The organism is Phocaeicola sp. GP0067 (assembly GCF_031119655.1).
Classification (GTDB): domain Bacteria; phylum Bacteroidota; class Bacteroidia; order Bacteroidales; family Bacteroidaceae; genus Phocaeicola; species Phocaeicola vulgatus.
Window position 1 is genome coordinate 1 of record NZ_JAVHZY010000027.1, and the last position, 57671, is coordinate 57671.

The 57671-nt window shown below is 40.0% G+C and carries 48 protein-coding genes, 1 tRNA gene and 2 pseudogenes (1 of these 51 running past the window's edge); 23 read left to right on the top strand and 28 right to left on the bottom strand.

Translation table 11 applies throughout. The annotated features are described in order from the left end of the window. Positions 1–271: 271 nt before the first annotated feature. Genes RE317_RS16990 through RE317_RS17020 form a run of 7 tightly spaced genes read right to left on the bottom strand, consistent with a single transcriptional unit; the run spans position 272 to position 5171 of the window. A complete protein-coding gene (locus RE317_RS16990) occupies positions 272–613 on the bottom strand; it encodes a DUF1622 domain-containing protein (RefSeq protein ID WP_005846452.1) in 342 nt (113 codons plus the stop codon). Between the two features lie 51 nt (positions 614–664). Then, positions 665–1195, bottom strand: a complete 531-nt coding sequence (gene cobC, locus RE317_RS16995) for an alpha-ribazole phosphatase (RefSeq protein ID WP_005846450.1) — start codon at positions 1193–1195, stop codon at positions 665–667. Continuing rightward, positions 1189–1938: an adenosylcobinamide-GDP ribazoletransferase gene (locus RE317_RS17000; protein ID WP_005846448.1), complete on the bottom strand. Its 750-nt coding sequence runs from the start codon at positions 1936–1938 to the stop codon at positions 1189–1191. The genes cobC and RE317_RS17000 overlap by 7 nt, the downstream gene beginning before the upstream one ends. 2 nt (positions 1939–1940) lie before the next feature. Further along, the gene (gene cobT / locus RE317_RS17005) at positions 1941–2978 is read right to left on the bottom strand and encodes a nicotinate-nucleotide--dimethylbenzimidazole phosphoribosyltransferase (RefSeq protein ID WP_005846445.1); all 1038 of its coding nucleotides are present in this window, start codon (positions 2976–2978) and stop codon (positions 1941–1943) included. Between the two features lie 8 nt (positions 2979–2986). Continuing rightward, a complete protein-coding gene (gene cobU / locus RE317_RS17010) occupies positions 2987–3496 on the bottom strand; it encodes a bifunctional adenosylcobinamide kinase/adenosylcobinamide-phosphate guanylyltransferase (RefSeq protein ID WP_005846444.1) in 510 nt (169 codons plus the stop codon). Between the two features lie 4 nt (positions 3497–3500). Beyond that, complete coding sequence (locus tag RE317_RS17015; protein ID WP_005846443.1) at positions 3501–4025, bottom strand: FHA domain-containing protein; 525 nt, start codon at positions 4023–4025, stop codon at positions 3501–3503. A gap of 15 nt (positions 4026–4040) precedes the next feature. After that, positions 4041–5171 carry an SPOR domain-containing protein gene (locus tag RE317_RS17020; protein WP_005846442.1) on the bottom strand — a complete coding sequence of 377 codons (1131 nt, stop codon included), beginning with the start codon at positions 5169–5171 and terminating at the stop codon, positions 4041–4043. A gap of 118 nt (positions 5172–5289) precedes the next feature. On the opposite strand from RE317_RS17020, the gene RE317_RS17025 reads away from it, so the two are divergent. From RE317_RS17025 to RE317_RS17035, 3 genes are read left to right on the top strand one after another with little or no spacing between them, the layout of a single operon-like run. Next, the gene (locus RE317_RS17025; RefSeq protein ID WP_005846440.1) at positions 5290–6603 is read left to right on the top strand and encodes a UDP-glucose/GDP-mannose dehydrogenase family protein; all 1314 of its coding nucleotides are present in this window, start codon (positions 5290–5292) and stop codon (positions 6601–6603) included. Positions 6604–6626: 23 nt separating this feature from the next. Then, on the top strand, positions 6627–7415 hold the full coding sequence (locus RE317_RS17030; RefSeq protein WP_008669171.1) for a DUF4738 domain-containing protein: 789 nt from the start codon (positions 6627–6629) through the stop codon (positions 7413–7415). 49 nt (positions 7416–7464) lie between these two features. Further along, positions 7465–7740, top strand: coding sequence for a hypothetical protein (locus tag RE317_RS17035; protein WP_008669173.1), 276 nt, complete (start codon positions 7465–7467; stop codon positions 7738–7740). Positions 7741–8125: 385 nt separating this feature from the next. Here RE317_RS17035 and RE317_RS17040 read toward each other — a convergent pair whose 3' ends face one another. After that, entirely contained in the window at positions 8126–9403 is a 1278-nt protein-coding gene (locus RE317_RS17040; protein ID WP_008669174.1) for a DEAD/DEAH box helicase, read from the bottom strand. A gap of 20 nt (positions 9404–9423) precedes the next feature. Beyond that, positions 9424–10656, bottom strand: coding sequence for a phosphoserine phosphatase SerB (serB, locus tag RE317_RS17045; RefSeq protein ID WP_005842290.1), 1233 nt, complete (start codon positions 10654–10656; stop codon positions 9424–9426). Between the two features lie 272 nt (positions 10657–10928). Here serB and RE317_RS17050 point away from each other — a divergent pair, with 272 nt between their 5' ends. Next, positions 10929–11423, top strand: a complete 495-nt coding sequence (locus RE317_RS17050) for a thioredoxin family protein (protein WP_005842288.1) — start codon at positions 10929–10931, stop codon at positions 11421–11423. Positions 11424–11581: 158 nt separating this feature from the next. Then, a complete protein-coding gene (locus RE317_RS17055) occupies positions 11582–12202 on the top strand; it encodes an HAD family phosphatase (RefSeq protein WP_005842285.1) in 621 nt (206 codons plus the stop codon). Here the strand turns inward: RE317_RS17055 and RE317_RS17060 are convergent, their stop codons facing one another. The 3 genes from RE317_RS17060 to lon are packed head-to-tail and all read right to left on the bottom strand — an operon-like array spanning position 12203 to position 16996. Next, a complete protein-coding gene (locus RE317_RS17060; RefSeq protein ID WP_005842283.1) occupies positions 12203–13375 on the bottom strand; it encodes an LptF/LptG family permease in 1173 nt (390 codons plus the stop codon). It abuts the gene before it with no gap. A 10-nt stretch (positions 13376–13385) separates the two neighbouring features. Further along, on the bottom strand, positions 13386–14516 hold the full coding sequence (tgt, locus tag RE317_RS17065; protein ID WP_005842281.1) for a tRNA guanosine(34) transglycosylase Tgt: 1131 nt from the start codon (positions 14514–14516) through the stop codon (positions 13386–13388). Between the two features lie 2 nt (positions 14517–14518). Next, the gene (lon, locus tag RE317_RS17070; RefSeq protein WP_005842279.1) at positions 14519–16996 is read right to left on the bottom strand and encodes an endopeptidase La; all 2478 of its coding nucleotides are present in this window, start codon (positions 16994–16996) and stop codon (positions 14519–14521) included. Between the two features lie 181 nt (positions 16997–17177). Here lon and RE317_RS17075 point away from each other — a divergent pair, with 181 nt between their 5' ends. Then, complete coding sequence (locus RE317_RS17075) at positions 17178–17882, top strand: tRNA1(Val) (adenine(37)-N6)-methyltransferase (protein ID WP_005842277.1); 705 nt, start codon at positions 17178–17180, stop codon at positions 17880–17882. Positions 17883–17962: 80 nt separating this feature from the next. On the opposite strand, the gene RE317_RS17080 is transcribed toward RE317_RS17075, so the two are convergent. Beyond that, positions 17963–18997, bottom strand: coding sequence for a diacylglycerol kinase family protein (locus tag RE317_RS17080; protein ID WP_005853394.1), 1035 nt, complete (start codon positions 18995–18997; stop codon positions 17963–17965). Positions 18998–19241: 244 nt separating this feature from the next. Between RE317_RS17080 and RE317_RS17085 the strand changes: the two genes are divergently transcribed. Continuing rightward, complete coding sequence (locus RE317_RS17085; RefSeq protein WP_005842272.1) at positions 19242–20429, top strand: aminotransferase class I/II-fold pyridoxal phosphate-dependent enzyme; 1188 nt, start codon at positions 19242–19244, stop codon at positions 20427–20429. A gap of 87 nt (positions 20430–20516) precedes the next feature. After that, positions 20517–21404: a DMT family transporter gene (locus tag RE317_RS17090; RefSeq protein WP_005853396.1), complete on the top strand. Its 888-nt coding sequence runs from the start codon at positions 20517–20519 to the stop codon at positions 21402–21404. 7 nt (positions 21405–21411) lie between these two features. On the opposite strand, the gene RE317_RS17095 is transcribed toward RE317_RS17090, so the two are convergent. The 8 genes from RE317_RS17095 to RE317_RS17130 all read right to left on the bottom strand — a co-directional run bounded on the left by RE317_RS17095 (position 21412) and on the right by RE317_RS17130 (position 35501). Then, complete coding sequence (locus RE317_RS17095; RefSeq protein ID WP_008669180.1) at positions 21412–23763, bottom strand: ABC transporter permease; 2352 nt, start codon at positions 23761–23763, stop codon at positions 21412–21414. Positions 23764–23822: 59 nt separating this feature from the next. Then, positions 23823–24497 carry an ABC transporter ATP-binding protein gene (locus RE317_RS17100; protein ID WP_005842266.1) on the bottom strand — a complete coding sequence of 225 codons (675 nt, stop codon included), beginning with the start codon at positions 24495–24497 and terminating at the stop codon, positions 23823–23825. Positions 24498–24516: 19 nt separating this feature from the next. Then, entirely contained in the window at positions 24517–26916 is a 2400-nt protein-coding gene (locus RE317_RS17105) for an ABC transporter permease (protein ID WP_117873589.1), read from the bottom strand. 20 nt (positions 26917–26936) lie between these two features. Next, entirely contained in the window at positions 26937–29306 is a 2370-nt protein-coding gene (locus RE317_RS17110) for an ABC transporter permease (protein WP_117889638.1), read from the bottom strand. A 13-nt stretch (positions 29307–29319) separates the two neighbouring features. Next, a complete protein-coding gene (locus RE317_RS17115) occupies positions 29320–31716 on the bottom strand; it encodes an ABC transporter permease (RefSeq protein ID WP_117870414.1) in 2397 nt (798 codons plus the stop codon). 10 nt (positions 31717–31726) lie between these two features. Continuing rightward, a complete protein-coding gene (locus RE317_RS17120) occupies positions 31727–32977 on the bottom strand; it encodes an efflux RND transporter periplasmic adaptor subunit (protein WP_117870412.1) in 1251 nt (416 codons plus the stop codon). Positions 32978–33061: 84 nt separating this feature from the next. Further along, a complete protein-coding gene (locus RE317_RS17125) occupies positions 33062–34531 on the bottom strand; it encodes a TolC family protein (protein ID WP_117870410.1) in 1470 nt (489 codons plus the stop codon). Positions 34532–34577: 46 nt separating this feature from the next. Then, complete coding sequence (locus RE317_RS17130; RefSeq protein ID WP_008669078.1) at positions 34578–35501, bottom strand: tetratricopeptide repeat protein; 924 nt, start codon at positions 35499–35501, stop codon at positions 34578–34580. A gap of 223 nt (positions 35502–35724) precedes the next feature. Here RE317_RS17130 and RE317_RS17135 point away from each other — a divergent pair, with 223 nt between their 5' ends. The 3 genes from RE317_RS17135 (at position 35725) to RE317_RS17145 (ending at position 38655) form a co-directional block, all read left to right on the top strand. Continuing rightward, positions 35725–37092, top strand: coding sequence for a sigma-54 dependent transcriptional regulator (locus RE317_RS17135; RefSeq protein ID WP_008669076.1), 1368 nt, complete (start codon positions 35725–35727; stop codon positions 37090–37092). Continuing rightward, entirely contained in the window at positions 37089–38420 is a 1332-nt protein-coding gene (locus RE317_RS17140; RefSeq protein ID WP_005842249.1) for a PAS domain-containing sensor histidine kinase, read from the top strand. Before RE317_RS17135 ends, RE317_RS17140 begins: the two co-directional genes overlap by 4 nt. A 160-nt stretch (positions 38421–38580) precedes the next feature. Beyond that, positions 38581–38655 (top strand) — tRNA-Pro (locus tag RE317_RS17145). Positions 38656–38781: 126 nt separating this feature from the next. Here RE317_RS17145 and RE317_RS17150 read toward each other — a convergent pair. Together RE317_RS17150 and RE317_RS17155 are read right to left on the bottom strand one after the other, a co-directional pair. After that, positions 38782–38945, bottom strand: a pseudogene (locus tag RE317_RS17150) (transposase); the annotation flags it as partial. Positions 38946–39070: 125 nt separating this feature from the next. Further along, positions 39071–39916, bottom strand: a complete 846-nt coding sequence (locus RE317_RS17155) for an alpha-1,2-fucosyltransferase (protein ID WP_005843472.1) — start codon at positions 39914–39916, stop codon at positions 39071–39073. Between the two features lie 912 nt (positions 39917–40828). On the opposite strand from RE317_RS17155, the gene RE317_RS17160 reads away from it, so the two are divergent. The 12 genes and pseudogenes from RE317_RS17160 to RE317_RS17215 all read left to right on the top strand — a co-directional run bounded on the left by RE317_RS17160 (position 40829) and on the right by RE317_RS17215 (position 49969). Beyond that, complete coding sequence (locus RE317_RS17160; protein ID WP_005843474.1) at positions 40829–41674, top strand: mechanosensitive ion channel family protein; 846 nt, start codon at positions 40829–40831, stop codon at positions 41672–41674. A gap of 33 nt (positions 41675–41707) precedes the next feature. Next, positions 41708–42385 carry a porin family protein gene (locus RE317_RS17165; RefSeq protein WP_005852387.1) on the top strand — a complete coding sequence of 226 codons (678 nt, stop codon included), beginning with the start codon at positions 41708–41710 and terminating at the stop codon, positions 42383–42385. A 166-nt stretch (positions 42386–42551) separates the two neighbouring features. Then, a complete protein-coding gene (locus tag RE317_RS17170) occupies positions 42552–43313 on the top strand; it encodes an ion transporter (RefSeq protein WP_005852389.1) in 762 nt (253 codons plus the stop codon). Between the two features lie 219 nt (positions 43314–43532). Then, positions 43533–44177: a porin family protein gene (locus RE317_RS17175; RefSeq protein WP_005843479.1), complete on the top strand. Its 645-nt coding sequence runs from the start codon at positions 43533–43535 to the stop codon at positions 44175–44177. 368 nt (positions 44178–44545) lie between these two features. Then, the gene (locus RE317_RS17180) at positions 44546–45067 is read left to right on the top strand and encodes a hypothetical protein (protein WP_008669070.1); all 522 of its coding nucleotides are present in this window, start codon (positions 44546–44548) and stop codon (positions 45065–45067) included. Positions 45068–45088: 21 nt separating this feature from the next. Continuing rightward, positions 45089–45610, top strand: a pseudogene (locus RE317_RS17185) (outer membrane beta-barrel protein). A 271-nt stretch (positions 45611–45881) separates the two neighbouring features. Continuing rightward, positions 45882–46385 carry a flavodoxin FldA gene (fldA, locus tag RE317_RS17190; protein ID WP_008669068.1) on the top strand — a complete coding sequence of 168 codons (504 nt, stop codon included), beginning with the start codon at positions 45882–45884 and terminating at the stop codon, positions 46383–46385. 16 nt (positions 46386–46401) lie between these two features. After that, positions 46402–46746 carry a DUF2023 family protein gene (locus RE317_RS17195; RefSeq protein ID WP_005852397.1) on the top strand — a complete coding sequence of 115 codons (345 nt, stop codon included), beginning with the start codon at positions 46402–46404 and terminating at the stop codon, positions 46744–46746. A 142-nt stretch (positions 46747–46888) separates the two neighbouring features. After that, positions 46889–47059, top strand: a complete 171-nt coding sequence (locus RE317_RS17200; protein ID WP_005843488.1) for a hypothetical protein — start codon at positions 46889–46891, stop codon at positions 47057–47059. A 19-nt stretch (positions 47060–47078) separates the two neighbouring features. Continuing rightward, entirely contained in the window at positions 47079–47375 is a 297-nt protein-coding gene (locus RE317_RS17205; RefSeq protein ID WP_005843490.1) for a thioredoxin family protein, read from the top strand. Positions 47376–47503: 128 nt separating this feature from the next. Then, positions 47504–49267, top strand: coding sequence for an aspartate--tRNA ligase (gene aspS / locus RE317_RS17210; protein ID WP_005843492.1), 1764 nt, complete (start codon positions 47504–47506; stop codon positions 49265–49267). A 174-nt stretch (positions 49268–49441) separates the two neighbouring features. Beyond that, positions 49442–49969, top strand: a complete 528-nt coding sequence (locus RE317_RS17215) for a methylated-DNA--[protein]-cysteine S-methyltransferase (protein WP_008669065.1) — start codon at positions 49442–49444, stop codon at positions 49967–49969. A gap of 93 nt (positions 49970–50062) precedes the next feature. Here the strand turns inward: RE317_RS17215 and RE317_RS17220 are convergent, their stop codons facing one another. The 5 genes from RE317_RS17220 to RE317_RS17240 all read right to left on the bottom strand — a co-directional run. Further along, the gene (locus tag RE317_RS17220) at positions 50063–50653 is read right to left on the bottom strand and encodes a DUF4251 domain-containing protein (protein ID WP_005843495.1); all 591 of its coding nucleotides are present in this window, start codon (positions 50651–50653) and stop codon (positions 50063–50065) included. A gap of 114 nt (positions 50654–50767) precedes the next feature. Further along, positions 50768–51655 (bottom strand): carbon-nitrogen hydrolase, encoded by an 888-nt coding sequence (locus tag RE317_RS17225; RefSeq protein WP_005852404.1) that lies wholly within the window; start codon positions 51653–51655, stop codon positions 50768–50770. Positions 51656–51666: 11 nt separating this feature from the next. After that, complete coding sequence (locus tag RE317_RS17230) at positions 51667–52692, bottom strand: agmatine deiminase family protein (RefSeq protein ID WP_008669063.1); 1026 nt, start codon at positions 52690–52692, stop codon at positions 51667–51669. Between the two features lie 54 nt (positions 52693–52746). Beyond that, positions 52747–57207 carry a translocation/assembly module TamB domain-containing protein gene (locus tag RE317_RS17235; RefSeq protein ID WP_008669061.1) on the bottom strand — a complete coding sequence of 1487 codons (4461 nt, stop codon included), beginning with the start codon at positions 57205–57207 and terminating at the stop codon, positions 52747–52749. A gap of 64 nt (positions 57208–57271) precedes the next feature. After that, positions 57272–57671 carry the 3' portion of an HdeD family acid-resistance protein gene (locus RE317_RS17240; protein ID WP_005852410.1) on the bottom strand. 164 nt of this gene lie beyond the right edge of the window, so only the last 400 of its 564 coding nucleotides appear in the window; its start codon lies beyond the right edge, outside the window; the stop codon is at positions 57272–57274.

A 57671-nucleotide genomic window follows, 5' to 3' on the forward strand; every position in this document is an offset into this window, starting at 1 on the left:
TACAAAAAAGCCAACTAATTCGCAATACTTTGTGTATGAATTAGTTGGCTGATTTTGTAATATTTAATGAATGTCCCTAACTATAAGATGGCTGGAGCTTTTAGACTGCTCCAACAAATCGGAGAGAACCTTGAAAACAATAAATGATATTCTTCTATTATTTAGTAAGTAAATCAAGATGTTTCTTTCATCGACAAAAATATGAAAGTATGCAATGTGTGTGCAACTTAAAAAGCCAATATGTATAAATGATTAGTTTTTCAGTGCTTTTTTATTTTTCTTCACTTTCCAATTCTTTTATCTCTTTATTGAGGAATACGGATAGGATGGTTCTTAAAACAACAATACCTCCCAATAGGGCCAATTCATTCAAAGTGGGCTCCAATACTGTTTTCAAAATATCCGAAGCTATCAGAAATTCTAAGCCAAGAAGCAGATAAGTTCCGAATGTAGCTCTTAATTTTCGTATATTGGTAATGGAATACCCTCCGGTAAAACGTCGTATTTCATTCTTCAAAAAAGAGATGATACCTATCAACGCTCCGTATGTGACAATCAAAAGGCTTGTCACACTTATAACAGCTGCTAATAAATCCAAGAAATGAGTAAGCATATTTATTTGTCTTTATGAATAGAACAAATAAATAAGCGATATGTTCTTACATCATGATAACTCTATCTTGACAATTCCTCCATAAGGAGTGAGTGCGCCAAACGCCTCTTCGGGTTTAATGATACCTGCATAAATCTGTGCGTTCAGTAAAATGCCGCCATGAGCAAAGATCGCGACTTGTTCATACGGTTTTTGGCGAAGTTCGTCTAGAAAATCGGCAACACGCCGGTATTGATCTTCAAAGGACTCTCCATTGGTCGCTTTTACATGCAGATAATCTGCATACCATCTTTCCAGATTAGCGTCGGCAATTTCATCGAACCGATGCATTTCCCAATCTCCGAAATTTAGTTCCTTTAGGCGGTCGTCCCGTTCTGCATCCGGGTAGCCGCAAAAGGTAGCCAGGCGTACACAACGGGTTAACGGGCTGGTATAAACCTTATCAAAAGATAAGCCTTGTAAATGGGCTGCCGTTTGAGTTGCCTCCATTTCAAAAGTCGGCTTTAAGGGTACATCCGTCTGTCCGTAACAAACGCCTTGCGGAACATCAACAGCAGTATGACGCATGAAGTATATTACCATAGATTTGTATAGATTAAGTTTATAGTCAGATAAAAAGAAAACTCACATAATAGGAAAGTCGCTCCGCAACAATCACCGGTATATCCTTGCAGGCGTCTGCGCATGAGTGACATTAAAAGGATGAACATCATAGCAGGAGCGATGGCTGCCCACCAGTATCCTTTATCCAGTAATAAAAGCATAGGTAGGGCTCCGGCCATAAAAGCGGATAATAAAACACCTGGGCTCATACGGTCATATATGACTTTTGCTTTCGATTCTTCTTCTTTACGGGCGTATGGAAGCGTGTTGATGATTTGTGCGGCACAAAACTTGCTCCAGGCATCTCCGCTTAATATGGCCGCACATGCCAAGGGTACAGAAAGTGTGGTGAGTATATTCCACATCAATCCATAATAGAATAATAATCCGAGCACTCCGTATGTGCCGATATGTGAATCCTTCATGATGGACAGAATCTTGTCACGTGATGTACCGCCCCCGAAGCCATCGCAGAAGTCTGCCAATCCATCTTCGTGTAAAGCACCTGTTACTAATAACCGGGCAGCCAACGCCATGAGCACAGCTATTTGTACAGGCAGAAATTCTGCTGTGATCCATAGAGTGCCTGCCATGATACCTCCTGTCAGCCATCCAACAAAGGGCCAGTAGTCCACTACTCGTTTAAAGTAAACAGGTGGTACGTCAGCTATTTTCCAAAACGGAAGGCGTGTGAAAAAAATGAGGGAGGCAAGCAGTTTCATGGTTAAAAATATTTAGTGATGGAGGCATGGGCGAAATTGTCCATCTCATTCATCATGTTTACAGAGGAAACAACGATGGGATAAGCGCATATCGCTCCTGTTCCTTCTCCCAAGCGCAGACCTAAATTTAATAAAGGGCGTACTTTCATGGCGTCCAATACTAGTTTATGACCGGTTTCATCTCCCTGATGTCCGAATATGGCATACGACAAAACTTCCGGATGAAGTTTTGAGGCGGCCAGTATGCAGTTGGTCATGATGAAGCCGTCTACCAGAATAATCATTCTTAATTCTGCCGCCCGGAGCATGCCGCCTATTGCCATAACCATTTCATATCCTCCGAACCAGGCGATGATATCTTTTGCAGAACCGTCACCGGCATAATGGTCAACCGATTGTTTCAATACATTGTATTTATGGCGGATGCCTTCTGAATCCAGTCCGCTTCCCGCACCTACACATTGCTCTAATGAAATACCTGTCAGCAAATGCATCCAGACAGAGGAAGGGGAGGTGTTGCCAATACCCATTTCGCCAAAACTGACCACATTGCAGCCGTCAGCATGAATCATATCCGTTATCTTTGCTCCACGTTCCAGGCATAATTCCATTTCTTCCATACTCATTGCAGGACCTTTTAGAAAACTGTGCGTGCCACGTCCTACGCTACAGTTGATAATGCCTTTCTCGTAAGGAAGATCGTAATCGACTCCTGAGTCTACTAATACAAGCTTAAAACCATGTTGGCGGCATAAAAAATTAACTCCGGCACCTCCATGTAAAAAATTACTTAGTTGTTGCCAAGTGATTTCTTTGGGAGACTTGCTTACCCCTTCTTCTACTATACCATGATCGGCTGCAAAAAGTACGTTGTGCGGATGGCTTAATGTAGGGGAGAGGGTTTGTTGGATTAATCCGATTTGCAATGCAAGGTCTTCCAGAACGCCCAATGAACCTTTGGGCTTTGTCAAATTGTTGATTTTGTCTATCAATGCCTCCCGAAGACCTTCATCGGGATACTCAATATGAAAGTTTTTCATTGTATTTATTATTTTATAGGAACAGGAATTCCCGATACCATCAAATATACTTGGTCTGCTTTTGAAGCTATATATTGATTCATCCAGCCCTGTAAATCTGTAAAGCGGCGTTGGATGGCGTTTTCGGATACTGCTCCGGAACCTATTTCATTGGTTACGAAAATAAAAGTGGCATCTTGCCGGATAAAATTATCAAACTCCTGTTTGACAGCCTGCAATGCAGCCTCTACATCCGCATCCAAATCAAAGAAAAAGTTGGTACACCATAAGGTGACACAGTCAATCAATACTACATTATCCTTTACTTGATGGCGGCTCAGTTCTTTTTCTTCTTCTATATTCGTCCATTCCGGTCCGCGCCTTTCTTGATGTTTGATAACGCGTTGGCGGAATTCTTCATCCCAAATACGGGAAGTAGCTATATAAACGGGAGTGGGTGATAAGCTTAATGCCAATTTCTCCGCGTATGAACTTTTTCCCGAACGTTGGCCTCCTGTGATTAAGATAATACGTCTCATTGTCTTACTTCTCGGTGGCACGCAGAATCAACGTAGTCGCACCTAATGTGATGATAGCGCCTTCCTCGATCCGTATCCGGTCCTTGTTCCCCAAAATCTCGTTCATCAGAAATGTTCCTGTAATGCTGTCATTATCACGCAGGGTATAAATGACTTCCCCTTGTTTGTTGCGTTTCACATTAATGATACAATGCCTTCTGTCCATGCTCGGATCTGATGTTTCGATGGGAATGTCCACTTCAGTGCCTTTGCTTCTGCGTCCTATCAGGTTGTCACCTTCCATCAGGGGTAATACTTGTTTGTATCCGAATACATTTTCTACTACCACGATACTTCCAAAATCCTCTTTATTGGCTTGTTCGTCCAATATTTCTTCTTTACGGGTTGCTTTCAGTTTGGATTTTCCGATACGGATACTGAATTGTTTTTTACAATGGTCGCATACAAAGACCAACGACTGGCCTTCTGTATATTTGGTTTCATCAAAAGTTATATAGTTGTCACATTTGGGACACAAAACTCTTTTCATAAAAAATAATCTTGTTTATTTGGAACTCAATATCCATGCATTCTTGAATGCATCATTTTGTTTCAGTTCATTTAATTTTTTATAAGCAGCGGCTTTATCTGCAAAGTTGCACAAAGACAGGCGATAACGTCCGTTACCTTCTATGATTGTTACATCCTTGTATCCTTTTTGCTTGTACTCATTAAGTACTTGCTGTGCGTCATTGGCTGTCGGTAAACTGGATACGATGATATAATACTTATTTTTTTTACTGCTCGAAGGTGTTGCTGTTTCTTTCTTCTCAAGGGCAGGTTTACTTACAGTAACAGGCTTGGCAACTGGCTGTTCTGTGCTGTTCAATTTTGCTGCAACAGTATTCTTGGGCACTGCTTCTTGTGCTTTTCCTACCTTTTCTACTTTTACAGTTACAGGTTTCAACGTGTTTTGATTATTTTTGATATTCGTCTTCTTGGGTTGCTGCGGTCTGGAAGGAACGGTTACCAAGGTCGTTGCCAAAGATTGGGAACGAATGGCGTCAAACAGACCATCCGTACCTAAAGAAGCATAATTACCTTTGTCCACATATGTGTTCTCTACCGGAACAGACAAGAAGAAAAATAAGACTACAGCTATAGCCACAGCTACTGCATTTCCTATCCACTGACGTTTGAAACGTACAGTTCTCTTCCTTTTTTCTTGTCGGGGAAGTAATTCTCTGGTTGCTGCAGATGTTGTTGAAGTAAGATATTCTAATCTGTTGATGGAAAACGAACTAAGCCCGTATAGGGTAGGTGATAATGCACCGTCCTCATTGGGATGGAACTCGTATGTGCTATGAATATTATAATGTAAGACCCCTATGCCATGCATTTCTGCACATCCATTTTGGTATAGTTGTTCTTTCAATCCGGCTACCTCTTCTTCTATCATGCGTGTGGCATCAGGAAAATCGGTGTGATGGGCTTGCATATACGATTGAACTAATAAACCATCGTTTATAGTCAATTGGGGATTGAAACCAATAGTACGTACAGGGGGAAGATAAAGATTTTCTTCCTTGATATACCGTGCCGGTTGATAGTGCGCTATAAAACCGCCAAAGTCTGGAATAATCACACAGTCATTTTCCAGTAACAGAATTTCTATATGTCTAGCCAATTCAATCATATCGCAAAATTAGCATTTTTATTCCGTTTCAGCGCAACTTTTATGGAAGAAAATAACAACTCACTCATAATTTATTGTAATTTTGCAGCGAAAAAGTTAGACTAACGAATTAAATAAAATGAATATAGCGATTGTAGGAACCGGGTATGTAGGACTTGTTACCGGAACATGTTTTGCCGAAACTGGCGTAGACGTAACTTGTGTAGATGTAAATGCGGATAAGATTGCTAATCTGCAACAGGGTATTATTCCTATTTATGAACCGGGATTGGAAGATATGGTCTTGCGTAATGTAAAGGCTGGACGTCTTCATTTCACCACCTCTTTAGAGAGTTGTCTGGACAATGTGGATATTGTGTTCAGTGCTGTGGGCACTCCTCCCGATGAAGACGGAAGTGCCGATTTGCGTTATGTGCTTGAAGTTGCCAAGACGATTGGTGCTAATATGAAGAAATACACCTTGGTCGTGACCAAGAGTACGGTGCCCGTGGGTACGGCCCGGAAAGTAAAAGCGGCTATCCGGGAGGAATTGGAGAAAAGAGGGGAGTCGATAGATTTCGATGTGGCTTCTAATCCGGAATTCTTGAAAGAAGGTAATGCTATCGATGACTTTATGAGTCCGGACCGTGTGGTAGTGGGCGTAGAGTCGGAAAGGGCTAAAAAACTGATGACCAAGCTTTATAAACCTTTCATGCTGGTTAACTTCCGCGTTATCTTCATGGATATTCCTTCTGCCGAGATGACCAAGTATGCGGCAAACTCCATGTTGGCCACCCGTATCAGCTTTATGAACGATATTGCCAACTTGTGCGAACTGGTGGGAGCTGATGTAAATATGGTACGTGACGGAATAGGTTCCGACAGTCGTATCGGGCGTAAGTTCTTGTATCCGGGATGCGGTTATGGTGGATCTTGTTTCCCGAAAGATGTGAAGGCGTTGATTAAGACTGCCGAGCAGAATGGTTATTCCATGCAGGTGTTGAAAGCGGTGGAAGATGTGAACGAGAATCAGAAAGGCATTTTGTTCGAGAAACTGGTAAAAGTATTCAATGGAGATTTGAAAGGCAAAACAGTGGCTTTGTGGGGACTTGCATTCAAGCCCGGTACGGACGATATGCGTGAGGCTCCGGCTTTGGTACTTATTGAGAAATTGAAACAGTCGGGTTGCAATGTCCGCGCATACGATCCTGCTGCTATGGATGAGTCCCGCCGCCGGATAGGAGAGTCGGTTTATTATGCGCACGATATGTATGATGCGGCTCTTGATGCGGATGCGTTGATTCTGGTAACCGAGTGGAAAGAGTTCCGTCTTCCTACCTGGGGAGTAATCAAGAAGGCGATGAAGCAGCCTGTAGTGCTTGACGGACGAAATATTTATGATGGTGACGAACTACAGGAAATGGGGTTTGTTTATCATTGCATCGGTCGATAAATAAAAAAATAGAGAGAATAACCATGTACAAACGTTTTTCGATAATAATGTTGGCTGTTGCGCTGTCTTCTTGTGGAACTCCGCAACAAAAAGCATCCGCTCTGGAAGAAAACAAGGAGGCAAAATCTTTGTTGGAAGGTATATGGTTGGACGATAATACGGAAACGGCATTACTGAGGGTGAAAGGCGATACCCTGTTTTATGCAGATGCCGCTACGGCTCCCGTTGCTTTTAAAATTATAGGCGATTCGTTGATTACGTATGGTGCACGGACTAATGGTTATAAGATTGAGAAGCAGGGGGAGCATATTTTTTGGTTTCATTCGGCTGTGGGAGATGTGATACGCCTGCATAAGTCTGATGCGGAGAATGATTTTCTGGCATTTATCCATACTCGGGAAATCCCTGTTTATAACGAAGTTATTAAGAAAGATTCGGTGGTGACATACGATAATGTCCGTTATCGCGGATATGTGTACATTAACCCGTCAAAGATTAAAGTAATGCGTCCGGGAGTTTCGGAGGAAGGACTTGGGGTGGATAATGTATATTATGACAATATCATACACATTTGCGTGTATGAAGGCAGGAAGAGTCTTTATGCCAAAGATATCACCAAGCAGATGTTCAAGGGGGTGGTTCCGGATGATTTCTTGCAATGGGCTATATTGTCGGATATGGATTTTATGGGTGTCGATTCGAAAGGGTATCATTATCAGGCCACGGTGTGCATACCTGACGGCGCGTCTTGTTATATGGTCAATATCACTGCCGGCAAGGATGGAGGACTTGCATTCGAGTTGGTAAGGTAGTCGTGGCTATGTCATTTTTTTATTTCGCGATTACTATTTGGTCGCTATCATGCTCTATAGAGAATACCCTGAAAAATCCTTCAAAAGCTTCAGCCTGCTCGCAAATGCCCTGCCCATCGGTATTCCGGCTGAAGGATTGGGCTTGGGAATTCTTCAGCCGGAGATTGGAATCCTTCAGCCGGATTGGTATTCTTCCGATTCTTGGGGAATTGGTTTTCCTGAAGGATATTTTTCGGCTGAAACATTTCACAATGCATATCCTTCAGCCGGAATGCCGATGGGCAGGGCGTTTGTGGAGTGGCTGAAAGATCTGAAGGAAAAATAAGGCGTTTCGGCATGTAGATGCCGTTATGGAAAAAACAACAGGTCAAATTTTAAAAAGCTCTTGTTCTTTCAATGAAAACGTCCTGTTCTTTTTTTTAAAGACCTTGTTCTTTTCAGAAAAGAACAGGACGTTTGAGAGGTTAGTAACGTACATGCCGGAAGGTTAGTAACGTGTCACCCCATACGTTACTAATGTGTGGGGTGTAAGGTTAGTAATGTTACAGGTGAAAGATTATATATCCTACAAGCAATACATATAATGGATGTTTGTGATTGCCTCGCATCTATTTTGCAGATGAGCCATGAAGTGACCCTCTCCATAAAATAAAATTGGAGGAAAACAAGTCCGTCTTCCTCCAATGGTTTTTAGATATCATCTCTTCCGTCTATTCTTTTGGGGTGTTTCTTCTATTATTGGCATTGGGCTTGCCCGTACTGTTCTTTTTCCCCTTATAATTGCCTTGTTTTCTGGAGCCTCCACCTTTGTGATTGCTACGACCGGCGCCACTTCGCGGGTTGTATTCGGGCGCTTCTCCCAATTCCTCGGGAACCGGGATTTTATAGATGTTCCTACCCAGGAAATTTTCAATAGCTTTGAATTGGGTCTGCTCTTTCTCACTGACAAAAGTAATGGCGCAACCATCATGGTTGGCACGAGCTGTACGGCCGATGCGGTGTACATAATCCTCGCTGTCATGTGGTACATCGTAGTTGATTACCAAACGAATATCGTCAATGTCTATTCCTCGCGAAACAATATCGGTAGCAATCAGAATATTGATTCTGCCACTTTTAAATTCACGCATAATCTGTTCCCGTTGGGACTGCTCCAAGTCTGAGTGCATTTCACCTACGTTCAGTTTCATCCGCTTGAATGCTTGTGTCACCTCCTTTACTTTCAATTTGGAAGAGGCAAAGATAATGACACGTTCGGGTGTTTGATCCTGGAAAAGGGATTGAATAATTCCCAATTTCTGGCGTTCATAACAGATATAAGCCGTTTGGATAATCTTTTCCGCAGGTTTTGAAACCGCTAATTTTATTTCTACCGGATTGTTTAAGATCGTTTTTGCCAATTGTTGTATTTTAGCCGGCATAGTGGCCGAGAACATGATGGTCTGACGTTCTTTCGGCAGATATTTCACTATTTGCATAATGTCATCCGAGAATCCCATATCCAGCATACGGTCCGCTTCATCAAGAATAAAGAAAGAAACTTTAGACAAGTCTACGTAACCTAGGCTGAGATGACTTATCAGACGTCCCGGAGTAGCAATGACTACATCGGCCCCCAAAGTTAAACCTTTCTTTTCTTGCTCGAAGCGCACACCATCGTTTCCTCCGTAAACAGCCACGCTGGATGCCGGTAGAAAATAAGAGAAACCTTCCATTTGCTGGTCTATCTGTTGCGCTAATTCGCGTGTGGGTGACATGATCACACAATTGATGGCATCTTCCGGATATCCGCCTTTGCTTAATTGATTAAGAACGGGCAAAAGGTATGCGGCAGTCTTGCCGGTTCCGGTCTGTGCCACTCCGATCAAATCTTTTCCTTCAAGAATGACCGGTATGGTATGTTCTTGTACAGGAGTGCATTCTTCAAATCTCATGGCATCTAATGCCTGAAGCACCCCTTCTTCTAAATTTAGTTCTGAAAATTTCATATATATAGTTACTTCTTTCTTTAGAGTTTGCCGCGTTCTTCCAGGTAAGAGTCCTTGAAGCCCAGGAAATAGAGGACGCCGTCCAATCCGATCGTATTAATGGACTGTTGTGCGTTAGCCACTACTTTGGGTTTTGCATGGAATGCTATACCCAGACCGGCTTCGGACAACATGGGCAAGTCATTCGCTCCGTCTCCTACAGCAATAGTTTGTGCTATGTCCACACGTTCTACTTGAGCGATCAGTTTCAGCAGTTCGGCTTTACGTTTTCCGTCAACTACATCTCCCAGATATCTTCCGGTTAATTTGCCATTTACTATTTCCAGTTCATTGGCATATACGTAATCTATGCCGAATTTATCTTTCAGATAATTGCCGAAATAGGTGAATCCACCGGATAGGATGGCTATTTTGTAACCATATCTTTTCAACACGAACATCAGACGTTCCACACCTTCGGTGATGGGAAGGTTTTCTGCGATTTCTTTCATTACGCTTTCATCCAGTCCTTTCAGCAAAGCCACCCGTTCTGTGAAGCTTTCTATGAAATCAATTTCTCCACGCATGGCGCGTTCTGTGATTTCTCGTACTTGGTCACCCACACCGGCGCGTTCGGCTAATTCATCTATACACTCTGTCTGTATCAATGTGGAATCCATATCGAAACAAATCAAGCGTCGCATACGCCGGTACATATTGTCCAGCTGGAAAGAAAAGTCCATTTCCAGGTCACTGCTCAGTTTCATTAACGCCTGTTGCATCTCTTCCCTTTGGCGGGGGGTGCCACGGACGGAGAATTCGATACAAGCCCGTACATTCGCTTTTCGTTCATCCAATGGAATACGCCCTGTAAGACGTTTGATAGCATCAATATTCAAACCTTGTTCCGCCAATATTCCTGTGACTGCCGCGATTTGTTTGGCTGTCAGCTTGCGTCCCAGTAAAGTCAGGATGTACCGGTTCTTGCCTTGCATGTTTACCCATTCCTCATATTCTTCCACAGTAACGGGATAGAAACGGATATTGATGCCTAATGCGGAAGCTTTAAATAGCAACTCTTTCATGATATTCCCTGAATCTTTTTCCTGGCTTTTGAATAAAATGCCTAATGACAGGGTGCTATGAATATCGGCCTGGCCAATATCCAAAATGGTAACATCATATTTTGACAAAATTTCCGTAATGGAAGCGGTTAATCCCGGCCGGTCAAGACCGGTAATTCTGATTAAAATAAGTTCAGTATTATTATTCATACTTTGTGGTTGCTATTTACAGATTGCAAAAGTACGTAAATAAATCCTTATCAGCTATATTTTCTGCATTCTTTTTTCTCGATGAAAAGGACGATTTTATGCTATATAACATATTTTTTGAGAAAAAATCTTGGAGTTAATTTCAAAACTCCTTACCTTTGTCGCAGATTTCCAATTTAAATGGTATTGATTATCAGTACTAAAGATAATGTTCCGGGTGGAAATCACTGTTTAAGGGCAGTCTCGGATAGTATTAACTAAGATCGAATTACATGATTAAAAATGTAAAGTGGATTTTTGTTGTATTAATTATTAGTTCCTTGATTTCATTCTCTTTTGTAGGGAAAAACACGCCGACAGAAGGCTTGACCATAGGAGACAAGGCTCCTACATTTACTATCTGTGGCGAAAAGCAGTTGATTGACTTGAAGGATTTAAGAGGTAAATATGTACTGCTAAGTTTTTGGGCCAGCTATGATGCTTTGTCAAGGATGCAGAATGCTACTTTGAATCATGCCGTCGCGCAGGCCGACAATGTAGAAATGGTTTCCGTTTCATTTGATGAATACAAGTCGATATTTAACGAGACCATTAAAAAAGACCAGATTTCAACTTCTAATTGTTTTGTGGAATTGGCTGGTGTTTCATCGGATCTATATCAGACTTATCGCTTGAAAAGAGGCTTTAAGAACTTTTTGTTAGATGAAAATGGTGTTATCGTTGCCAAGGATGTCACCGTATCCGAACTCTCTTCTTATTTGAATTGAGAGAACATTTCCGAAAGGAAGAAAAATACAACAAAAATAATTACCGTGGATTCTCAATGGAATCTGCGGTTTTTTTTGCTATATGGTATTTTATTGACTTACATCATTTACCATTCACAATCAAATGCCTACCTTTACAGCGGATAAATAAAAAGATTATGAAACAGATTAAGAATATTGTGTTTGATTTCGGCGGGGTTGTCATTGGCCTTGATCGTGAACAGGCTGTAAAGGCATTTGAGCGGATAGGAGTGAGGGAAGCGGACAGTTTATTAGGGAAATACCACCAGCAGGGGATTTTTCAGGAAGTAGAAAATGGAAACATAGATGCTGAGACTTTTCGCTGTGAGTTGAGTAAAATCTGCGGGAAAGAATTGACTTATCAAGACGTGGAAAATGGGTGGAAAGGATTTGTTACGGACGTGCCGCAATATAAATTGGATTACCTGAATGAGCTTCGTAAGAAGTACAAGGTATATATATTGAGCAACACCAATCCTTATGTGATGGGATGGGCGAGGAGCAATGCATTTACTTCTGCGGGAAAGCCATTGGACGCTTATGTTGACAAGATTTATACTTCCTACGAAGCCGGTTCCACCAAGCCGGATCCTGGCATCTTTAACTATATGATCAAAGATAGTAAACTGAATCCGGCTGAAACAATATTTGTAGATGACGGTGCGGCCAATATTGTTATTGGTAAAGAACTGGGCTTTATTACGATGCAACCGGAGAACGGCGAGGATTGGCGTCAAAAACTAGAAAAGCTCCTATGATTATTTAGGAGCTTTTCTGTATAAATAGATAGCAATAAATGTGTAAAGTATATTAGGAATCCATACCGCTATAATAGGAGGGGTGTTTCCGTTGACAGCAAAGGTTGCTGACACTGTTTGGAACAAAATGTATGAAAAACTAAGTGCTAACCCTACTCCTAAATGCAGTCCCATTCCTCCTTTCATTTTTCTGGATGATAAGGAAACACCAATGGTTGTCAAGATAAAAGCGGCAAAGGACATGGCTATACGTTGGTAATATTCAATTTCAAATTCCTTTATGTTGGCGAACCCACGTCTTTTCTGCTTGTCTATATATTCTTTCAGTTCAGGGCTTGTCATGGTTTGTTGCTGCCCTTTCATAATCAGAAAATCTTGAGGCTCCATTTTAATGATCGTATCCAAACGGTCACCCCGAGTGATTTTCTCACGCATACCTTCCATCTCACGTATCATATAGTTCTTGATTGTCCATTTGTGTACAGATGCTGTATCATAAGTGACACTTCGGGCAGTAAGGTGGGCAACCAGTTTCTTGTCATCAAACTTGTCTAAAGAGAAACGGTATCCCGTTTTATTATAATTTTCATAACGTTCTATGTAGGCAATGACCCCGCTGTCTACTTCCAGTTGCACATTCCGCACATATTCCTGTTTCTTTTTTTTCTTATAACGGTCCTCAAAATCCAAACGGGTTACATTTCCCTTAGGTATGACGTATGCTCCCAGTCCGAAAGTAACAACGGAAATGATTGCGGCCGAAATCATATAGGGCCGCATCATTCGTTTAAAACTCATTCCGGTGGAGAACATGGCAATGATTTCCGAGTTTTCTGCCAGCTTGGAAGTAAAGAAGATAACAGCGATAAAGACAAACAAGGGGCTGAACAGATTGGAGAAGTAGGGGATGAAGTTCATGTAATAATCAAATACAATCGCTTTCAGCGGAGCTTTGTTATTGATGAACCTGTCTATATTTTCGTTCACATCAAATACTACTGCAATGGAGATAATCAATGCAATAGCGAAAAAGTAGGTTCCCAGAAACTTCTTAATGATATATATGTCCAGTCTTTTCACCCATTTATCCAGTTTCAGCCAACTGATATTCGGCTTCCACCATTTTTTATCCTTTGGGGATGAATCTGTGTTTGTCTTGAACCAATTCTTCATTTCTAGTAATTTATAATCTTGTAGATAAGCGTTTTACCATCATTGGTTTCCACGTAGAGAAATCTCCTGCAATGATGTGTTTACGGGCCTCGCCTGCTAGCCACAGATAGAATGCCAAGTTGTGGATAGAAGCGATTTGCATGGCCAGCAGTTCTTGTGCGTGGAACAGATGGCGCAAGTAAGCACGGCTGTACATGGTATCTACATACGATGCTCCTTCGGCCTCGATAGGAGAATAATCATCCTCCCATTTCTTGTTGCGCATGTTCATTATGCCGTTTTTAGTGAATAACATTCCATTGCGTCCGTTCCGGGTCGGCATTACACAATCAAACATATCTACACCGCGTTCTATACCCTCCAGTATATTTACCGGTGTACCGACTCCCATCAGATAGCGGGGCTTGTCTTTGGGTAAGATTTCATTGACAACCTCTATCATTTCGTACATTTTCTCGGTTGGCTCACCTACGGCTAGGCCACCGATGGCATTTCCGTCAGCTCCCTTGGAGGCAATATATTCCGCTGATTGTTTGCGTAAGTCGGGATAGACACAGCCTTGTACTATGGGAAATAATGACTGTTGATAACCATATTTGGGATCGGTTTCGTTGAAATGCTTTATGCAACGGTCCAGCCAACGATGGGTAAGCTGCATTGATTTTTTTGCGTATTCATAATCTGCGGTTCCCGGAGTACATTCGTCAAAAGCCATCATGATATCTGCACCGATAGTCCGTTCTATGTCCATCACCCGTTCAGGAGTGAACAGGTGTTTCGAACCGTCTATATGTGAGCGAAATTCCACACCTTCTTCTCTCATTTTGCGGATACCTGATAAGGAGAATACCTGAAAACCACCACTGTCAGTCAGCATAGGACGGTCAAAGCCGTTGAATTTATGCAGACCTCCGGCACGTTCTATTATATCCAGTCCCGGTCGTAAATACAGGTGGTAAGTGTTGCCCAGGATTATCTGTGCTTTAATGTCCTCTTTCAACTCATGTAAATGCACGCCCTTCACCGTTCCCAATGTGCCTACAGGCATAAAGATGGGGGTTTCTATTTGCCCGTGGTCAGTTGTTATCAATCCGGCACGGGCATTCGATTTGGGGTCTGTATATTGTAAGTCAAAAGTCATATTTATTTCTTTTCTTCTGTTTTTTGATTGGTAATATTAAAATCAATGGCATCGTTTACTTTTTCATTGGTGAGAGCCAAAGCCAATACTTCCTTAATATCCGTGACATAATGGAATGTCAGTCCTTCTAGATACATCGGCTGAATTTCTTCAATGTTCTTGCGGTTTTCCTCACATAAAATGATGTCTTTGATTCCGGCGCGTTTAGCGGCTAGGATCTTTTCTTTGATACCGCCTACGGGCAGGACTTTTCCACGTAATGTGATCTCGCCTGTCATTGCCAGATTTGCTTTCACTTTACGCTGGGTGAGGGCGGATGCCAATGAAGTCACCATGGTGATACCGGCTGACGGACCATCTTTAGGGATGGCTCCTTCAGGTACATGGATGTGGATATTCCAATTGTCAAAGATATCTTCCTGTAAATTCAGCAGTTTGGTATGTGCCTTGAGATATTCCAAAGCCAGCATGGCCGACTCTTTCATTACGTCACCCAAGTTCCCGGTCAATGTCAGTTTACCGCCTTTTCCTTTGCTTAAACTGGTTTCTACAAACAAAATTTCACCTCCGACAGCTGTCCACGCCAGCCCTGTGACAACACCGGCGTATTCATTTCCTTGGTATTTGTCGCGGCTATATTCTGGCGTGCCCAGATATTTGCGTACATCGGCAGGTTTTATTTCATGCATCACTTCATAGCCGTCACGTGCAAATTCCAACGCTATTTTACGCATTACCTTGTTTATCTTCTTCTCAAGTTCGCGCACCCCGCTTTCACGAGTATAATTTTCTACAATACATTCCAAGGCAGCTTTAGAGAACTTCACATATTCTTTTTTAATGCCGTTGGCTTCCAGTTCTTTGGGAACAAGATGCCGGCGGGCTATTTCTACTTTTTCTTCTGTGATATATCCGCTGACCTCTATCAACTCCATACGGTCCAGCAGAGCAGGAGGGATGGTGCTCAAATTGTTTGCCGTAGCGATGAACATTACTTTAGACAAGTCGTAATCTACATCCAAATAGTTATCGTGGAAAGTGTTGTTCTGTTCGGGATCAAGCACTTCCAGCATAGCGGAACTGGGATCTCCGCGGTGGTCACTGCCCAGTTTGTCTATTTCGTCCAAAATGATAACCGGATTAGAGGACTCGGCTTTTATCAAACTTTTGATGATACGGCCCGGCATGGCACCGATATAAGTTTTACGATGGCCACGGATCTCGGCTTCGTCATGCACACCACCCAATGACATACGTACATATTTACGTTTCAATGATGCCGCTATGGAACGTCCTAAAGAAGTTTTACCGACTCCCGGAGGACCATAAAGGCAGATGATGGGTGATTTCATATCACCTTTTAGTTTCAGCACTGCTAAATGTTCAAGGATACGCTCCTTTACTTTCTCTAGTCCGTAGTGGTCTTTGTTCAATGTCTTTTCGGCATTACTTATATTCAGGTTGTCAGTGGTAAAGACATTCCAAGGTAATCCTAACAGGGTTTGCAAATAGGTAAGTTGCACATTGAAATCCGGTGATTGGGAATTTGTCCTTTCCAATTTGGAAACTTCTTTTTCAAAGAGTTCTGCCATTTCCGGACTCCATTTCTTGGTTTTTCCTTTTTGGCGGAGTTCATCTATTTCATCTTCCTGTCCGGCACCCAGTTCATCCTGTATGTTTTTAATTTGTTGCTGCAAGAAATATTCGCGTTGCTGACGGTCAATATCTTCGCGTGTACGCATTTGAATGCTTTGTTTGATATCAGCCAATTGTACTTCACGATTTAAGATCTTGACCAGCATATACAGGCGGCTTTGCAAATCGCCAGCTTTTAGCAATTTTATCTTTTCTTCTACCGGAATAGGGAAGTTTGCACAAATGAAATTTACCAAAATTTCCGGATTGTCCAAGTTCTTGATTGCAAAAACCGTATCCGGACTCATCTTCTCGGAAGCCTCTATGAACTTACTCGTCAAATCCTTGCAGGTGTCAATCAATGCTTTGAATTCGTCCGTTTCCAGTTGGTCATTTGCCTCCGGAATAGGAGTCACCATCCCTTTCAAATATGGAGACGTTTTGGTGATACTGTCCAAATGTACTTTGGGCCCGTTTGACTGCATAATTACTGTGGTATTTCCACCTGGCATTTCGAATACACGGAGAATCTTCCCGATAACTCCTACATGGTACACATCATTAAAACCGGGATCGTCCATATCTCCCTGTATCTGACAAACTACCGCTATGGGAAGTTTTTTCTTGTATGCAGCATTTATCAATTTCAATGTGCTGGGGCGTCCAATGGTCACAGGCATTACTACAGATGGAAACATTACCATGTTGCGTAAAGGCATAACAGGTATTTCTTTATTAAATTCCATAGCAGTTACTTCATCCGGATCCGTTTGGATTTCAGCTAACATAGAGATGTCATCGTTATCAGTATTCAACAAAATATCCTCTTTCTTATTCCTCTTCATAATTTATTCCTCTTGTGTTAAATTGAGCCCAATGCCCAAAACGGGGACAAAGTTAATCATTCCTTGTCGAATAAGGAAAATTCATGGGAACTAATTGAGTTTTAAAAATCAAATATTTCCTAATAATTGGAGTAATTAAATGGATTTTCCTATTTTTGACAGCTAATTTAATAAATATAGTATGCCAAATCCTTATTTTTCTTTTAAGCAATTTACTGTTTATCATGATAGATGTGCCATGAAGGTTGGTACGGACGGAGTTTTATTGGGAGCTTGGGCCGATGTGGTTTCCGCCCGTAATATTTTAGATATTGGTACTGGAACCGGATTGATTTCTTTGATGATGGCACAGCGGTGCAATGCCCGGATAAGAGCGGTTGATATAGATGCGGATGCTGTGGAACAGGCTCGTGGAAATGTGGCGGCATCTCCGTGGCAGGATAGGATAGAAGTGGAGTTGCAGGATATTTGTCATTTTACATCGGAAACACTCTTTGATGTCATTGTTTCCAATCCTCCTTATTTTACCGATTCATTGAAATGCCCAGGGAAACAGCGTAATATCGCCCGGCATACAGATTTTCTTGATTTTGACAAATTAGCAGGATCTGCAGCCCGTTTGCTTCATCCCGAAGGCGTTTTTTCTGTGATTATTCCTGCTGATGGTAAAGAATCTTTTTTGATGGCTGCCACTCGTTACGGATTACATCTCTCACATCAGACTTTCATTCATACAAAACCTGGATCGGAGCCCAAACGGGTGCTGCTTGCTTTCAAATTCTCTGTGGATAAGTGTGTTATAGACGATTTGACCATCGAATTATCACGTCATGTGTATAGTGAAGAATATATAGCCTTGACTAAAGAATTCTATCTGAACATGTAGAGAGCGGATTATTCTGAACATCATAAAGAAACTGTTTTTATTTGCAGAGTCTTTACTGATGTTCAGAAAAAAGATATTTTTTATTGTTTTTTGGATAGACGACGCAATAAACTTTTGTTAAGTTCAAATAAATGGCTGTGCCGGAAAGCAAAAGTTTCAGCTTTAGGTTTCATACCACTGAATATTTCGGATATTTGCTGTAAGAGACTAAAAGGTTCGTTCTCTTTTTTTTTATCAGAAACAATGATGTTGAGTCCGTGTGGAATCAATTCTACCTCAATATCTTTTCCTCCCATGATCGGATCTCCGTCATAATGCATAACTCCGGGTTTTGAACGATGTATTTTAATCTTTTTAGTACGGAATGTCTTGATCCGGCTGTTTTGGTCTATGGTTTTGTTGAAAAGTTGAAAAGATAAAGAAGGAACATCCAGCACTGTGAACGGCTCTAATATTGTGACATCCATCAACCCATCGGTTAACGAGGCCTGTGGAGCAATATATGCGTTGTTCCCATATTGGGAGGCATTGCCGCAGGCTATCAGGAAAGCTTTGTATTTTACCGTTCCTTCTTCATTTTCTATTTCATAAGTTTCAGGTTTGTAACTCAGACTTTCATGCAAGGTATTTTCCAGATAGGTTAGTAGTCCGCGTTTACCTGAATCAGCAAACTTTAAGCTGACAAACGCGTCAAAACCTACTCCGCATGTGCAGAAAAAGGGTATATTGTTTATTTTTCCGTAATCAATACAGGCAACAGAACTTTCGTTTATAATGTCAATAGCAGCCTTGGGTTCCAAAGGAATTTGTAAATGCCGTGCCAGTCCGTTTCCCGATCCGCAAGGTATAATGCCTAATGCCGTATCCGTATGTATCAATGCACGTCCTATTTCGTTTATAGTTCCATCTCCTCCAATAGCCACTACTATATCTACTTTCTCTTTGGCAGCTGTAGCCGCAATCTTTTCAGCATGGCCGGCATATTGTGTTTTGACAATCGTATAATCATAAAGTGTACGGTTTATACGTTCGTCAATCCATTTTAATATGGCTCTTTTCCCCTGTGTCCCCGAGATAGGATTAACGACAAATACAATTTTCTTTTTCGTGGTCATACTTTTACTTTGGTAGTTTAGCTCTTTATTAAACGCAAAAGTAATACATTTTGTTTATAACTGCCCTAAATCCTAAAAGTTTTGATGCCCCTAAATATTTTTTTTGAAAAAAAGTACAATCGGTTGTAGAATTTACTATCTTTGCAGCCTGTTTTGACGGGAACACCTTGAAAACAGAATGTATTAGTGAGTTTATATACATTATTTTAAAGTAGGCCGACGAGGCTTACATATACAATAGGATATGGGATTATTACAAGACAAGTTAAGTAAATTCAGATTGCCTCAACTATACATGGAAAGAGGCGTTTACCCTTATTTTCGTGAGATAGACAGCCATCAGGATACAGAGGTTATCATGGATGGTAAAAAGGTGCTGATGTTTGGCTCCAACTCATATATGGGGTTAACCTACGATGAACGGATTATTGAAGCAGCTGTTGCTGCAACCCGTAAATATGGTACAGGTTGTGCAGGTTCACGCTTCTTGAATGGTACGCTTGACCTGCACGTTCAGTTAGAAAAGGAATTGGCGGAATTCGTAGGGAAAGATGATGCATTGGTTTATTCTACCGGTTTTACTGTAAATGAGGGTGTGGTATCTTGCCTGACAGACCGCAATGACTACATTATCTGTGATGACCGTGACCATGCTTCCATCGTAGACGGACGTCGCCTTTCTTTCTCCACCCAGTTGAAATACAAGCACAATGATATGGAAGCCCTTGAGAAAGAACTTCAGAAGTGTAAACCGGAATCTGTGAAACTGATTGTGGTGGACGGGGTTTTCTCTATGGAAGGTGATTTGGCTAACTTGCCTGAGATTGTTCGTTTGAAAGACAAATACAATGCAAGTATCATGGTGGATGAAGCACACGGCTTGGGTGTGTTCGGTCGTGACGGGCGAGGTGTCTGTGATCACTTCGGACTGACAGATCAGGTAGATGTTATTATGGGTACATTCTCAAAGTCACTGGCTTCTATCGGTGGTTTTGTTGCTGCGGATAAAGATACAATCAACTGGTTGCGTCACAACTCACGTTCATATATATTCTCTGCAAGTAATACTCCTGCTGCAACAGCTGCTGCACGTGCTGCACTTCATATCCTCAAGAGTGAGCCCGAACGTCGTGAGAATTTGTGGAAGATTACAAATTATGCTTTGGATTGTTTCCGTCAGGCCGGTTTTGAAATCGGTGATACTGAAAGTCCGATTATTCCACTTTATGTTCGTGATACGGATAAGACATTCGAAGTGACTAAACTGGCATTTGACGAGGGTATATTTATTAATCCTGTTATTCCACCGGCTTGTGCACCACAAGATACTTTGGTGCGTGTTGCTTTGATGGCTACTCATACAAAGGAACAAGTTGACTATGCTGTGGATAAACTGACTAAATGCTTTAAGAAGTTGGAAATCATAAAGTAAGATATCACAGGTTGCCTTTACAAAGGCAACCTGTTTTTTTATTATGTATTATTGTCTATCTTTGTATCCGCTTTACTTGAAAAGGACATGAATCGGATAAAAGGTATTTTATATGCAGCAGTGTCTTCTGCGACTTTCGGATTGGCACCGTTTTTTTCCATAAGCTTGTTGGCTATTGGATATTCTTCTTTCGAAGTGCTGACTTATCGTTGGGGAGTTGCTACAGTTGTCTTGCTTGTTTTTGCTTTTCTTACCAAATGTGATTTTCACATAGGGTATAAAGATTTTAAAACAATTTTCGGACTGAGCTTGCTGCGTGCGCTTACTTCGTTCAGTCTTGTCATAGCTTATCAGAATATTGCAAGTGGTGTTGCTTCTATCATCCATTTTATGTATCCGCTGGCTGTTGCAGTAACAATGGCTGTTTTCTTTAGAGAAAAAAAGTCTATTGTGACTTTCGCTGCTATCGTTTTATCATTAGTAGGAGCATCTTTATTATCTTCCGGAAATATAGAATATAATGGTGGAAATAGAATGATGGGATTGATAGCGGCCTGCATATCGGTTTTCTCTTATGCCGGTTATATAATAGGTATAAGAAAAACCAGAGCAGTGGAAGTTAATTCTACGGTATTAACTTGTTATGTGATGGGGCTGGGAGCCTTGTTCTTTTTGCTGGGAGGACTTTTCTATGATGAGGGGGTCCGTTTGGAAACCAATGTAATCACTTGGCTCTATATCGGAGGACTGGCACTTCCTGCAACTGCGATCTCTAATATTACGTTGGTGAAGGCTGTAAAATTGGCAGGACCGACGTTGACTTCCTTATTGGGTGCATTGGAACCTCTTACGGCAGTCCTGGTAGGGGTATTTGTATTCAAAGAACTCTTTACTACATACAGTGCTTTGGGCATAATCCTTGTTGTGATTTCTGTAAGCTTGGTTCTTTTTCAGCAAAAGAGAACATATACATAGACGTTTGCTATTCAGCTTTTAGGCTGTTTACCGGATTAGTGCGTGCACTGAGATAACTATGTATTGTTATCGTAATGGTTGTAATTACCAATACAATAAGAACAGGGGTCAGGAAATTCCATTGTGTGGCTGAAATTCGATAAGCAAATTGCTCCAGCCAATGTTGCATTAATAACCACGTTATCGGAATAGCGATGATGTATGCTACTAGTATTTGCCATAGAAACGAACGGTTTAGTAACCATACTATTTCCCAATTGGAAGCACCGTGCACTTTACGGATTGCAATTTCACGGGTACGATGACGTACAGCGTACCATGAAATACCGAACAGGCCAAAACAGGTCAGGGCCAATGCAATAAATGAGTAGCTGATAAGGATTCGGGAGAGTATAATTACTTTGTTATTACGCAACATAAATTCTTTATGCATATCTACATATTTGAAACCTCTGTCACCATTCATTTCCTTCCATAATTTTTCAATAGATACCAATGTTTCTTTATAATATTCAGGAATGAGTTTTATTTGTATGAATGTTCCTTTCTGAATTAAATCTTGTTCTGTTCCAATAGATATTTGTTGACCACCGATTTCCTCTTCCAGGGAGTTTAATGGGAAGTTCTTGAAAATACCTGCAATAGTACTTAATGAATCCGAGAATTTATCAAATTCATTTAGTTTATGACCTATGTGGGAAACATCTATGTTCAGCAGACGCGCAAGCTTTTCATTGATAAAAGCCGGATGAGTATATTCCCGACAGGCTTGGGAGGGAGATACTCCGGCAATTTGCCGGATATGCATGGTTTGGAAGAAAGTTGTGTCGGTAGGGATGTGTGCTATAGAATTATGTTGGATACTACCGTCTGTTTGTCGGATAGGAAGTTCACGAAGCCAACAGTAAAGTACAGAACTCATGGAAAGACTTATAGACTCTATTCCATCCATTTGTTTCAGTTCCTGATAGAGCGGAAACAGAGGAAGGGTGCCACTCCCTATTTCTATTGTATTTTCGTAATGGTATGCACGGGATTTGATTAAATCCATTTGTTTTTGTGCAAGAGTGGTTGCATACACTAACCCGATTGAAAATATAAACTGGATGGTAACAAGCAACCATATAAATTGTTGCTTTTTCTTTCCTGTATAAGCTTGCCGATACTTGCTCAAAGTCTGTTGAGAGAGTTTATGGCTGATATACAGACCAGGAATGACAGCCATGAGGAAAATGAAGGATAAAAGTAAAGGTAGAACTTGCCGGCTGAAAAAGAAAGAGAAGGAAAGGCGGGTAGACAACAGGTTGTTAAACCACGGCAGCATGTCATTAATAAGCAATAATGATAACAGGAATGCAAATAAAACGGTAAGTGCTGCATCAAGAAATAACTGACTGCGGATTTCTTTTGATTTTGCTCCCATCAGCTTTTCTATATGTATCATTTTAAGTTGCTGCAGGGTACGTGAGAGAGTCAGATTTGTATAGTTGAAACAAGCGATGATAAGCACAAGCAGGGCCGAAATCAGACTGATATATAGTAATAATACATCACAATGTTGGAAAAAAGCCAACTGTTGCTGCTTGCTGTCTTTTCCTGTATTAAAGTATAGTTCTTTTATCGGATCAATATAATATCGTGAATCCGGTACTAATGCTGGAATCTTGTCTTTTTTAATTTTTTCCTGTAAAGCTAAGGGAGATGCACCTGGTTGTAGTTTCAATAATACAGGACCACCCCATGATTTGTCGGATAGTCCTGTCAGCAAATCAAAATGCAGAAAAGATTGTGGACGATCTTCTAATATAGCTGCTACTTTATAACTTTTACTTTGTCCTTCTTTATTGATTATTTCCAAGATTTCTCCAATACCGGAATGATTTCCGAAAAGTTGGTGGGCAAATCTTTTGTTTACAGCAACTTTGTCCGGAGTCGTGAGGACTTCTTCCAGGCTGCCTTCTGAAGTTGTATAAGGAAAAAATTGATTTAAAGTAGAGTCGGCACTGATAAAAAGAAACTGTTTGATATCTGTTCCATTATATTTGCAAAGATTACCAGACATTCCGTTTACACGCAGAATATCTGTAATTTCAGCATATTTTTCTTTTATCTGTGTGGCTGCGTCTGAGGTAGAGTAGGCTACTTTAATACCTTCTTCCATTGGAGAGTCTTGACGTAATAGATAAATGAGGTTACGGTCGGTATTATATTTTTCCACATTATATTCATGGATAAAAAAAGTCATAAGCAGATTGGTGCATCCTAATCCAGCTGTAAGACTGAATAGCGAAATCAGAAAAAAAAGTTTGTTTCGCCACCAGTTGCGGGCAATAAGTTTGATGTTTAAGAAGACGTTCATTGTTATAATATCCTTTTGTTATTATAGAGGTGGTTTAACCACCTCTATAATAAATTGACTTATATTTTTATTTCATTCACCACCTGCCCGTCAAACAAATTAATGGTTCTCCCTGCATAGCCGGAATCGTGTTGGGAGTGGGTAACCATAACAATTGTTGTTCCTTCTTTATTCAGTTCGGTCAGAAGTTCCATTACTTCCTTGCCGTTTTTGGAATCCAGATTGCCGGTAGGCTCATCTGCTAGAATCAGTTTCGGGTTTGCTACTACAGCACGGGCTATTGCAACACGTTGTTGCTGTCCGCCGGATAGTTGTTGTGGGAAATGTTTTACCCGATGGGCAATAGCCATACGGTTCATGGCATCTTCTACCCGGCGTTTGCGTTCTGCCGCCGGAATCCCCATATACAATAAGGGTAACTCGATATTTTCGAATACATTCAATTCATCAATCAGGTTAAAGCTCTGGAACACGAATCCGATGACCCCTTTACGTAAATTGGTGCGTTGTGCTTCGGTAAATTTGGAAACGTCTGTTCCGTTCAGTTCGTAAGTGCCTCCCGTAGGATTGTCCAAAAGGCCGAGGATATTCAGCAGGGTGGACTTTCCACAACCGGATGGTCCCATGATGGCTACAAATTCGCCTGCTTTGATTTCTAGATTGACATTGTTCAATGCCCATGTTTCGACTTCTTCTGTTTTGAAGATTTTCTGTAAGTTTACTGTTTTGATCATAATCTTATATTTTATAAAGTTATTCGTTCTTGATTACTTTTGCAGGGTTAATTCGTGCAATTCCCAGAATACGGAATAATACCGTGAGGGCCGTAATAAATGTTATTCCGATGAAAATTCCTGCCCAATATATGATACCGTCATTAAAGAATACAATATATGCTTTTTTCCATATTTGTATGACTATATAAATTAATGGAAATGCAATAATTGCGGAAACAGTCAGCAGTTTTATATAAAGGCGGGCAAACAATAAAATAATCTGTTTCAATCCTGCTCCATTTACCTTCCGGATAGCTACTTCCTTTTGTCTGCGTTCCGTATCCAATGTGATGGTCGAATAAACTCCCAACAAAGTAATGAGCAGGCTGACGATAGAAAAGAATAGAATAATCCCTTTCAATTTATTTTCTATTGCTTGTGCTTCATATATATCTTCCTGCAATGTAGTGACATGAGGATGAATACTTTCCGGGAGTGTTTCTTTCAATGTCTTTTCTATCATTTTTTTTATATCAGCCGTTTCCCCCGGCTCGCATTTCAGATAGCAATGACCTACATAATAATTGAAGTCGCTGGGTAAGAATACAAATCCAGGACTTTGATTATATACATCGGCGATAAAATCGTCACATACACCGCAAATGGTATAGCTTTCCGAGTAATTGTATAAAATAGTTCCTAACAGATCTTTTTTCTGGCGTTCCGCCCATGTTTTGTCTACTACCAAATCCTCTTTGGCTTTTAATGTGTGTCCCGATAGTAAAGGTATGTTCATGAATTGGAAGAAGTTAGTGGAAACATTCATGACATTTACTTCAAAACTGCTTTCCGGGTTACCTTTTTCCATTTGCATCCCAGTACCTGATATACCTTTCAGATAACTGATGTCTGCCAATAATTTGTCTTGTACACCGGAAAATTTGGATATACGTTCTATTAAAGCCAGTTTCTCTTCATTCTTCATAAACATATAATCTATGGAGAAACTTAGTATATTGGCTTTTTCTTTTTCAGTCAATGTGTTGAATAGGGTAGATTCCGTTTTCTCCGCTTGCATATAAAGAGCTACGGTAAATGCGACAAAAACCCAGCATATAAAAAATTGGATGCCTAACAGAATATTCCGCATTCCATGTTTATGACGTTTTATCTCACTGCCATGAATCTCTGTCTGGATGGGTGTGTAATGTATGCGCAATACAGTTATAAAGCATAATATCATACATAAAAATAAGATGAATACCATATACTCTGCGGTCTGTATAAACAAGAGGTTCTTTTCAATGATAAGAACGTAATTAAATAAATTGAAATTCAAATAGGGACTGATTATTTCAATCAAGCAGAACGTAAACAAGAAAGCGATGAATGCAATGATGACAGACTGGACAAAGAGTTGGTAAAAAAGTTGCTGGTTTCCACTGCCCATAACTTTGCGTATCCCGTATTCACGGTTACGATTCAAAAAAGTTCCCATAAGAAAATGGAAGAAATTAAGAAGTCCGGTCAGTAAAATCAACAGGCCTACTATCATGGTTATTCCTGCAAAATAAGGAGCAATGGACTTATCCCAAAATTCCTCTCCAAAGGGCGAGGCGGTTATAGCTGTTTCTTCGTCATATATGTGGTGCTTCATATTTATGGAGCGAAAACGGGCTTCTAATTTTCGAGCTGTTTTACCCGGATGTAGCAGGGCAAAACCAAAACCTCCGGTCATATTATTACGACCGTTGAATTGCAATGTTCCTTCACTGTCATTCAAAGTCAGCATATCCAGTTTCTCAAGAAAACTCAGGCTGGTATTCAGGGGAATATCTTCTATCACGGCTTGAATGGTATAGGCTATGCCTCCAGTACGAGGAGTGGTATCCGGTGCTGTAAAAAGACGTTGTGTCAATATCATACGTTTGCCTATGGGATTTTCTGATTCACCGAAAATCCTTTTTGCTAAAGAGCGGGTCAGTATGATGGCATTGGGGGTGTTGGAGGCTACTTCCCATGATCCCTGTAGTATTCGGGGAGTGAATACTTTCCTAAAAAGAGAGTCTACTTCCATTGTCATCAAATGATCGTATGGCAATTCTTTCCCTTCTTTTATCTCTACGTTGTAACTCCGCTCTCGGGGATAAACGGTAAAGGTAAAATCTTGAACCTCATCGAATCTAAGTTTGCGCAATTCTTCAATCGTTGTTGCCGGAATACCAGAATACAAATCTCCCCGTGTTGTACATAAATTTATGTCTGCTATGAGTTCTTTATTGGAAAAGCAAGAATCTACTTCGCTGATGAACCGGCTACAATAAAGACAGATACTAAAACATAATATCCCGACGGATAGCCCTACGATAGATATCAGATTTTGTATCTTATTTTTTAATAAGTGGCGCATTGCCATTTTTATATAATGCCTTAACATATTTCCGTTGTTTTATAAAATTATTCTGTTTTCATGATTTGTGTCGGATTAATATATGCCGCCTTTTGTATTTGGTATGCTAAGGTGCCCAGTGATATGATTATTACCAACAGCAATGATATGATAAAAATGTCTATACTGACAGGTGCCCTTACTGCAAAATCTTGAGTATAGGTATTTATCAGATAATAAGCCAAAGGAATAGCTATGACAAATGCTATAATTAAAACGGTTATATATTTGCGGAATAACAGTCGGTAAAGGTCTTTGGCACTTGCACCGTTCACTTTACGAATCGCTATTTCCCGATATCGTTGGCGAATGTCAAAAAGAGAAATCCCTAACAGGCCAAGACTGGAAATAATAATAGCCATACCTGCAAAAATAGAATAAATAGTGGCTGTTTGGCGGTCTTGTGTATACATCGCTTTGATATCATCTTCCAGGAAAGTATATTCAAAGTCTTCACTTCCATAGACTTTATATTCCAAATTACGTAAGAAATCAATCACTTCTTTCTTTTTGCCGGGTGTATAAGCTATCTGATAAAGATCACCACTGAACCGTGCTCCGACAGGATAGATAGTAGGCTTGATTCCAGATGTCAAATGTCCTTCAAAATAATCCTCTACTACTGCAACGATAGGTTGAAGAGAAGCGTTAGCATTAGCCCTTTTTTGATTTTCTTCAATCACTCCAGCGCCATTGATTGAAGTATAGCCTAATGCTTTCAGTGCGGCTTTGTTTACAACAAAAACAGTGCGCCGGTTTTCTTTATTTATATCGGGTATCTCACCTTCAATTACTTTTATATCATATAATTTGAAAAATGCAGGAGTGGCGTAATGAATATTCAGAAACACCTTTTCTCCTTTATTGTTCAGATAGTTTGTACCAAAGGTAGGAGTAAGGATATTTTCATTGCTAGGTTCGTACAATTCAATAAAAGGACATGCATTAAGTTCATTATCCAATTGCATGACACGTTGGCGACGTTGTTGCATACTTTCATAAGTATAACTGCTAAAATCTTTCGATTCATATACTAAATTTACATTCATTATGTTTTTAGTACGAAAGCCGGGTTCGGTATTTAACAACATTCCAAGTTGTCGATTAAAATAAAGTGATAATACCACTAACAAAAAAGTTATAATATACTGTGCCCCTAGAAAGAACATACGAAAATGTTTGGAATGACTTTGGACACCGATAGAGCGAATGGAAAGAATGGGGGAGGTGTAATTGTATTTAATGTATGGATAAATAGAAGTTATTACTGGTAACAATAATAAAATACTTGCCGAAAGCCATCCGTCGAAAGCCGTATAAGAAAAGTGAATGTCGAACAAATATTCAGTAGGGGCAGACATTATTTCAATAATAAGCCAGGATACTAATAAGGCGCTCAGAACTAGTAATGTATTTTCAATCCATATATTGGCAAACAATGTTTTGCCGCATACACCAAATACTTTCTTCAATCCATATTCTTTTCCGCGGCGTAATAATGCTACCAGGTAAAGATTAATAAAATTCAAGATGCCGGTGAGGAGCAATAACAGGCATACGCCCGACAAAATGATTAAGTGGGAATGGTTTCCCGAAAGAAACATAGCAGGTTCACGGTCTGTTAAAGAACCGTCCCAGTAAATATCCTTCACAGAAATTAAAGAAAATGTATGTGTGCGAGTGTCATATTTAGGGTCATTTATATACCGTGGGACGCTACCTGTCTTATTTATGGCATTTATATCTGTACCGGGTAGGAAACGATAGAGCTCTGTATTCATCCTTTCCCAATGTTGGGATAATTTAGAAGAGAGGATGATATCAAAGTTAATTGTAGTTTTACACTCAGGTTCTCCTACAATGCCTTCTACGGTAATATCTTTGCCATTGCTATAACGTAGTACTTTACCTATCGGATTTTCATTACCGAAAATCTTACGGGCGTATTTTTCTGTTAATAATGCCGACTGAGGTGTTGTGAGAGATAGCTTTCCTTGCACTATAGGATAATGAAATAACTGGAAAAATACACTGTCGGTAACGAGGCAACGTGCCGGAATACGGTTGGTACCGGAAATGACATAGTCCTTTTCCAATGGAATATAGGTGGTCATAGCTTCTACGAAACGATTGTCGATAGAAATGGTATCATAGTTATATTGTTTCAGTCCACTCAGTCCCCGGTTACCTTCTGTATTGGTACAGATAGCATACACATGCTCCCTGTCGATGCAATGTGTGTCCACTGTCAGTTCCCTATGGATATATCGCATCAAGATGATATTGCATGCCAGACTGAATGCCAGTCCCAGCAAATTAATGATAGTATACGATTTAGAACGCATTAAAAAGCGCCAAGCATATTTCAGTGTTTTCATATTTAATGTGTGTTTATTCTGATCTTATAATTTTTGCGGGATCAATTTGAGCAGCTTTGTGTATTTGCCAAATTAATGTGCTTGATGAAATAAAGGAAATGATAGCTAGAACTGCTAAATAAATTCCTATATCTACAGGTATTTTTAGTACAAAATCCCGTGTATACATATATATGAGGTAATAGGCAAGTGGAATAGCCAATACAAATGCACAACCTATTACTTTGATATATTTGCGGAACAATAGCAGGTAAAGGTCTTTCATCCCTGCGCCATTTACTTTGCGGATGGCAATTTCACGATAACGTTGTCGGATATCAAATAAGGATAATCCAAATAATCCCAAACAGGAGATGATGATTGCTATCAAGGCAAAGACAAAGTAAATGTTTGCTGTTTGACGGTCCTGAGCATAAAGTTTGTGGACTTCATCTGTCAACCAAGTATAGGTGAAGTCTTCGGTATTATATATTTCTTTTTCTGTTTTCTTCAGATATTCTATGACTTCTTTTTCTTTATCGGGGTTGACGGCAATCAAAAAATCGCTGTTGCCGCTGCTGGGCCCTACGACAAATGCCATCGGTTTTATTCCTTCAGTGAGATGGCTTGGGTAATAATCGTCTATTACAGCCACTACAGGCATAAGTTTGGTTCCACCTTCTTCCATTTCTCCTTTTTCGCTGACACTAATCCAAAGCGGGGATTCGCTGCGTACAAAAGCATCTTCTAGCCGAGTATAGCCCATAGCTTTCATTGCTGCTTTGTTCAGTACCATTTTATAGTCACTCCAACCTTCAAATTTTTGGGGGATTTCTCCTTCCAGTACTTTTAAATCATATAGTTGGAAGAATTGTGGAGAAGGAAATAGGGTGAGCATGGGTTGACGGGTATCCTGGTCATTTAACAACATGCAGATAGAGCCTCCCCTTAATATAGAATAATGGGAATTCATCCACATTTCAATGTGAGGACACTCGTTTAATAGTTGCTTGATACGGTCTTGGCGGGCAAAGCGCTCATTGCGCTTTTCTTCTGTATCAGAGCGCAGATAATTTTTGTTTTCGTGTAACAACTCAGCTCTGAGAATTCTTTCTGTCCGATATCCGAGAGAGGTATTCAGCAGGAAATGCAGTTGCTTGCCAAAGTAAAAGGACAGGATAAGGAGTAATATGGTTATAATGTATTGAAAAAAAAGGAATGTCATACGTACAGTGATAGCATGACGGTTTGATGTTATTGAACGGATAGACACAATAGGAGGGAGATAATTATATCTGATGTATGGATAAATAGAAGTGACCAAAGGTAATAATATGATGAATCCCAAAGACAATTGCCAGTCGAATGCCGAATAGCTAATTTGTTCATTCATCAACCGGCTGACTGGTACTTGGGTTGCTTCTATCAACAGCCAGGCGGTTAGCAATGCGGCAAAGGCTAATAACAGATTTTCTATCCATATTTGTAAAAACAAAGGCAGACGCTGCAAGCCGAATACTTTCTTTACTCCATATTCTTTAGAACGTTTCATCATAAATACCATATAAATATTGATGAAATTCAATATACCTACCAATAATAGCAATATGGTTACTCCTGAAAGAATATACAGGTGTGTACGGTTACCGAATTGCATGATGGAATCGTAATCGTCATCGTGACCAATGGAATTTCTCCAGTATAAATTTTTCCAAGTAATAAATTCCCAGCGTATTCTGTTTCCCCTTTTGTCCTTTCTGTACACATTGCTTGCTTTGTTTATCTTATCCAGATCTACACCGGGGAGTATGCGCATCAGTGATATATCCATACGTTGCCAGTGTTCCACCAATCTGTATGATACCAGTAGATCGAACCGAAGTAATGATTTGCATCCCAATTCTCCAATCACTCCCTTGATGGTGATGTTTTTACCATAATATTCCAATACTTTTCCTATCGGATTTTCTTTACCAAATATATTACGGGCATAGCGCTGGGTGATGATGGCGTCACCAGGGGCATCTAAATGGGCCTCACCGGCTGCAACCGGGTAGTGGAAGAAATGAAAAAAAGTGGAGTCAACTGCTGCTATATTCATTGCATAGTTACTGTTTTCATATACCACATTGTCTCGCTGCTGTAACATCAGGCGGCATTGTTCCACTATTTGATGGTCAGGAATATAAACAGAATCAGTTTCAGACCAACCTTGTTGCAAACTTCCCGGATGAAGATTTCCTTCTATATCCCGTATAGGAATGATGATATGTTCCGGATCTACGCTATGTGCATCCACCGTCAGTTCCCTATGGATATATCGCATCAAGATGATGCTGCATGCCAGACTGAAAGCCAGTCCTAGCAAATTAATGATAGTATACGATTTAGAACGCATTAAGAAGCGCCAGGCATATTTCAAAGTTTTCATGTTGCATGTTTTATTTTAATATCAATTCTTCTGCGTCACCAAAGGTATCATATCCTGTGATAATTACAAATTCTCCAGGCTGTAAACCTTCAGTGATTTCATATTGAAGCGGGTTTTGGCGTCCTATATTCAATGGAACTTTTACAGCTTTTGTTTTTGATGGGTTTATTTTGTAAATCCATTGTCCTCCAGTAGACTGGTAGAAATTTCCACGTGGGATAACTATAGCTTGTTCGGGTTGGCCCAATTCTATTTGTACCCGGAAGCTCTTTCCTACACGGACATTCTCGGGCATTTCTCCGGTAAATACCAAATCTACATCAAACATACGGTCTTTTACCTCAGGAACTACTTTAGTAATTCTCAGGGGGTAGCGTTTCCCTTGATAGTTTACGGTAGCCGGAAGACCTGTTGTGATGCGGTCAATGTAATATTCACTTAAAGAAGTATGAATTTTATATTGATCCAGCACTTTTATTTCAGCTATACTTTCTCCCGAAGCAACCTGTTGGCCGGAAGTTACTTTCACAAAACTTAGTTGGCCGCCAATCGGAGCTTTTATTATCAAATCCTCCAACCGTTCTTCCGCACGTTTCAGTTTTTTGCTTTCACGTTCCAGATCATTTTTCAATAATTCTTTGCGGATAAGGGTTACGGATGAATCATGTTTCAGGCTTTCCATTTGTAATGCCGTATTTTTCAGTTTATACTTATATTCATCTTCAGATACTTGAAGCTCAGCCTTGCTCTTAATTCCCATTTTGAATTCCTCTTTGTCCAGTCCGAAGCTCTTGCGCAGTCGTTCCATCTCATATTGTGCCTGTAATGTCTGTTGCTTCAGTGTCAGACTCTTTTGTTCCATTTCTATCTCTTTCTCTTTATAGGTGATTCGTTGTTTTTCCCATTCGTCACGTTGGTCTTCAATGGAACGAATCAGATCCGGATTAGTCAATATCAACAAGGTGTCACCTTGTTTCATCATATTCCCTTCTTCTCCAACAATGCGGTCTACACTGCCGGCTTCACGAGTATTTACTTTGATGGTAAGAATGGGTTGCACCAGTCCTTCCACATCTACATACTCCATAAATTTGTCGTCTTTTACTTCGGCTATCTGAATGTTGTCTGTTTCGATACGCAGCTTGCGAGGACCTAATGAAAGGCTTATCACATAGATAAGGAAGATAATGAAGGCCAGTGCAGCTATCATATAGTAGCGATAGCGGATGTACCACGGTTTCTTTTCAATTTTTATATCCATTAGTTTATGTTTTTTGATATAATTTTTTTTATTTCTTTTTTAAGTATGGCGATAATACAAAGATTATTTATATCTGCCGTGTAGTTAAGGTTTAGGTATAGTACATGAAATCTCTGCTTTTCTGAGGAAATCATATCCCGTCATACTTCTAATACCATAATACAGACTCCAATAAGTTTTCAAAGCTGTTATATAATTTCTCCGTGCGGTATCTTTTTCTGTAATGGCGGCATTGAGGTCCAGAATTGTCGATTTTCCTAAGATATAAAGCCGACGTGCTACATCGTGGCGCCGGTCGGCCGTCTTGTCCGTCTTGGCGGCTACTGCTACACGGTATGCTTGAAGATTGAATTGACGGACCATTTTACATACATTCAATTCAAAATCTTTCATTCCCTGTTCAGCCTGTGTATCTACTAAGTCTACATTGGAACGAGCTACACGAACGCGTCCTTTTCCACGACCCCAATCCAGGATAGGTAAAGAAATACCAATACTGGCATATTGTTGGTTCATGGGGTTTCGGTAAGAATCTGCAAATTTATTTCCGGTTTGAGAAAGCCCGAATTGTACATACAGGTCGGCTTTCAAACCTGCATTGGCTTTTGCAGAAGCTAATGCGCTGCGGCTTTCTAATTGTTTGCGTTTATAAGTGTCAGGATCGGGACTGTTTTTGAATGCCAGTTGTAATGCTTTTTGTAAAGGGATTTCGAGTTGAGGAATGCTGTCTTCCGGAACAACTTGTAAATTTATTTCCCGATTAATGCCAAGGAAGGAACGGAGTGTTTGCATTTGGTCTTCTACTTCGATGCGGGCATTCATCATATTGGTTTCTTCTGTCAGTTTGTTTATTTCCAGCTGTAGCATTTCGTTTTCAGTTATGGTTCCTATATTATATCTTCCCTCGGCATACCTGTATAAAGTATCGGCAGAAGCATAGTTGTAGGCGGCTATGTCAAGATTAGTTTGTGCAGTTGCCAGGTTGAAGAAAAGAGTGCTGGTTTCTGAGGCTACAAGTTCCAATGCTTCTGCATATGCTTTACGGGCTTCCCGGTAGCGAAGGGGTTCGATACGGTGATCCCATTTTAAAGAATTATATCCAAAAAGTTGCTGCTCGTAACCTATTACTATGGGTTGGGTGTTATACGCTGTATGATTATCTTCAAATTCATCAATGCGTTGGGTGGTAGTTTTTACAAACAAGCTGCCACCGGTAAACCATATATTTTGATTTATTTTAAGGCTGAGATCTGTGCTTAACTGGTCTTGCTGGATAAATTGATTTGTTCCATCCGGTTGGGTAATCTTGTTTATCTCCCGATTTAGGGTAGGAGATGAAGTTAATGTGACGGAGGGAAGATAATTCGCCCGGAAAAAACGGTAGTTCCAATAAGCTGCCCGATAGGTATGACGGGCAGCTTGTGCTTCCGGTGAGTTTTCTTGTGCTATTTCAATAGCTTGTTGCAAACTCAATGTTATTGATTCTTCTTGTTGTGCTGTGGCTGTTTCCGGGCGAAGCAGAAGAGAAAGTGCTATAATACAATATAGTTTCATGTTCGTTTTTTTATGTCTTTATACCTATAGTACTTTTGGCTTATAGTTAGGTGAACAGGAGTGGGTCTTCGGTGTCTTCTTTGGATAAGTCGCTTTTTATTTTGCTTAATGCTTCCTTTGCTTTTTCATGACCGTTGTCTATAGCTTTTTGGAACCAGAACCGGGCTTGTTGTAAGTCTTTTTCTACGCCTTTGCCCCACTGATACATGCGTCCTAGGTTGTATTGTGCAGGAGCATTCCCCTGTAAAGCAGCTTTGGTCAGCCACTCGACTCCTTTAGCAAAGTCTTTTTCCATTCCTTCGCCATAACAATACATATTTCCTATATTATATTGAGCTATCGGATTATTCTTATCTGCTGCTTTTTTAAACCAAAAATAAGCTTCTTCAAAGTCTTGGGGAACCCCAAGTCCGTTTTTATATAAATAACCGATATTGTTCATGGCGTCCGTATTACCATGAGCTACAGAACGTAGGTACCAAGTCATAGCAATGTAACAATCCTTACGTACTCCCCAACCGTTTTTATAAAGGCTCCCCATACCAATTTGAGCTTCTGGATTTCCTTGAGTGGCAGCTTTGTTCAACCATTTGAAAGCTTGGCTGTAATCCTTAGTGACTCCCAAACCATATGTGTACATAAAGCCTATATTGTTTTCAGCATACGTGTTTCCGCCCGCTGCCGATTGATGAAAAAGTTTCAAAGCCTTATCATAATCAATTTCACCTCCTAAGCCTTTTAAATACATATCGCCTGTCAGATATTGGGCATGATGGGCCGTATCAATGCGAGCTATCTTTTCTAATAACTCGCGTGCTTTTTCATATTGTCGATTAACATAGTGAGTTTGTGCTTCTTCCCACAATTGATGGCAGTCACCTATATAAAGCATATAGATCTTATTGCCGAATAGAGTTACTATGCTTGCTATAAGGCATAAATTGATAGCTATTACTGATTTTTTTTTCATAACTTAATATATTAGTATTGTAGACTAATCAAATAGCGTGCCATTATCTTATCTCTTTGTTTACCAGTTTTTTGTGGGATAAAAGATAATGATGTCTCTGTGCGGATACGCACAAAAATAGTGCGTATCCGCACAGACAACACATTAAAAAAAACAATATCTTTGCAAAAAAGCGGATAGAAAATCTTTTATTCGTATAACAAGATATATTGAGGATAAAATAATGAATGCAAAAGGAAAAATATTGATTATAGATGATAATGAGGACGTGCTTTTTGCACTAAACCTTTTATTGGATCCCTACGTGGAAAAAATAAAAGTTACTACTCAACCGACTCGTATTGAGCATTTCATGACTACTTTTCAACCTGATGTTATTCTGCTTGATATGAATTTTCGTCGGGATGCTATCAGCGGGCAGGAAGGATTCGATTGTTTAGAGCAGATACTAAAGTTAGATCCGCAGGCTATTGTCTTGTTTATGACTGCTTATGCGGATACAGATAAAGCAGTACGGGCCATTAAGGCTGGAGCTATTGACTTTATTCCCAAACCTTGGGAAAAAGAAAAACTACTTGCTACGCTTTCATCGGCTATCAAACTTCGTGATTCTCGTAAAGAGGTCAGGCAACTGAAAGAACAAGTTGTAGCATTGAGCGCGCAGGATGAAGAGATGCCTCAAATGATAGGTCACTCAGCGCCTATGCGAGAGGTTTTTGATACTATTCGGAAATTATCGGATACTGATGCTAATATTTTGATATTGGGTGAAAATGGAACCGGTAAAGATTTGGTGGCCCGTTCTCTACGTTATTTTTCTCCTCGTCGTGAATGTCCTTTTATAACGATTGACTTGGGGAGCATACCTGAATCATTATTCGAAAGTGAATTGTTCGGCTATGAAAAAGGGGCTTTTACAGATGCCCGCAAAGCAAAGGCGGGACGTATGGAGGTGGCATCAGGAGGAACGCTTTTTTTGGATGAAATAGGGAATTTGTCATTACCTATGCAGGCCAAATTACTAACAGCCATAGAAAAACGGCAGATTTCACGTTTGGGAGCAACGGATATAATTCCTATTGATGTTCGGTTGATAAGCGCAACAAATGTAAATATCCGAGAATTGGTGGAGGAGGGTAATTTCCGTCAAGACCTGTTGTATCGTATCAATACGATTGAGATTACTATTCCTCCATTGCGGGAAAGGGGAGAGGATGTTCTCTTACTGGCTGATTATTTCTTACAACGGTATACTCATAAATATAAGAAAGAGATAAACGGACTGAGCCGCGAAGCCAAGCAGAAACTCATGCGTTACCATTGGCCGGGTAATGTCCGCGAATTGCAGCATGCCATAGAACGGGCAATTATTCTTTCGGACTCGCCATTGTTAAAGCCTGCAAATTTCATGTTGCAGCCACAACTCGAGAAGAGGGTGAATACGGATGAGATACTGAACTTGGAACAATTAGAACGCAATGCCATAGAACGTGCTATGAAACGCAGCGAAGGGAACTTGAGTCGTGCAGCGGAATATTTGGGGATTACCCGTTACGCTCTTTATCGGAAACTTGAAAAATTAGGGTTATGAGTCGTTTACAAACTTTACGGATGATAGCTTGTATGTTATTAATGGGGGTAGTAGCTATAGCTGCATATCTCTTTTATCAACATTCGCTCTATTTTTGCTTGTTTTTTTCGCTGATGATTATGGCAGGTATTATCATTTATATCTGTCAGTGGCAGTATAAAACGACCCGTATGATATCGCGAATGATAGAAGGTATTCGTTATGCAGATTTCTCTTTGAGTTTTTCTACCCAGCACAAAACTCGTACAGAACAACGATTGGCACAAGAAATAAATAATGTTGTTGCTGAATTCCGTACTCGGTTGTCCGAGAATGAAGAGCGATATCAATATTATGAAACATTATTGAATACTGTTGACAGCAGTTTGCTGGTAGTAGATAGTCAGTGCAATATACATTGGATGAACCGGGCAGCCATGCAGGATTTGTGCGGTTATCGTATTCATTCTGTCAGGGAATTGGCTCTGTTAAATTCTGATTTTCCTACTATTATCCTGTCATTACAGCCTGGAGAAATTAAAACAGTACGAATACATAAAGGAGATATTATACAAGAATTGGCTGTTACGGTATCTGAATATTCCGCTCAACATGGTACGGAACTCCGGTTGGTTAATTTAAAGAATATCCATGCTGTATTGGAGGAAAATGAGATGGAAGCATGGCAGAAGCTGATTCGTGTACTCACTCATGAAATAATGAACTCCATTGCGCCCATTATTTCATTAAGTGAAACATTAAGTGAGCGTGCTGTACAAAATGGTATGAATGAGAGAGATTACAATATCATGTTGCAAGGGATGCAGACTATTCATAGAAGAAGTAAAGGGTTGCTGAATTTTGTGGAAAACTATCGTAAACTTTCTCGTCTGTCTGTTCCGATACTGGCTCCAGTAAATATAGGTGATTTACTGAGTGATATGAAAAAACTGTTTCCTAATAAAAACATACAATATATATATAAAGTAGAAAACCCAGAAACGACACTGATGCTGGATCGTTCACAGATAGAACAAGTATTAATCAATTTACTAAAGAATGCAGGTGAGGCTTGTGTAGAGCAAATCTATCCCGAAGTTATCATTAGCACACATTGTGATTTAGAAAAACATCTATTTTTCCTTTCTGTCTGTGATAATGGTAGTGGCATTCTTCCAGAAGTATTGGATAAAATCTTTGTTCCTTTTTTTACAACGAAGCCAACAGGTAGTGGTATAGGACTCAGTTTATGCAAACAAATTATGAATTTACATGGTGGAAGTATCTCGGCGAGTAGTGAAATCGGAAAGGGGAGTTGTTTTACACTGAAATTTCTTTGTTGCGGATAAAAAAAAGTTTTAAGGTTAATGTTTTGATTTATAATTTGATAAGTAATAATGCGAAAAAAAGTAGAAAAAAAATCGCTTTAAATATTTGCATATATAAAAAAAAGCCGTACCTTTGCATCGCTTTTGAGAGATAAAGCGATTGAAAAATAAAAAAAAGATTCGGGGTGTAGCGCAGTCCGGTTAGCGCACCTGCTTTGGGAGCAGGGGGTCGTGGGTTCGAATCCCGCTACCCCGACGGATGAGAGTCAAGGAGTTACGGTAAAATGTAGCTCTTTTTTTTATTCTCCGAATGGGGCGGTTTACCTTTGGTTTAACCAAGTGAGTTAGGGTCAGCGGATTTTCCCGGTTGGCAAGCTTTCTTTTAAGCGTATAGCCTAGCCAGTCTGAACATGAAGAATTTCCATCAGCCACCCCTCTTAACTGGCTTCGAAAAGCTTTGATTTTAGCATTGAACGACTCTGCTGAAGCATTTGTCAATCGTTCTTCAAAATAATTTATGATGGTCGTACTATGGTTTGAAAAGGTGTGTTAAACCAAAAATGAACATGAATGCTACAATTTCCGCTGAGCCGAAATTTCGGCTCAGCGGTTTCCGAAAATGCCAATTATTTTTTAGCTTTCCAGACGTGCGTATTCATGTGTATTATGGATTAACTCACTGGTACTTTTATCCACCCCGTAGGATAGATATCCGGAGCTTCGGAATGCTGGAACCAACGACTAGGCACAATTACCGTTTTGTCCATATTGGGATTTAACCATGCTCCCCACCAGCTGAATGTACTGTTGCAGATGATGTGATGTTTGCAATGACTCATAAGCATCATATCTTGCCAACTGTCTTCATCCGTATTCCAATCAATATATACTGCATTCTGCAATGGAAGATTTTCCTTTACCCAAGCAATGTCATCTGAAAAAATATAGTAAGATGGAGAGGCAACTCTTCTGCTCATTTCCGCTATTGCGTTTTGATAGTAAGGTAACTGGCATACACTCCCGGTAGTAGCCCAATGCTTGGGTTGCAAATAATCTCCACGACGAATATGTAGAGATACTGCGTTTTCATCCTTGTCCAAAATTTCAAGCATATTAAGACTTCTACTGTTGGCTTTATTCTTGTCAAAAGTGAAAGACTCCCTAACTTCATCCTTAATATCTGCAAAGAAACGTTCCGACTGATAAAATCCTTTAAAATAAAGTAAAGGCCAAAAGTATTTCTTTTCAAAAGCTCGTAAACTATTGGGAGCTTGTTTCCGTTCATATATTTTTTTGAAGAAAAGGAATTCGATAACTTTTTTCAGAGGTTGGTTTATACAAAATTCTGTATGGGGCAGATTAAACACACGATGCATTTCATATCCGTAGTGCACTTTATAATGCATCATGTCCGAAAGGTCTATACGCACTTTGGGATAGTACTTTTTCATTCGCAAATAAAAAGCGTAAATAAACATTTGATTTCCCAAACCACCTGTTACTTTTATAAGTCTCATATTTCTTTGTCCTTTTTTTGTTATCTGCAATATTTCAATTTACATTTCGACATTGTTTATATATAAATTGACTTCGCAAAGGTATTAATTTTATCAGAGTCTACAAACATCTTAAAAAAATATTGTTTTCTCTAATAGCAGCTTATTATCTTGTTATTATATAGTGAACTAACCGTATGAAAGAGTACAGGGTAAAGTTTAGAAGAAAGATCAGAAGATAGTATGATATATTGGTTGCCTTTCTGTGGTACAGCATGTAAGTAATGGTTCTTTTGATGGAAGTGGGTTGCTTTGTCAACGGAATGAATTTCCGAGTTTACTCTCATTAAAACTCTTACGATATTTTTTCTAAATGTCGAATGCTGTAAAGTTTAAGGTAGAGTGAATCTCTGAAATATTTTGTATTTTAGTTATGTTTTGTTAGAATGTTTTTCTTGTTTTCATTATTGAGTATTATTTACAGAGAAGTACCTAAAAATACAGAAAATGATTGGTTTGATACTCTTTAAGTATGAATTAACTAGTTGGTTTTATGTTTTTTTACTGGATCTTTTTGATTAGTTATGCAGCATGGAGTGCTAGATTGTTCTTGTGCCGTGCATTTTTCACCTAGTATAATAGTGCTTCACCGATGTTTCGGCAAATATTACCGAAAAAAATTAAATATATTATCTTAGAGTTGTATGCTTGATACAGAATACGGTGCTTAGGTTCTCTCTTTTAAGTGATAAGTTTGGTTTTTATCAATTATATATGATATCTTTGCGGCTTTAAATATCCGACTATTTAGGAATGTAAAAATATATTGGATGATTTATTGGAACATTGCGAAACTATACTGTCAGGATGTGCTGGCATATTTGCAATATGATCGTGACAAGCTGATTAATTTTTATTTGTTAAACGAAAAAAATGAATTTATTATTATTGAATGCAGCCTCAGGCAGTAAACTTGAGCAAGCACTGGAGAAACTGGTAGATTTTGGAATGGACGCTGGTAAGGATATATTTGTCGCCATTCTGATATATTCAGTCGGTCGTTTTATCATTAAGCAGATTAGTGTATTAATAGCCAAAGTTCTTGAAAAACGGAAGATAGAAACCAGTGTACAGACTTTCTTGAAAAGTTTAGTGAAAATTTTATTGAACATGGTACTTGCTTTTGCCATAATCAGCAAGTTGGGAGTGGAAACGACCAGTTTTGCTGCACTTTTGGCGTCAGCCGGTGTGGCTGTAGGTATGGCACTTTCCGGCAATCTTTCCAATTTTGCAGGTGGTTTGATTATACTTGTTTTTAAACCGTTTAAAGTAGGCGATTATATAGATGGACCTGGAGTAAGTGGTACAATAAAAGAGATACAGATTTTCCATACCATACTTTCCACTCTTGATAATCGGATGATATACGTTCCCAACGGGATGCTCAGTGGAAATGCTGTGATTAATTACAGCAAACAGGAAATGCGCCGTGTTGAATGGGTATTCGGAGTAGAATATGGAGAGGATGTACAAAGGGTCAGAACCGTATTGCAACGTATTATTTATGCGGACAAACGTATTTTGGATACTCCTGCTCCTATCATTGTTTTAGGCTCATTAAGTGCGAGTAGCGTTGACATTACTGTCCGTGTTTGGGTTAAAACAGCTGATTACTGGAATGTTTTATATGATATTAATGAGATTGTTTATACGACATTTAATAAAGAAGGAATCGGATTCCCTTTCCCACAACTTACTGTGCATCAATCTTCAAAATAATAGAAACATATTCAACTTCTTAAATAAATGATCATGAAAAAAATAATTTGTTTTTTTACGATTTTCGTATTTTGGGGAATCACTGATAGTATGGCTCAGGGATTACATTTTGGGGTAAAAGCCGGTGTGCTTGGCAACAAAGCAAATATTAGTGGCATGCGTGACCAGTTTAAGGAAGAGAGTTTGACAGGATTTCAAGTAGGGCCTATGTTGCAATATCAAACAGGATTTCATGGTATCGCTTTGGACTTTTCTCTGCTGTATGTAGAGCGTGGAATCAAACTGACAAATACCTCTAACAGACGTAGTGCTGACATTAAAACACAAAGTATTGATATTCCTATAGAACTGAAATGGGAAATGGGAATATCAGATAATTTTGATTTGTTTTTGGGAGTCGGTCCTTCCTTTTCTTTTTTGGTAGACAAGGACAACTGGGGACGCAAACTTGCTCATATAGCTGTGGATGTTATAGATAAGGATCTTCCATCTATGGGATGGCGTTCGACTGAAGTCGGATTGAACTTGGGAGGTGGAGTGAAAATTGTAAATCATTTAATGGTAAGTTGCTATTATAATATAGGATTAACCCAGTCTGCCAAGCATAATATAGGAGGCAATAAGCATGATGCCATAGATCAAATTTTTGATGGTGATGTATTCGAAAGCAAAAATAGATATTGGCAGTTATCACTTGCTTATGTGTTTTAGTCAGATAATTGCGGATCGTTTTTAGCAATACAAAACTAAAAAGCGGCTTTTATTATTGAGAAGGTTTGTAGTAAAACATCCAATAAAAGAGTCTGAATAACAAAGTGATTGCATCCGTGTGTGGAAAACACACGGATAGCATGAATAAATAATTTTTTTTGCAAAAATGAAATTATATATTTTGATTCAACAGTTATTGAGAAGAAAATTTATTCAATATTTTGTTCTTTTCTTCATTCTGATTTCAATTATAGCCGTCATTGCAAGTTCATTTGAAGAAATGGCCACATACAAAGTACTGTTATTCGGCATTACTTATGTATCTTCTTTTATTTTTCTTATTGAATACACAGCCCGTATCGTATCTGCACCGGCACTCTATCCCGGTATGAAAACAGCAAAGGCACGTCTGAAATATACATTCTCTTTTTATGGTTTTGTTGACTTCGTGGCAGTACTGCCTTGTGTTCTTACCTATGCATACTGGGATACGGAAGTCGTTCATGTCATTATTTTACCCTATATCTTCATTATTTTTAAGTTAATACGGCACTCGCGATCTTTCCGAATTATCGGTATGGCTCTTGCTTCTGTCAGAGAAGAACTTGAAACAGCCTACACAGCTAGTTTCATTACAATTTGCTTTTCCGCCATTTTGATGTATTATATTGAAAGGAATGCACAACCTGAAGTCTTTAAAAATATCGGTGACGGAATCTGGTGGGCCATTATTACATTTGCTACAGTCGGATATGGTGACATTTATCCCATTACCTTTTTGGGGAAATTATTGGGTTGTATTATTTGTCTGGTAGGTGTGGCAATGGTAGCCATTCCGACCGGTATCATTAGTTCTTCTTTTATCAATATCGTACAAAAGAAGGAACAAAGAGAGAAATTCAATAAGGAAGAGGAGAATAGACGATAATAAAGTTCCCCAAAAACAACTGTTGGGGAGTATATTCTTTTCTTATAGATAATTTCTATAGTTATGTGAAAAACTTTGGATTCTTAAAAATAAACCATATAGTCTTTAGAATGTGCATAACAAAAGTCTGCTTGAGGTGACAACGAACTTATAATTGTTATATCTTTGCATTGTCATTGTTGAAGCAATGATAAAATAAATAATCTTTAATCAAAACTTATGATTATGAAAAAAAGTATTTTAACCGTATTGTTTGCGTTAATCTGTACTATGGGATTTTCGCAGGTGTCTTTTAATGTAAAGGCTGGTCTTAACCTTAGTAGTTATATTGGTGAGAATTCAGATCACTCCGAATTTAAACCCGGAGCACGTATCGGAGTGGGGATGGAGTATCAGTTTAATGATATGATATCTTTACAACCTTCATTGTTTTTTTCGCAAAAGGGGGCAAAATATTCAAGTGGATTTGACGGAAATATAATAGATGCTGATGCTGATGTGAAAATTAACCAGCTCTATCTTGAATTGCCTGTTAACGTACAGTTTCGTTTTAATATTGCAGATAACACCAACCTTGTCATCGCGACAGGCCCTTATTTGGCTTGCGGAGTAGGTGGTAAGGCTAAATTCGATGGTGACGCATCCGTTGGAGGCATCCATATTAATGGTGATGACAAAATAGACACATTCGGTGATGACGGACTGGATTACAACAGATTTGATGCAGGATGGAACATCGGTCTGGGTGTGGAGTTCGGAAAGATTCTCGTAGGTCTTGATACCCAACTTGGTTTTTGCAAGGTAATGGATGGCGATGCCCCCCATAATGCAAATATAGGCATTACTTTAGGATATAAATTCTAAGCAAACTCTTTCATACCCCCCTCTCTAGTCTGTGCTGGTTTGCACGGTTTTGAGAGGGGTTTTATTATAATTTTCACAACCGATGTCAGTTCTTGGCGAAAGTAAGAAAATAGCAGTAAGGTAGTTGAAAAAGTTAGAGACATTCAGAAAATAGTATAAAGGCCGCTTTACCATCATGTATGCAGGTTATTTTATCATTATTGCCAGCAAGAAACCATTTAAAACAATCATTGGGAAGGAAAAAAGAAGTAGTTTTTTTATCAAAATGTAAAATTAGACAGTATCTAAATTCTCCATAAAAAATTGTGTATTGCTTTTTTATATCTATATTTGCAATTTCAATAGTTTTATTGCCAAATGGTTTTAATATGAAACGAATTCAAGTACTGTTATTATTTATAGTCATTTCTTGTTCCATGTTTGCACAAGACAGGCTTTCTCTGTTCATAGGCAGGGCGAACAAGTATGCAGCTGTGGAGTTATCCGACTATCGGAAACGTTTATGCGTAGAATATAATATATCTAATCAATTATTGGATGATTATTACAGAAGATGTGGTAGTAATTGGGGGAATGTCGGTTTGGCTCTTGAAATAGCAAAGACTTCCGGCAGGCATATGCGGGAGGTGTGTGACTATTACAAGCATTACCACCGGAATGGATGGAATCGTATATTGGTAGAGATAGGCATAAAACCAGGGTCGATGTACTATGATCCATTTTATGACAGGATTCGTTATCATAGCGAATGCTGGCGTGAACATTATTGCTCTTATTGTGACCATCATGATAAGCATCATCGCAAGCATTATAAAAAACACAAGCGTCATAAACATCATAAATGGCACGATGATGACGATGATTGGGATGATGACGATGAAGACGATTAACACACTTATATATTTTTAAAAATGAAAAAGATCTTTATTTTTTTAGGACTGATGTTTGTCATGTTGAGCAGTACCTACGCTTAAAAAGGCAGACAGGCAATTGGATTTGGATTAAGTTACGGAACAGAAATTGAAAGTGCTGGATTGGGAATTAAATACCAGTACAATATCACTAATCCTCTCCGTATTGAACCTTCATTCAATTATTTTTTTGAGAATGACAATGTAAGTATGTTGGATTTAAATGTGAACTTCCACTATCTTTGTCCGGTAGCTCAAAGTGTCAAACTTTATCCGCTGTTTGGTCTGACCATGTCCAACTGGATGTTTGACATGCATGATTTGGATGTTGACTGGGATGGAGACCACGTCCATGTTGATGATGGGGGTAACCATAATGAATTCCGTATCGGGGTTAATCTCGGAGCTGGGGCGGAATTCGCTTTGGGACGTAACTGGGCTATGAATGTTGAATTCAGATACCAATTGGTTGATGATTTTGACCAAGGGGTTATTAATTTCGGAGCTGCTTATCGGTTCTAAAAACATATTAATGTGTCAAAACGAAAATGACTGCTCCTAAAAGTTACAGATAGTAATTATAACACTTAAAAGGGTCGTATCAAACTCTGTCTTGAGTAATGATACGACCCTTTCTTTAGTCTTTTAGGATGCTTAAATTTCAGATTATAAGTTTATGTTTTCAAAAACTGAGTTTTGTCTCTTGAACTTTATTAAAATCACTATTTCTAGGTATTTCAGAATCTCTTTCAAACCTTTTACTTTGCAGCAAACAAATTAAATGATTTGCTGTATGAAAAAAATGGGTATAATTTATGGTTCCTCTACTGGAACTTGTGAAAGCATCGCACAGACAATAGCTGAAAAATTAGGTGTGGCATCAGTTGATGTAATTGATGCAAGTAAAATTACCACAGAAAAAGTGGAAAGTTATGATATTTTATTGTTAGGGACTTCTACTTGGGGAGAGGGTGAATTGCAAGATGATTGGTATGACGCCATTAAAATGATAAAGACTGCAGATTTGAATGGTAAAATAGTTGCTCTCTTTGGCTGTGGAGATTCAGAATCCTATTGTGATACATTTTGTGACGGTATGGGAGTTATATATGACCAGTTAAAGAATTCAGGTTGCACTTTTGTGGGGGCAGTTTCTGCCGATGGGTATTCGTATTCATCTTCTATAGCGATAATCGATGGGAAATTTGTAGGTTTGGCTCTTGATGACGTGAACGAAAGTGGCAAGACTGAAGAACGTATTAACAGTTGGGTTGAAGAAATAAAGAAGAACCTGTAATTTTGACAATTGCCTTATGATAGCTTCAGACATAAACCCGGTAGAATTGAAAGTATTTCTGAATCATATTTATGAATTAAAAAAAGGAGTACGTCAGATGGTACTCTATACTACCAAGAGGAAGTATGAAGATTTTGCTGTAAAACGGCTGATCAATCAAAAGATTAATTATATAATCCAGCCCGTGGGAAATGATAAAATAAACCTGTTTTTCGGTAGAAAAGAATGCATTAATGCCATTCGTTTCCTAGTGAATCAGCCACTGAACAAATTGTCACCCGAGCAGGATTTTATTCTTGGAGCTATGCTGGGGTATGATATTTGTGCACAATGCAAACGTTATTGCGACCGTAAAGTATAATAATCTCAATTTCACGTAGTTTTAAATGTAGTAGTAAAGGGGTGTCTGAATAATTTTCAGGCATCCTTTTTCACTTTTTATGTGAACCATCTTTTTATCTATTTTGTTGCATTATTAGCATAAACCTTAAAAATGAGAAGATATGGGTAAAGAAGAAAAGAAAAAGATGGAACAAAAGGATGAGCTGACGAATAGTGGTCAGCGGTTTCCTGTTGAACAAGTGTCCAATACTGGTAAGCCTACCAAGAAGCAGGTGAAAGCAGCGGTAAAAGAGTTAAATCCTGACGTGAACAGTTTAGGAAGTAGAGGATAATTTAAAATTGAAAACAGTAATGGATATAACTGGAAAAATAGAAGAGGTAAACCAGTCGGACTCATTATTGCTGGTTGTGTTTTATGCGGATTGGTCTCCCCATTGTGAATGGATTGAACCGCTGTTACATGAATTTGAAAAACCGGTCAATATTGTAAGAGTCAATATAGAAAGTAATCGGAAAGTAGCCGATGCCTATGAAATAGAAATAGCTCCCAGCTTTGTCCTCCAACGTAAAGGCAAGATGTTGTGGGAGAAAACTGGTGAAGTATTTCCAGGAGAATTAAGGGATGTCATTGAAATGTTCAAGAATTGAGATCTGTACATCCAGATTAAAAAAGTTCCGTTGGTATACAGCTACGGGACTTTTTTTCTTGTAGGCGGTTTTGTACAATGGAAAACATATCGTACCTTTGCCAAACAATTGATTAAATTTAAGAATATATGTTCAGAAGTCATACTTGCGGAGAGCTCAGACTTTCCGATGCAGGCAAAAGTGTAACGTTGGCAGGTTGGGTACAGCGTGCACGTAAAATGGGAGGGATGACGTTTGTCGATCTTCGTGACCGTTACGGTATTACCCAATTGGTATTCAACGAAGCGGTGAATGCCGAACTTTGTGAACGTGCCAATCACTTGGGGCGTGAATTTGTTATTCAAATAACCGGTGAAGTGAACGAACGTTCAAATAAGAATATGAATATTCCCACCGGTGAAATTGAAATTATCGTATCGGTATTGAATGTACTTAATTCAGCGGTAACTCCTCCTTTTACGATAGAAGATAATAGTGACGGAGGTGATGATATCCGTATGAAATTCCGCTATTTGGATTTACGCCGTAATTGTGTGCGTAAAAATTTGGAACTTCGTCATAAAATGACAATGGAAGTGCGCCGATATTTGGACAGCAAAGGGTTTCTGGAAGTGGAAACTCCTATGTTGGTAGGTTCTACTCCTGAAGGAGCCCGTGATTTTGTTGTTCCTTCACGTATGAACCCGGGACAGTTTTATGCACTGCCACAGTCTCCGCAAACACTGAAGCAATTGCTGATGGTTTCCGGCTTTGATCGTTACTTCCAGATTGTAAAGTGTTTCCGTGATGAAGATCTTCGTGCAGACCGTCAGCCTGAGTTTACTCAGATAGACTGTGAGATGAGTTTTGTTGAACAAGAAGATATCATTTCCACTTTCGAAGGAATGGCAAAACATTTGTTCAAGGAGTTACGTGGAGTCGAGTTGAGCGAACCGTTTCTGCGTATGACATGGGCCGATGCCATGAAATATTACGGTAGTGACAAACCGGATTTGCGTTTCGGCATGAAGTTTGTGGAATTGATGGATATCATGAAAGGTCATGGCTTCTCTGTTTTTGATGATGCGGCATATATTGGTGGTATCTGTGCGGAAGGCGCTGCAAGTTATACCCGTAAACAGTTAGACCAATTAACAGAATTTGTCAAGAAACCTCAGATCGGTGCGAAAGGTATGGTTTACGCCCGTGTGGAAGCTGATGGCAATGTAAAATCCAGTGTAGACAAATTCTATTCACAGGAAGTACTTCAGCAGATGAAGGAAGCTTTCAGTGCCAAGCCGGGTGACTTGATCCTGATTCTGAGTGGTCCTGATGCTATGAAGACCCGCAAGCAGTTATGCGAACTTCGTCTGGAAGTGGGACGTCAGCTGGGACTGCGTGATAAGAATAAATTTGCTTGTCTGTGGGTTGTTGATTTTCCGATGTTTGAGTGGAGTGAAGAAGAAGGCCGTCTGATGGCCATGCACCATCCGTTCACTCATCCGAAAGAAGAAGATATTCCTTTGTTGGATACAGATCCGGCTGCTGTTCGTGCCGATGCTTACGATATGGTAGTAAACGGTGTAGAAGTAGGAGGTGGTTCAATTCGTATCCATGATTCACAATTACAAGCCAAGATGTTTGAAATTTTGGGCTTTACTCCGGAAAGAGCACAAGAACAATTCGGCTTCCTGATGAATGCATTCAAATACGGAGCACCTCCTCATGGTGGTTTGGCATACGGTCTTGATCGCTGGGTTTCTTTGTTTGCAGGACTTGATAGTATCCGTGACTGTATAGCATTCCCTAAAAATAATAGTGGACGTGATGTGATGTTGGATGCTCCCGCTGCTTTGGATCAATCACAATTGGATGAGTTGAATCTGGTCGTTGATATAAAAGAGGATAAGTAAGTTTTTTCCGCTTTTTATATAGGGTATTGTATAAAAGGCCGATAACGGGACGATCCGAACAAAGCGTAGTGAATGCTGTTTCAGCTAATTCGCTACGCTTTGTCTTTTTGGTTTAAAGTAGTCCGATAAGCTGAAACAGCTTATAAACATATGAAGGAAGCATATAAAAAGTGTATGAAAGAGAAAAATACGATCAAAATAAAGAGTTATGAATCACCCTGCGGAGTGTTGCTGCTCGGTTCATTTGGCGGAAAACTCTGCCTGTGTGACTGGCAGGTGGAAAAACACTGCGATCGTGTGAATCAACGGTTGAAGCGGGTATTGTGTGCCGAATTTGAAATAAGTACGTCAGAAATAATCGAAGAATCAATAGAGCAACTCAACGAGTATTTTGCAGGACAACGCAAAGAATTTAGTGTGCCGCTTCTTTTTGTGGGCACGGATTTTCAGAAAACAGTATGGAATGAACTGTTAAAGATACCGTTTGGCAGGACAATATCTTATGGTGAAATGGCCAGGCATATCGGAATGCCCCAAGCAGTTCGTGCGGTAGCCAATGCTAATGGTGCAAATTCCATATCAATCTTTGCACCTTGCCATCGTGTGATCGGTAGTGACCACTCGCTGACAGGATATGGAGGCGGACTGTCCGCTAAAAGGTTTTTATTGGAATTGGAATCACAACCTCGGTTAATGTTATGAGCAGACAAGAAACATTTCCAATGCTATAATAATAAATAAAAAGGAATGGGTAGTGAAAATGCCCATTCCTTTTTCTCATATCTTCTTAATGAATTACCATGTTGTTCCTTGGAATACACTACTTTCGTTATAGGGAACCAGATATCCGTTCATTGTCAGCGTATTGCCTGAGAAATTTGGATTTATAGTAACACTGGCCTGATTGGTTCCGCCAGTCAGTACAATGGAAACGGTGGCCGAAACGGCAATCCCATTAATTCCATAATTATAGTACACATTACCGTCTTTATCCTGGCGCATACTTATTCCGTTCACATTTCCTTGAACCGTGACACCTCCCAAGCCGTTCGGGCTCCAGTTATACACAAAATTAGTAAAGGCGGTCTGAATAATACCTTGCCCATCGTTTACTTCCACATAATTCGTGTTAGAGGAAACAAAACGCATTATTCCATTACGGAATACAACGTTATCAGCTTCTAATACAAAAGAACCGTTTTTTAAAGCATTAATTGCTTGGACGTAGGATACAGAGTCCTGCTGAGCTTCCAAGGCTTTCTTTTCCTGACGTTCTTTCTTCCATGCTTCGCGTTTAGCGTCTTCTCTTTGTTTTCTGGTTTGTGCATTTGTCACTCCGCTGAAGCAAACAAGTAACAATGCGGCTAAAAATAATACTTTTTTCATAATTAAGCTGTTTAGTAAATCAATAATATCTTTTGAATATTCTGATAACTAAAACAGCCTTAACCATGAATTGTTTAACGAATATGTGAATTTATATAACGATAACGTTTGTATTTAATCTATAAAGCGTCGGGTTAGATTTTCAAACTCATCAATACGCCGGTCACGGAGGAAAGGCCACCAGCGACGAACATTCTCACTACGGGTCATATCCAGTTCCACTACCATATTTTCTTCATCCATATTGCTGGCTTGTGCCAGTATTTCTCCTTGAGGACCTGCCACGAAGCTATTACCCCAAAATTGGATACCATTAGTCTGACCGGAAGGATCGGGCTCATGTCCTACACGGTTCACGGCGATAACCGGCAGGCCGTTTGCCACGGCATGTCCACGCTGCACGGTTACCCATGCACCTAGTTGACGGATTTTCTCTTCTTGAGTGTCTGTGCTTTCCCAACCTATAGCTGTAGGGTATATAAGAATTTCAGCACCTTTCAGTGCCATCAGCCGTGCACCTTCGGGATACCATTGGTCCCAGCAGACTTGTACACCTAGTTTTCCCAGTGATGTCTGAATAGGTTCAAATCCCAGGTCACCGGGAGTAAAATAGAATTTCTCATAATAGGCGGGATCATCGGGAATATGCATTTTGCGGTATTTCCCTGCTATACTGCCATCTTTGTCAAAAACGACAGCTGTATTGTGATATAGCCCCGGAGCACGCTTCTCGAATAACGAAGTAACCAGTACAATACCGTATCCGGCAGCCAACTCACTGTAGAAGCCGGTAGAAGGACCGGGAACCGGTTCCGCCAAATCAAACATATCCGTATCTTCTGTCTGACAGAAGTAAGGGGTGTTGTGCAACTCCTGCAATACAACCAGCTGTGCACCTGCTGCCGCCACCTGTTCTATATTGTGGTGCAGTTTGCTCAAATTGTGACGGATATCATTAGTGCATGTCTGTTGGATAATTCCTACTTTAATCGTTCTTTTCATACATATATTTATTAATATACACCTTCGGGATATTGCATGGTGACGCAATGCAGCGAGCCATGTTGCTTTATTAAAGCAGTGCAGTCAATACCTACTATCTCTCTTCCGGGAAATGCTTCAGCCAATACTTCTTTGGCGCGCATATCATTCACAGAATCAGCATAAGTAGGATAAAGCACAGCTTCATTCATTATCAGGAAATTGGCATAAGTTGCCGGCAAGCGATGATGTTCCTCATCATAAACAGCACTTGCCATAGGTAGCGGAAGCAGACGGTATGGTTTGCCGTCCAAAGTACGGAACGCTTTTAGTTCTTCTTCCATCATTGCCAGTTCCTTATAGTGTTCATCTTTTTCATTGGTGCACTTTACATACACAATGGTATCATCCGGACAGAAACGTGCCAATGTGTCCACATGGCTGTCTGTATCATCACCTGCCAGATAACCGTGTTTCAACCATAGAACCTGTTTTAAGTTAAATGTTTCTTTTAGAAAATCCTCCACTTCCTGTCGGTTCATTTCATTTCTGTTTTTAGCCAGCAAACATTGCTCTGTAGTCAGCAGGCTTCCTTTCCCATCACTTTCTATGGAACCTCCTTCTAAAATAAAATTCCGGCAGAAAACATATTCACCTTTCAGAACAGGATGGTGAAAATACAGTTCGTTATTAATCTGGTTATCATAATTTGCGGCAAACTTCATTCCCCAGCCATTAAAACAGAAATCCAGCAGCAGGGGAGTAGCGTCTTCTTTCAACAGGGTGATAAAAGCATGATCGCGTGCCCAAGTATCATTTGTGTTGATTTTTGATGTGACTAGTTTTTGGATATCAGCTCCATAATTATCTATACTATCTCTTATGGAATCGGGGTCTGGAGCCACAATCAACAAACTCTGACGTTTCAAAACCTCATAAGCTATCTTAAGAAAACAGTCATTCACTTCGTCCAACATGTATGCCCAGTCTGTGTCTTTATGGGGCCACGTTAGTTGAATCAAACTTTGTTTATGCCATTCGGCGGGTAAATAGGACATATTCATATTTTTAAATTTGTCTTGCAAAGATATGAAATAAACTTTATAGGTTAATTAGTCATCGCTTCGTTTTTGTAACGAGCTTTTCCGTCTTTTCCATAAGAACCAGCGGAACAGTTCATCCCAAGTATTGAAATCTTTTTTATACATGAGACCTACTCCTTGAGTGGTCAGGGTAGATTTAGTAAAATAGCGGTCATTGGTCTGATTATACCCTCTCAAACGGAAATCTCCGTTTTTTGTCAATAACCATATCGCTTCAAAGTCTCCTACGAAGTTGCTATTTGCCATCACATTCTCCTTATAGCCGAAGTTTCCATTTATCATCAGCCTGTTATTCAATAACCTGCCGGACAACATAGCTTCTGCTTCCACATCTGTCCAACCTTTTTCACCGGTACTCAAGTTGGCGCCTATGTTCCAGTTTTTATTGCCCATCCATTGGGACAACATATTGTTCAGCTGACCGGAAAGTGTACTGAAGGCTAAAGAACTGGTCGCATTAGAGGATTGGTCATTATTGGCATAATCATAGGTGTAGAACTTACCAATTCCCAGCAAATAAATAATCTGTGTATTCATTTGTTCTTCCGTACTGGTAGCACTACGTACCAATTCCCGGTCTTCCTCGCTTACAGTGGGCAGTTCCAAATCGAATTTAATATCCGGATTGGATAAATTTCCAGTCAGATTCATCAGACAGTTTACCTTCACCGTACCTTGGTTGCGCGAGGGATCTACTACCAAATCACTTAAAGAAGCAGAATTAACCGTGTATACCGCCTGTAAATCAAGATTCGCCTGATAAGGGTCACCTGAGAAAGTCACCGTGCCACCTGATTTCAAGGTAAAGTCCTTGCGTATTACTTCCTGCATGCTTAGTTTATACATACCTTGATCTATGACATAGCTACCGAACATACGGAAATCACCTTTATTGAAAAAATTCACTTGCAGGTTTCCATTTCCGGTTGCTGTAATATTATCTCCCGCTACAGGATCCATGATAATTTTCATGGTAGCGCTGGGAGTTGCTTCTATCAACATGTTGATGCGGAGATCCATAGGAGGTCCGTCGTCCTCTTTAGTCTTACGCACATTAGAGTGGTGGTAAAGATTGGTTTCCACATTATCGTGAATGCGCTTGGGGGTTTTGTCTACAAAAGTGATAAACTGATTGCTCGCTGCTTCCGTGGTTACTCCGGTTATATAAGTGAAGCTGGTATTGTTGCCTGTGGTCAGTGAAGCGTCCACTGTCATCGCATTATTTCCACCATCCAGTACCACATTTCCTGTACCATATACTTTTCCGTAAAAAGGCATATTCCCGGCTTCGTAGGTATTGTACATCAACAGGTTGTTGCCTCGTATATTGAAATGGTACATCAGATTTTTCAGCTTTGTGTGATGCAGATAACCATTTACCAGTCCGTCATGTCCCTCACGGTCATAGACTTTTACATTCCTGAAATCCAGACTGCCCGAAGATATATGTATGGAGTCATCCCGGATTTGGAAATAGGTGTTCAACACATCAATTTTAGCATCCATTTTGGCCCTCACTTCACCTTCCAGATCCAAATGCTTGAAATCGCCATATAAACGGACATTTCCGTTGACACGGCCATTTATTTCACTGAAAATTCCTTCTATAAAAGGTTGTAAGAATCCCAGATTGGTACTATCTGCCCGAATCGACAGATCAAGACCTTTTAACTTGGGAGAGACATACCCTGTCACATGAGTGGAGGAAATTCCTTTTTCCGCTATTTGGGCATCCAGTCGTACTCCGCCCAATTCCTTATCCCATACACCTGCAATGTCGGCTTCTCCTAATAAAGAACGGTTCAGACAGAATTTGTGCACATTCAGACGGGTCCGCATCACTGGGTTCTTCATGACACTTTTCAGATGAACCTTTCCGGTTACAAGTCCGCCGAACTCTACATCGTCAAACTGCACAATATCCAGTACATAGTCCAGCTTGATATTTCTCAAATCCACCCGGCAGGAATCACTTTCCTTCTTGGTCAGTTTACCATCTATCCTTAAATACTGGTCCTCATGTTCAAACAGGAAATTGTCAATGAATACGCGTCCCGAATCTATGGCGATATGCGAGGGATGAATGTTCCATACCGTATCATTCAGCACTACTTTTGTGGGCTGTATGTTTATATCTGCCTGAAGAATAGGGTGGGGACCTTCCGTTTTGAAGAAACGGGTATCGGCGGCAAATTTACCACCGTAAGTCACATCAGTATTGTTCCCCCAGTTAATTGTTGTTTCCAAATGATCGTTTTTGGCATTGGCTTCCACCGAGAAGTTAAGCATTGCACCACTTTTCATCAGCATACCGCCTCGCAGTGAACATTTGAACCGGTCGGAAGGATTCTCACAAAATAAAACGCCCGAATCATAACGTGTTCCATTGTATCTGAATTCCGGAAAATGTCCTTCTACGTGCAACTTTTCCTCGCCGTCGTTAAAATATCCTTTTAAAGATGCCGGCAGGTATAATTCCAATGGAATCTGAAATAATTTGGATAGCACTTCGGTATTTTCCAGGCAGATATCAAACTGGAAGTTATTGTGAGGCTCGGGCATATTATCCTTTATAGTCAGTAAGGACGGAATATAGCGTTGTACCGTCTTTACCACGCTGGCCGGAATGGTGTGGTAGGAATAGTCACCTCGTATCACCGCTGTCATGAAGGATGAATTTATGCGCAACTCTTTTTCACCGCTTACCTGTCCGGCTGTAATAGTCAGATTATCCAGAAAACACCCTCCTTCATCGGGAGCGTTTAATTGCAGGCTGTCCAATGAAATGCGCCCGTTCATGTCGTCAATGGATTTGCCGGTGAAATCAGCAGTGAGGCCCAGTGAAATACTGGCATTCTCATATTTGTCCGACAGATGGAGGTCGTGAGGGCGCAGGTTCTTTACGGATGCCTTCAGGTTAAAGTCAGGGATTGTTTTGGCAACATTGAAATTACCGTCTATCTGGACAGAACCGTTTGCGTCGTCCATGGATAAGCGCCCGTTAAAGCCTCCGTCCTTATATACGCCATCCAACATGATATTTTCATATTGATATTGACTATATTCAAAGGAAGATATGATTCCTTTGATGTATGATTCCGGATATCGGTTCTTATAGTTGAAACCTTTCAGTTCCACATTGAAATCCACCTTGCCGAATTTCTTTTCCTGATTAAGTAATTTTCCCAAATCCAGGTCTGCACTCGCCACACTACCCGAATAGGTTCTGCTCATACTTTGTTCATCAATGCTCATCATCACGTCCGTTTTCACCATGCCTGCCCCTGTATGGAACAAGCCTGTCAGTGTGAGATCATGCAGATAGCCCGCCGCTTCCCCGTTAAAACGAATATAGTCCAAACGTTGCAAAATGGGAGGAACCTTTCCCGTCAGGTTCGTCATCAGAACGTTTATGCCCTCTTTTGTCATGGTCAAGTTACCCAGTTTGCCGTAAATGTACATATCCATGCCTGCATCCCAGTTACTTAAGGCAGCTTCCCCTGCAATCATCAATCCGTGGTGGTTAGTCAGCCGCAGGGTGGGGCAGTCCAAATGTTTGCCGTGACCGGAGAAAACCAGATTTAGATCCAACGGTTCTTCAAAGCGTGACAAGGCAGGCACAAAAGGAGCTAAATCTTTCAGTATAACGGAAGCCTTCAAAGAGCCGTCATATCTTACATTTTCTGTCATTGGGGGCAATTCGGGCAGGCTGTCATACTTCAAGGTCAGACTGTCTATCTTTAAAGCAGTATTTGAAAGCTCCACACCAAAATCCTTAATATCCAAACGTTTATTGTTGGCTGTAACTTTCATGGCGAACTTCTGCAATGAAAAACCACATTGTTCGTCAAAGCTGACCCGCCGGATGGCGGCATTCAACGAGTCGCTGCGCAATGCCTTCAGTGAAAGCGTTGCAGCGAGATTCTTCACCGATAGATGATGGGCATTGAACTTTCCGGGAGTTTCCGGTTCCGATAATATATCGTATGTCACTCTGCCACGCCTTATCAGCACGGAATTAATTCGTAAATCCAAATTAGATTTTGTTTTAACCGTATCTTTGGACGCGAAAGCGTCTAACACAAACTGGAAATTAGGGGCAGATTCCGGAGTTTCCCGGTTCAAATTGACCGTAAATCCAAAAAGCTGGACACTGCTGATGGTGACTTTACCGTTCAATAAAGGCAGAAGGTCGAATTTTGCCGATAAGCGGGCTACTTTCAGCATCTCCTGGTTCTTCCGGTCATGCAAAAGGACATCTTCCACAATGATACGGTTTAGCAAACCCATATCAATCCGTCCTACAGAAACCTCCGTATTCAGTATGTTTTTTAATTCCTTAGTTACAAAAACAGATAATTTGCCCTGAACATACGGTATGTTCAGCAGCACAATTATTCCCAGGTAGACACCAATCAGTGTACCTAGCAGAATACGCACAGTGTATTTAAGACTCTTACTAGAAATCATTGTTTATTTTGGGCTAACAAAAATACGAATAACGTATGACGTAGCCCAAAATAAACGATTTTTTTTACTTGTTTTTATGCAATCTTTTCAACTCGAAGGAGAAAATGACACGGAAACATCCGATAATAAGAAAAGTGATGGACAGCATATAGAGCACGGTAACAGCACCAAGTCCAGGTTGCCAGATGATAGCCATAGAGCAAAGAATAGCCAGAATGCCAAACACCAGATACCACCCCCAGTCCTTTGTGCCATAGCGTTTCAAATCTGTGGAATAGCCACACAATGTAAACCCTCTGAACATCAGCCAGAAAGCAACAATAAACGGAATCAGTTCCATGCTGACCAACGGATAGAATACCAGATAAATACCTATCAGCAAATCAATAATACCTCCGGCAAGATACCATCCCCAACTACTGATTGTTTTTTTGTTTCCGGCAGCAAAAAAGACTTCCAGAATG

What these genes read in the sequence shown, in the direction of transcription:
- RE317_RS16990 (WP_005846452.1), bottom strand. Translation starts at nt 613, where the DNA reads ATGCTTACTCATTTCTTGGATTTATTAGCAGCTGTTATAAGTGTGACA.
- cobC (WP_005846450.1), bottom strand. Translation starts at nt 1,195, where the DNA reads ATGGTAATATACTTCATGCGTCATACTGCTGTTGATGTTCCGCAAGGC.
- RE317_RS17000 (WP_005846448.1), bottom strand. Translation starts at nt 1,938, where the DNA reads ATGAAACTGCTTGCCTCCCTCATTTTTTTCACACGCCTTCCGTTTTGG.
- cobT (WP_005846445.1), bottom strand. Translation starts at nt 2,978, where the DNA reads ATGAAAAACTTTCATATTGAGTATCCCGATGAAGGTCTTCGGGAGGCA.
- cobU (WP_005846444.1), bottom strand. Translation starts at nt 3,496, where the DNA reads ATGAGACGTATTATCTTAATCACAGGAGGCCAACGTTCGGGAAAAAGT.
- RE317_RS17015 (WP_005846443.1), bottom strand. Translation starts at nt 4,025, where the DNA reads ATGAAAAGAGTTTTGTGTCCCAAATGTGACAACTATATAACTTTTGAT.
- RE317_RS17020 (WP_005846442.1), bottom strand. Translation starts at nt 5,171, where the DNA reads ATGATTGAATTGGCTAGACATATAGAAATTCTGTTACTGGAAAATGAC.
- RE317_RS17025 (WP_005846440.1), top strand. Translation starts at nt 5,290, where the DNA reads ATGAATATAGCGATTGTAGGAACCGGGTATGTAGGACTTGTTACCGGA.
- RE317_RS17030 (WP_008669171.1), top strand. Translation starts at nt 6,627, where the DNA reads ATGTACAAACGTTTTTCGATAATAATGTTGGCTGTTGCGCTGTCTTCT.
- RE317_RS17035 (WP_008669173.1), top strand. Translation starts at nt 7,465, where the DNA reads ATGCTCTATAGAGAATACCCTGAAAAATCCTTCAAAAGCTTCAGCCTG.
- RE317_RS17040 (WP_008669174.1), bottom strand. Translation starts at nt 9,403, where the DNA reads ATGAAATTTTCAGAACTAAATTTAGAAGAAGGGGTGCTTCAGGCATTA.
- serB (WP_005842290.1), bottom strand. Translation starts at nt 10,656, where the DNA reads ATGAATAATAATACTGAACTTATTTTAATCAGAATTACCGGTCTTGAC.
- RE317_RS17050 (WP_005842288.1), top strand. Translation starts at nt 10,929, where the DNA reads ATGATTAAAAATGTAAAGTGGATTTTTGTTGTATTAATTATTAGTTCC.
- RE317_RS17055 (WP_005842285.1), top strand. Translation starts at nt 11,582, where the DNA reads ATGAAACAGATTAAGAATATTGTGTTTGATTTCGGCGGGGTTGTCATT.
- RE317_RS17060 (WP_005842283.1), bottom strand. Translation starts at nt 13,375, where the DNA reads ATGAAGAATTGGTTCAAGACAAACACAGATTCATCCCCAAAGGATAAA.
- tgt (WP_005842281.1), bottom strand. Translation starts at nt 14,516, where the DNA reads ATGACTTTTGACTTACAATATACAGACCCCAAATCGAATGCCCGTGCC.
- lon (WP_005842279.1), bottom strand. Translation starts at nt 16,996, where the DNA reads ATGAAGAGGAATAAGAAAGAGGATATTTTGTTGAATACTGATAACGAT.
- RE317_RS17075 (WP_005842277.1), top strand. Translation starts at nt 17,178, where the DNA reads ATGCCAAATCCTTATTTTTCTTTTAAGCAATTTACTGTTTATCATGAT.
- RE317_RS17080 (WP_005853394.1), bottom strand. Translation starts at nt 18,997, where the DNA reads ATGACCACGAAAAAGAAAATTGTATTTGTCGTTAATCCTATCTCGGGG.
- RE317_RS17085 (WP_005842272.1), top strand. Translation starts at nt 19,242, where the DNA reads ATGGGATTATTACAAGACAAGTTAAGTAAATTCAGATTGCCTCAACTA.
- RE317_RS17090 (WP_005853396.1), top strand. Translation starts at nt 20,517, where the DNA reads ATGAATCGGATAAAAGGTATTTTATATGCAGCAGTGTCTTCTGCGACT.
- RE317_RS17095 (WP_008669180.1), bottom strand. Translation starts at nt 23,763, where the DNA reads ATGAACGTCTTCTTAAACATCAAACTTATTGCCCGCAACTGGTGGCGA.
- RE317_RS17100 (WP_005842266.1), bottom strand. Translation starts at nt 24,497, where the DNA reads ATGATCAAAACAGTAAACTTACAGAAAATCTTCAAAACAGAAGAAGTC.
- RE317_RS17105 (WP_117873589.1), bottom strand. Translation starts at nt 26,916, where the DNA reads ATGTTAAGGCATTATATAAAAATGGCAATGCGCCACTTATTAAAAAAT.
- RE317_RS17110 (WP_117889638.1), bottom strand. Translation starts at nt 29,306, where the DNA reads ATGAAAACACTGAAATATGCTTGGCGCTTTTTAATGCGTTCTAAATCG.
- RE317_RS17115 (WP_117870414.1), bottom strand. Translation starts at nt 31,716, where the DNA reads ATGAAAACTTTGAAATATGCCTGGCGCTTCTTAATGCGTTCTAAATCG.
- RE317_RS17120 (WP_117870412.1), bottom strand. Translation starts at nt 32,977, where the DNA reads ATGGATATAAAAATTGAAAAGAAACCGTGGTACATCCGCTATCGCTAC.
- RE317_RS17125 (WP_117870410.1), bottom strand. Translation starts at nt 34,531, where the DNA reads ATGAAACTATATTGTATTATAGCACTTTCTCTTCTGCTTCGCCCGGAA.
- RE317_RS17130 (WP_008669078.1), bottom strand. Translation starts at nt 35,501, where the DNA reads ATGAAAAAAAAATCAGTAATAGCTATCAATTTATGCCTTATAGCAAGC.
- RE317_RS17135 (WP_008669076.1), top strand. Translation starts at nt 35,725, where the DNA reads ATGAATGCAAAAGGAAAAATATTGATTATAGATGATAATGAGGACGTG.
- RE317_RS17140 (WP_005842249.1), top strand. Translation starts at nt 37,089, where the DNA reads ATGAGTCGTTTACAAACTTTACGGATGATAGCTTGTATGTTATTAATG.
- RE317_RS17155 (WP_005843472.1), bottom strand. Translation starts at nt 39,916, where the DNA reads ATGAGACTTATAAAAGTAACAGGTGGTTTGGGAAATCAAATGTTTATT.
- RE317_RS17160 (WP_005843474.1), top strand. Translation starts at nt 40,829, where the DNA reads ATGAATTTATTATTATTGAATGCAGCCTCAGGCAGTAAACTTGAGCAA.
- RE317_RS17165 (WP_005852387.1), top strand. Translation starts at nt 41,708, where the DNA reads ATGAAAAAAATAATTTGTTTTTTTACGATTTTCGTATTTTGGGGAATC.
- RE317_RS17170 (WP_005852389.1), top strand. Translation starts at nt 42,552, where the DNA reads ATGAAATTATATATTTTGATTCAACAGTTATTGAGAAGAAAATTTATT.
- RE317_RS17175 (WP_005843479.1), top strand. Translation starts at nt 43,533, where the DNA reads ATGATTATGAAAAAAAGTATTTTAACCGTATTGTTTGCGTTAATCTGT.
- RE317_RS17180 (WP_008669070.1), top strand. Translation starts at nt 44,546, where the DNA reads ATGAAACGAATTCAAGTACTGTTATTATTTATAGTCATTTCTTGTTCC.
- fldA (WP_008669068.1), top strand. Translation starts at nt 45,882, where the DNA reads ATGAAAAAAATGGGTATAATTTATGGTTCCTCTACTGGAACTTGTGAA.
- RE317_RS17195 (WP_005852397.1), top strand. Translation starts at nt 46,402, where the DNA reads ATGATAGCTTCAGACATAAACCCGGTAGAATTGAAAGTATTTCTGAAT.
- RE317_RS17200 (WP_005843488.1), top strand. Translation starts at nt 46,889, where the DNA reads ATGGGTAAAGAAGAAAAGAAAAAGATGGAACAAAAGGATGAGCTGACG.
- RE317_RS17205 (WP_005843490.1), top strand. Translation starts at nt 47,079, where the DNA reads ATGGATATAACTGGAAAAATAGAAGAGGTAAACCAGTCGGACTCATTA.
- aspS (WP_005843492.1), top strand. Translation starts at nt 47,504, where the DNA reads ATGTTCAGAAGTCATACTTGCGGAGAGCTCAGACTTTCCGATGCAGGC.
- RE317_RS17215 (WP_008669065.1), top strand. Translation starts at nt 49,442, where the DNA reads ATGAAAGAGAAAAATACGATCAAAATAAAGAGTTATGAATCACCCTGC.
- RE317_RS17220 (WP_005843495.1), bottom strand. Translation starts at nt 50,653, where the DNA reads ATGAAAAAAGTATTATTTTTAGCCGCATTGTTACTTGTTTGCTTCAGC.
- RE317_RS17225 (WP_005852404.1), bottom strand. Translation starts at nt 51,655, where the DNA reads ATGAAAAGAACGATTAAAGTAGGAATTATCCAACAGACATGCACTAAT.
- RE317_RS17230 (WP_008669063.1), bottom strand. Translation starts at nt 52,692, where the DNA reads ATGTCCTATTTACCCGCCGAATGGCATAAACAAAGTTTGATTCAACTA.
- RE317_RS17235 (WP_008669061.1), bottom strand. Translation starts at nt 57,207, where the DNA reads ATGATTTCTAGTAAGAGTCTTAAATACACTGTGCGTATTCTGCTAGGT.